Origin of the sequence: Afipia clevelandensis ATCC 49720 (assembly GCF_000336555.1) — a bacterium.
Classification (GTDB): domain Bacteria; phylum Pseudomonadota; class Alphaproteobacteria; order Rhizobiales; family Xanthobacteraceae; genus Afipia; species Afipia clevelandensis.
Window position 1 is genome coordinate 343,877 of the sequence record NZ_KB375281.1, and the last position, 54,240, is coordinate 398,116.

General features: G+C 63.0%; 59 protein-coding genes and 1 pseudogene (2 of these 60 only partly in view). 32 read left to right on the forward strand and 28 right to left on the reverse strand.

All coding sequences use genetic code 11. From position 1 onward, the window contains the following. On the forward strand, window positions 1-877 hold the 3' portion of the coding sequence (locus HMPREF9696_RS01465) for a DUF4384 domain-containing protein (RefSeq protein WP_040301065.1). The gene continues 1,415 nt to the left of window position 1, outside the view; the window shows 877 of its 2,292 coding nt (coding positions 1,416-2,292); its start codon lies beyond the left edge, outside the window; its stop codon occupies window positions 875-877. Between the two features lie 164 nt (window positions 878-1,041). Then, the gene (locus HMPREF9696_RS01470) at window positions 1,042-1,371 is read left to right on the forward strand and encodes a TIGR03809 family protein (protein ID WP_002711162.1); all 330 of its coding nucleotides are present in this window, start codon (window positions 1,042-1,044) and stop codon (window positions 1,369-1,371) included. Here HMPREF9696_RS01470 and HMPREF9696_RS01475 read toward each other — a convergent pair. The 12 genes from HMPREF9696_RS01475 to HMPREF9696_RS01530 form a co-directional block, all read right to left on the reverse strand. After that, window positions 1,327-2,694: a TIGR03808 family TAT-translocated repetitive protein gene (locus HMPREF9696_RS01475; RefSeq protein WP_002711163.1), complete on the reverse strand. Its 1,368-nt coding sequence runs from the start codon at window positions 2,692-2,694 to the stop codon at window positions 1,327-1,329. The two genes, HMPREF9696_RS01470 and HMPREF9696_RS01475, sit on opposite strands and share 45 nt — an antisense overlap. Window positions 2,695-2,820: 126 nt before the next feature. After that, window positions 2,821-4,068, reverse strand: a complete 1,248-nt coding sequence (locus HMPREF9696_RS01480; protein ID WP_002711164.1) for a multidrug effflux MFS transporter — start codon at window positions 4,066-4,068, stop codon at window positions 2,821-2,823. Window positions 4,069-4,126: 58 nt separating this feature from the next. Continuing rightward, window positions 4,127-4,816 (reverse strand): pyroglutamyl-peptidase I, encoded by a 690-nt coding sequence (locus HMPREF9696_RS01485; protein WP_002711165.1) that lies wholly within the window; start codon window positions 4,814-4,816, stop codon window positions 4,127-4,129. After that, window positions 4,813-5,823: a methylmalonyl Co-A mutase-associated GTPase MeaB gene (gene meaB / locus HMPREF9696_RS01490; RefSeq protein ID WP_002711166.1), complete on the reverse strand. Its 1,011-nt coding sequence runs from the start codon at window positions 5,821-5,823 to the stop codon at window positions 4,813-4,815. The genes HMPREF9696_RS01485 and meaB overlap by 4 nt, the downstream gene beginning before the upstream one ends. A 17-nt stretch (window positions 5,824-5,840) precedes the next feature. Then, window positions 5,841-8,000, reverse strand: a complete 2,160-nt coding sequence (gene scpA / locus HMPREF9696_RS01495; protein ID WP_002711167.1) for a methylmalonyl-CoA mutase — start codon at window positions 7,998-8,000, stop codon at window positions 5,841-5,843. A gap of 46 nt (window positions 8,001-8,046) precedes the next feature. Next, window positions 8,047-8,511: a GFA family protein gene (locus HMPREF9696_RS01500; protein WP_002711168.1), complete on the reverse strand. Its 465-nt coding sequence runs from the start codon at window positions 8,509-8,511 to the stop codon at window positions 8,047-8,049. A gap of 9 nt (window positions 8,512-8,520) precedes the next feature. After that, window positions 8,521-10,383 (reverse strand): methylmalonyl-CoA mutase subunit beta, encoded by a 1,863-nt coding sequence (locus HMPREF9696_RS01505; RefSeq protein ID WP_002711169.1) that lies wholly within the window; start codon window positions 10,381-10,383, stop codon window positions 8,521-8,523. Between the two features lie 87 nt (window positions 10,384-10,470). Further along, window positions 10,471-10,962 carry a 2-amino-4-hydroxy-6-hydroxymethyldihydropteridine diphosphokinase gene (gene folK, locus HMPREF9696_RS01510; protein ID WP_002711170.1) on the reverse strand — a complete coding sequence of 164 codons (492 nt, stop codon included), beginning with the start codon at window positions 10,960-10,962 and terminating at the stop codon, window positions 10,471-10,473. A 4-nt stretch (window positions 10,963-10,966) separates the two neighbouring features. Further along, window positions 10,967-11,332: a dihydroneopterin aldolase gene (gene folB, locus HMPREF9696_RS01515; RefSeq protein ID WP_002711171.1), complete on the reverse strand. Its 366-nt coding sequence runs from the start codon at window positions 11,330-11,332 to the stop codon at window positions 10,967-10,969. Continuing rightward, the gene (gene folP, locus HMPREF9696_RS01520) at window positions 11,329-12,186 is read right to left on the reverse strand and encodes a dihydropteroate synthase (RefSeq protein ID WP_002711172.1); all 858 of its coding nucleotides are present in this window, start codon (window positions 12,184-12,186) and stop codon (window positions 11,329-11,331) included. Before folP ends, folB begins: the two co-directional genes overlap by 4 nt. A 93-nt stretch (window positions 12,187-12,279) precedes the next feature. Beyond that, window positions 12,280-12,702, reverse strand: coding sequence for a DUF4332 domain-containing protein (locus tag HMPREF9696_RS01525; protein ID WP_002711173.1), 423 nt, complete (start codon window positions 12,700-12,702; stop codon window positions 12,280-12,282). 25 nt (window positions 12,703-12,727) lie between these two features. After that, a complete protein-coding gene (locus HMPREF9696_RS01530; RefSeq protein ID WP_002711174.1) occupies window positions 12,728-13,090 on the reverse strand; it encodes a hypothetical protein in 363 nt (120 codons plus the stop codon). Window positions 13,091-13,519: 429 nt separating this feature from the next. Between HMPREF9696_RS01530 and HMPREF9696_RS01535 the strand changes: the two genes are divergently transcribed. Continuing rightward, window positions 13,520-15,208 (forward strand): helicase HerA-like domain-containing protein, encoded by a 1,689-nt coding sequence (locus tag HMPREF9696_RS01535; RefSeq protein WP_002711175.1) that lies wholly within the window; start codon window positions 13,520-13,522, stop codon window positions 15,206-15,208. Between the two features lie 29 nt (window positions 15,209-15,237). After that, window positions 15,238-16,638 carry a M20/M25/M40 family metallo-hydrolase gene (locus HMPREF9696_RS01540; RefSeq protein ID WP_002711176.1) on the forward strand — a complete coding sequence of 467 codons (1,401 nt, stop codon included), beginning with the start codon at window positions 15,238-15,240 and terminating at the stop codon, window positions 16,636-16,638. Here HMPREF9696_RS01540 and HMPREF9696_RS01545 read toward each other — a convergent pair. The 3 genes from HMPREF9696_RS01545 to HMPREF9696_RS01555 all read right to left on the reverse strand — a co-directional run bounded on the left by HMPREF9696_RS01545 (window position 16,635) and on the right by HMPREF9696_RS01555 (window position 19,894). Continuing rightward, the gene (locus HMPREF9696_RS01545; protein ID WP_002711177.1) at window positions 16,635-17,150 is read right to left on the reverse strand and encodes a CvpA family protein; all 516 of its coding nucleotides are present in this window, start codon (window positions 17,148-17,150) and stop codon (window positions 16,635-16,637) included. The genes HMPREF9696_RS01540 and HMPREF9696_RS01545 overlap by 4 nt on opposite strands. 203 nt (window positions 17,151-17,353) lie before the next feature. Further along, window positions 17,354-18,133, reverse strand: coding sequence for a class II aldolase/adducin family protein (locus tag HMPREF9696_RS01550; RefSeq protein ID WP_002711178.1), 780 nt, complete (start codon window positions 18,131-18,133; stop codon window positions 17,354-17,356). Window positions 18,134-18,244: 111 nt separating this feature from the next. Beyond that, the gene (locus HMPREF9696_RS01555; RefSeq protein WP_040301068.1) at window positions 18,245-19,894 is read right to left on the reverse strand and encodes an ArnT family glycosyltransferase; all 1,650 of its coding nucleotides are present in this window, start codon (window positions 19,892-19,894) and stop codon (window positions 18,245-18,247) included. A gap of 606 nt (window positions 19,895-20,500) precedes the next feature. Here HMPREF9696_RS01555 and HMPREF9696_RS01560 point away from each other — a divergent pair. The 3 genes from HMPREF9696_RS01560 to HMPREF9696_RS01570 all read left to right on the forward strand — a co-directional run bounded on the left by HMPREF9696_RS01560 (window position 20,501) and on the right by HMPREF9696_RS01570 (window position 22,609). Continuing rightward, window positions 20,501-21,226, forward strand: coding sequence for a hypothetical protein (locus HMPREF9696_RS01560; protein WP_245259183.1), 726 nt, complete (start codon window positions 20,501-20,503; stop codon window positions 21,224-21,226). A gap of 177 nt (window positions 21,227-21,403) precedes the next feature. Beyond that, window positions 21,404-21,817 carry a Ros/MucR family transcriptional regulator gene (locus tag HMPREF9696_RS01565; protein WP_002711181.1) on the forward strand — a complete coding sequence of 138 codons (414 nt, stop codon included), beginning with the start codon at window positions 21,404-21,406 and terminating at the stop codon, window positions 21,815-21,817. 174 nt (window positions 21,818-21,991) lie between these two features. Further along, the gene (locus tag HMPREF9696_RS01570; RefSeq protein ID WP_002711182.1) at window positions 21,992-22,609 is read left to right on the forward strand and encodes a DUF6456 domain-containing protein; all 618 of its coding nucleotides are present in this window, start codon (window positions 21,992-21,994) and stop codon (window positions 22,607-22,609) included. Between the two features lies 1 nt (window position 22,610). On the opposite strand, the gene HMPREF9696_RS01575 is transcribed toward HMPREF9696_RS01570, so the two are convergent. Together HMPREF9696_RS01575 and HMPREF9696_RS01580 are read right to left on the reverse strand one after the other, a co-directional pair. After that, on the reverse strand, window positions 22,611-23,036 hold the full coding sequence (locus HMPREF9696_RS01575) for a SufE family protein (RefSeq protein ID WP_002711183.1): 426 nt from the start codon (window positions 23,034-23,036) through the stop codon (window positions 22,611-22,613). A 111-nt stretch (window positions 23,037-23,147) separates the two neighbouring features. Next, on the reverse strand, window positions 23,148-23,600 hold the full coding sequence (locus HMPREF9696_RS01580) for a DUF5330 domain-containing protein (RefSeq protein ID WP_002711184.1): 453 nt from the start codon (window positions 23,598-23,600) through the stop codon (window positions 23,148-23,150). 429 nt (window positions 23,601-24,029) lie between these two features. On the opposite strand from HMPREF9696_RS01580, the gene HMPREF9696_RS01585 reads away from it, so the two are divergent. The 3 genes from HMPREF9696_RS01585 to HMPREF9696_RS01595 all read left to right on the forward strand — a co-directional run bounded on the left by HMPREF9696_RS01585 (window position 24,030) and on the right by HMPREF9696_RS01595 (window position 27,039). Beyond that, window positions 24,030-25,844 (forward strand): PAS domain-containing sensor histidine kinase, encoded by a 1,815-nt coding sequence (locus HMPREF9696_RS01585; RefSeq protein WP_040301071.1) that lies wholly within the window; start codon window positions 24,030-24,032, stop codon window positions 25,842-25,844. Next, a complete protein-coding gene (locus HMPREF9696_RS01590) occupies window positions 25,837-26,463 on the forward strand; it encodes a peptidoglycan-binding domain-containing protein (protein ID WP_002711186.1) in 627 nt (208 codons plus the stop codon). The genes HMPREF9696_RS01585 and HMPREF9696_RS01590 overlap by 8 nt, the downstream gene beginning before the upstream one ends. A gap of 228 nt (window positions 26,464-26,691) precedes the next feature. Beyond that, a complete protein-coding gene (locus HMPREF9696_RS01595) occupies window positions 26,692-27,039 on the forward strand; it encodes a DUF1491 family protein (RefSeq protein ID WP_009735850.1) in 348 nt (115 codons plus the stop codon). Here HMPREF9696_RS01595 and HMPREF9696_RS01600 read toward each other — a convergent pair. Beyond that, window positions 27,036-28,010, reverse strand: a complete 975-nt coding sequence (locus tag HMPREF9696_RS01600) for a DUF2336 domain-containing protein (RefSeq protein ID WP_040301073.1) — start codon at window positions 28,008-28,010, stop codon at window positions 27,036-27,038. The genes HMPREF9696_RS01595 and HMPREF9696_RS01600 overlap by 4 nt on opposite strands. A gap of 132 nt (window positions 28,011-28,142) precedes the next feature. Here HMPREF9696_RS01600 and HMPREF9696_RS01605 point away from each other — a divergent pair, with 132 nt between their 5' ends. The 4 genes from HMPREF9696_RS01605 to HMPREF9696_RS01620 all read left to right on the forward strand — a co-directional run bounded on the left by HMPREF9696_RS01605 (window position 28,143) and on the right by HMPREF9696_RS01620 (window position 30,484). Then, entirely contained in the window at window positions 28,143-28,349 is a 207-nt protein-coding gene (locus HMPREF9696_RS01605; protein WP_002711190.1) for a hypothetical protein, read from the forward strand. A 60-nt stretch (window positions 28,350-28,409) separates the two neighbouring features. Beyond that, window positions 28,410-29,138, forward strand: a complete 729-nt coding sequence (locus HMPREF9696_RS01610; protein ID WP_002711191.1) for a hypothetical protein — start codon at window positions 28,410-28,412, stop codon at window positions 29,136-29,138. Between the two features lie 146 nt (window positions 29,139-29,284). Then, the gene (locus tag HMPREF9696_RS01615) at window positions 29,285-29,626 is read left to right on the forward strand and encodes a hypothetical protein (protein ID WP_002711192.1); all 342 of its coding nucleotides are present in this window, start codon (window positions 29,285-29,287) and stop codon (window positions 29,624-29,626) included. Window positions 29,627-29,866: 240 nt separating this feature from the next. Beyond that, window positions 29,867-30,484 carry a TerC family protein gene (locus HMPREF9696_RS01620; RefSeq protein ID WP_002711194.1) on the forward strand — a complete coding sequence of 206 codons (618 nt, stop codon included), beginning with the start codon at window positions 29,867-29,869 and terminating at the stop codon, window positions 30,482-30,484. 48 nt (window positions 30,485-30,532) lie between these two features. Here HMPREF9696_RS01620 and HMPREF9696_RS01625 read toward each other — a convergent pair whose 3' ends face one another. Genes HMPREF9696_RS01625 through HMPREF9696_RS01635 form a run of 3 tightly spaced genes read right to left on the reverse strand, consistent with a single transcriptional unit; the run spans window position 30,533 to window position 33,975 of the window. Next, on the reverse strand, window positions 30,533-31,099 hold the full coding sequence (locus HMPREF9696_RS01625) for a DUF1254 domain-containing protein (protein WP_002711195.1): 567 nt from the start codon (window positions 31,097-31,099) through the stop codon (window positions 30,533-30,535). Continuing rightward, window positions 31,096-31,674, reverse strand: coding sequence for a DUF1214 domain-containing protein (locus HMPREF9696_RS01630; protein WP_002711196.1), 579 nt, complete (start codon window positions 31,672-31,674; stop codon window positions 31,096-31,098). The genes HMPREF9696_RS01625 and HMPREF9696_RS01630 overlap by 4 nt, the downstream gene beginning before the upstream one ends. A 24-nt stretch (window positions 31,675-31,698) precedes the next feature. Beyond that, window positions 31,699-33,975, reverse strand: coding sequence for a transglycosylase domain-containing protein (locus HMPREF9696_RS01635; protein ID WP_002711197.1), 2,277 nt, complete (start codon window positions 33,973-33,975; stop codon window positions 31,699-31,701). Window positions 33,976-34,258: 283 nt separating this feature from the next. On the opposite strand from HMPREF9696_RS01635, the gene HMPREF9696_RS01640 reads away from it, so the two are divergent. From HMPREF9696_RS01640 to HMPREF9696_RS01655, 4 genes are all read left to right on the forward strand, one after another. Beyond that, window positions 34,259-34,774, forward strand: coding sequence for a YcgN family cysteine cluster protein (locus tag HMPREF9696_RS01640; RefSeq protein WP_002711198.1), 516 nt, complete (start codon window positions 34,259-34,261; stop codon window positions 34,772-34,774). 191 nt (window positions 34,775-34,965) lie between these two features. Then, the gene (locus tag HMPREF9696_RS01645; RefSeq protein ID WP_002711199.1) at window positions 34,966-36,546 is read left to right on the forward strand and encodes an MDR family MFS transporter; all 1,581 of its coding nucleotides are present in this window, start codon (window positions 34,966-34,968) and stop codon (window positions 36,544-36,546) included. A 123-nt stretch (window positions 36,547-36,669) separates the two neighbouring features. Continuing rightward, window positions 36,670-36,906 carry a hypothetical protein gene (locus HMPREF9696_RS01650; protein WP_002711200.1) on the forward strand — a complete coding sequence of 79 codons (237 nt, stop codon included), beginning with the start codon at window positions 36,670-36,672 and terminating at the stop codon, window positions 36,904-36,906. A 147-nt stretch (window positions 36,907-37,053) separates the two neighbouring features. Next, the gene (locus HMPREF9696_RS01655; protein ID WP_002711201.1) at window positions 37,054-37,857 is read left to right on the forward strand and encodes a CPBP family intramembrane glutamic endopeptidase; all 804 of its coding nucleotides are present in this window, start codon (window positions 37,054-37,056) and stop codon (window positions 37,855-37,857) included. An 18-nt stretch (window positions 37,858-37,875) separates the two neighbouring features. Here the strand turns inward: HMPREF9696_RS01655 and HMPREF9696_RS01660 are convergent, their stop codons facing one another. From HMPREF9696_RS01660 to HMPREF9696_RS01670, 3 genes are all read right to left on the reverse strand, one after another. Further along, complete coding sequence (locus HMPREF9696_RS01660) at window positions 37,876-38,481, reverse strand: MliC family protein (RefSeq protein ID WP_002711202.1); 606 nt, start codon at window positions 38,479-38,481, stop codon at window positions 37,876-37,878. A gap of 85 nt (window positions 38,482-38,566) precedes the next feature. Continuing rightward, window positions 38,567-38,812, reverse strand: coding sequence for a hypothetical protein (locus tag HMPREF9696_RS01665; protein ID WP_002711203.1), 246 nt, complete (start codon window positions 38,810-38,812; stop codon window positions 38,567-38,569). Between the two features lie 124 nt (window positions 38,813-38,936). Further along, on the reverse strand, window positions 38,937-39,122 hold the full coding sequence (locus HMPREF9696_RS01670) for a hypothetical protein (protein ID WP_002711204.1): 186 nt from the start codon (window positions 39,120-39,122) through the stop codon (window positions 38,937-38,939). 135 nt (window positions 39,123-39,257) lie between these two features. Here HMPREF9696_RS01670 and HMPREF9696_RS01675 point away from each other — a divergent pair, with 135 nt between their 5' ends. Continuing rightward, window positions 39,258-39,638: a response regulator gene (locus HMPREF9696_RS01675; protein WP_002711205.1), complete on the forward strand. Its 381-nt coding sequence runs from the start codon at window positions 39,258-39,260 to the stop codon at window positions 39,636-39,638. Window positions 39,639-39,642: 4 nt separating this feature from the next. On the opposite strand, the gene HMPREF9696_RS01680 is transcribed toward HMPREF9696_RS01675, so the two are convergent. Together HMPREF9696_RS01680 and HMPREF9696_RS21525 are read right to left on the reverse strand one after the other, a co-directional pair. Beyond that, the gene (locus tag HMPREF9696_RS01680; protein ID WP_245259184.1) at window positions 39,643-40,176 is read right to left on the reverse strand and encodes a PAS domain-containing protein; all 534 of its coding nucleotides are present in this window, start codon (window positions 40,174-40,176) and stop codon (window positions 39,643-39,645) included. A gap of 237 nt (window positions 40,177-40,413) precedes the next feature. Further along, window positions 40,414-40,680, reverse strand: a complete 267-nt coding sequence (locus HMPREF9696_RS21525; RefSeq protein ID WP_157169984.1) for a hypothetical protein — start codon at window positions 40,678-40,680, stop codon at window positions 40,414-40,416. Between the two features lie 46 nt (window positions 40,681-40,726). Between HMPREF9696_RS21525 and HMPREF9696_RS21745 the strand changes: the two genes are divergently transcribed. From HMPREF9696_RS21745 to HMPREF9696_RS01695, 3 genes are all read left to right on the forward strand, one after another. Next, a complete protein-coding gene (locus tag HMPREF9696_RS21745) occupies window positions 40,727-40,891 on the forward strand; it encodes a hypothetical protein (RefSeq protein WP_002711207.1) in 165 nt (54 codons plus the stop codon). Window positions 40,892-41,084: 193 nt separating this feature from the next. Beyond that, window positions 41,085-41,690: a hypothetical protein gene (locus HMPREF9696_RS01690; RefSeq protein WP_157170052.1), complete on the forward strand. Its 606-nt coding sequence runs from the start codon at window positions 41,085-41,087 to the stop codon at window positions 41,688-41,690. Continuing rightward, window positions 41,677-42,945: a DNA-packaging protein gene (locus HMPREF9696_RS01695; protein ID WP_174309438.1), complete on the forward strand. Its 1,269-nt coding sequence runs from the start codon at window positions 41,677-41,679 to the stop codon at window positions 42,943-42,945. Before HMPREF9696_RS01690 ends, HMPREF9696_RS01695 begins: the two co-directional genes overlap by 14 nt. A 66-nt stretch (window positions 42,946-43,011) precedes the next feature. Here HMPREF9696_RS01695 and HMPREF9696_RS01700 read toward each other — a convergent pair whose 3' ends face one another. Then, on the reverse strand, window positions 43,012-43,299 hold the full coding sequence (locus HMPREF9696_RS01700; RefSeq protein ID WP_002711210.1) for a GIY-YIG nuclease family protein: 288 nt from the start codon (window positions 43,297-43,299) through the stop codon (window positions 43,012-43,014). Window positions 43,300-43,378: 79 nt separating this feature from the next. Between HMPREF9696_RS01700 and HMPREF9696_RS01705 the strand changes: the two are divergent. The 4 genes and pseudogenes from HMPREF9696_RS01705 to HMPREF9696_RS01720 all read left to right on the forward strand — a co-directional run. Beyond that, a pseudogene (locus HMPREF9696_RS01705) lies at window positions 43,379-43,984 on the forward strand (phage portal protein); the annotation flags it as partial. A 313-nt stretch (window positions 43,985-44,297) separates the two neighbouring features. Then, window positions 44,298-44,993, forward strand: a complete 696-nt coding sequence (locus HMPREF9696_RS01710) for a response regulator transcription factor (RefSeq protein ID WP_002711212.1) — start codon at window positions 44,298-44,300, stop codon at window positions 44,991-44,993. A gap of 82 nt (window positions 44,994-45,075) precedes the next feature. Further along, the gene (locus HMPREF9696_RS01715) at window positions 45,076-46,485 is read left to right on the forward strand and encodes a sensor histidine kinase (protein ID WP_002711213.1); all 1,410 of its coding nucleotides are present in this window, start codon (window positions 45,076-45,078) and stop codon (window positions 46,483-46,485) included. An 83-nt stretch (window positions 46,486-46,568) separates the two neighbouring features. Further along, window positions 46,569-47,042, forward strand: a complete 474-nt coding sequence (locus HMPREF9696_RS01720) for an RT0821/Lpp0805 family surface protein (protein ID WP_002711214.1) — start codon at window positions 46,569-46,571, stop codon at window positions 47,040-47,042. An 87-nt stretch (window positions 47,043-47,129) separates the two neighbouring features. Here the strand turns inward: HMPREF9696_RS01720 and HMPREF9696_RS01725 are convergent, their stop codons facing one another. Then, window positions 47,130-48,017, reverse strand: a complete 888-nt coding sequence (locus HMPREF9696_RS01725; protein WP_002711215.1) for an alpha/beta fold hydrolase — start codon at window positions 48,015-48,017, stop codon at window positions 47,130-47,132. 112 nt (window positions 48,018-48,129) lie between these two features. Here HMPREF9696_RS01725 and HMPREF9696_RS01730 point away from each other — a divergent pair, with 112 nt between their 5' ends. The 6 genes from HMPREF9696_RS01730 to HMPREF9696_RS01755 all read left to right on the forward strand — a co-directional run. After that, window positions 48,130-48,720, forward strand: coding sequence for a CGNR zinc finger domain-containing protein (locus HMPREF9696_RS01730; RefSeq protein ID WP_002711216.1), 591 nt, complete (start codon window positions 48,130-48,132; stop codon window positions 48,718-48,720). A 116-nt stretch (window positions 48,721-48,836) separates the two neighbouring features. After that, complete coding sequence (locus HMPREF9696_RS01735) at window positions 48,837-50,255, forward strand: hypothetical protein (protein ID WP_002711217.1); 1,419 nt, start codon at window positions 48,837-48,839, stop codon at window positions 50,253-50,255. Window positions 50,256-50,448: 193 nt separating this feature from the next. Next, complete coding sequence (ccmI, locus tag HMPREF9696_RS01740; protein ID WP_002711218.1) at window positions 50,449-51,549, forward strand: c-type cytochrome biogenesis protein CcmI; 1,101 nt, start codon at window positions 50,449-50,451, stop codon at window positions 51,547-51,549. A gap of 6 nt (window positions 51,550-51,555) precedes the next feature. Then, the gene (ccmE, locus tag HMPREF9696_RS01745; RefSeq protein WP_002711219.1) at window positions 51,556-52,035 is read left to right on the forward strand and encodes a cytochrome c maturation protein CcmE; all 480 of its coding nucleotides are present in this window, start codon (window positions 51,556-51,558) and stop codon (window positions 52,033-52,035) included. Further along, a complete protein-coding gene (locus HMPREF9696_RS01750; RefSeq protein WP_002711220.1) occupies window positions 52,032-54,023 on the forward strand; it encodes a heme lyase CcmF/NrfE family subunit in 1,992 nt (663 codons plus the stop codon). Before ccmE ends, HMPREF9696_RS01750 begins: the two co-directional genes overlap by 4 nt. 4 nt (window positions 54,024-54,027) lie before the next feature. Next, window positions 54,028-54,240: the beginning of a cytochrome c-type biogenesis protein gene (locus tag HMPREF9696_RS01755; RefSeq protein ID WP_002711221.1), read on the forward strand. 288 nt of this gene lie beyond the right edge of the window; 213 of the gene's 501 nt are visible here — the first part of the coding sequence; its start codon is at window positions 54,028-54,030; its stop codon lies beyond the right edge, outside the window.

Here is a 54,240-nt window from a genome sequence, read left to right on the forward strand (position 1 = left end):
GCATGACAAGATGGACGCGCTGATCGAGGACGATGCCAAGCGATTTGCCGATGCGATGAAGCGCGCCGGTCTCGATCCGGCGCTGAAGCTCAACGGTATCGAGATGATCAACGCGCTGGCCAAGCGCTATGAGGACGATCTCGATCTGACCCTCGCGGCTGCCGAACTCGGACTGAAGAAGTCCGAATTCAACGAAGGCGTGGCGGATGTCGAGCAGAAGTTCAAACCGCTGGTTCGCCGTCTGGCGCAGGGCGCGGTGCCGCGCGACCAGTTCGAGGTGTCGTTCCGCGGTGTGGCGCCGGATCTGACCGACCTGAAGCTCGTCAGCATCCGCAATGCGCGCCCGGTTCAACCCGTGCCGCAACAGGTCCGCAACAGTGACGATCTGTCTTTGACTTCGGATCGCGACAGTTACCGGCTTGGCGATACGCCGGTCTTCACCATCGTCTCGCCGCGCGACTGCTTCCTGACCCTGACCGACATCGACGAGCGTGGGGAAGGGACCGTGCTGCTGCCGAATGCCTTTCAGCGCGACAACTTCATTCGGGCCGGCGTGCCGGTCCAGTTCCCTGGCACAGGCGCGCCATTTCAGTTTCGGATGAAGGACAAGGGTACGGAGACCGTGACTGCTGTCTGCGCCACGCAAGCGAGTGGCGGAGATCGCATTCAGCACGACTTCAACAAGAACCAGTTCACGCCGGTCCCGAACTACACGCAGACGCTCGCACGCTCGATCGCGGTGGAGCCTGTCAGGCCGGGCACACCTGCGGTTGCGGGCACAACCAACACGGGCGCGGCCGCGGTCTCCAGCCGCGAGCCGCCGCCAGCGGGATCGCGAACGTCGCTTCGCGCCGCGATCAGGCTTCAGGTGCGTTAACGGATGCGCAGTCGTGGCTGGCGGTTTATCCGTCAGTCACGAAAGTTGCATGTATCTGTGGGAGAGGTTGGGATATCTCTCGTTTTCGTCAGAGAGAGTTGAGCGATTCGTTTGCGTCTGCGTGATTTTCCAACGTGCTTTTCAGCATTCTTTCTGGACTTCAAATGGCCAATTCCGGCAATGCCGAACAGGGGCGAAGTGTCGTGGTGCGCTGGCGCATGCTGGCGGAGCGGCGGCTCAATTACCTCGTCACCCTGTACGAGACCGGGCGCTGGAAGGTCTATTACGGCGAGCCGGAATTTTTGAAAATCGTTCAGGAGGCGCGCGCAGCGCTGAAGACCTGGGAGCAACTAGCTCCGCCAGACCCCGTTCAGGACAAGCCGGTCGAGGTCGCGATTGCGCAGGCCGAGAATGCTGCCATGCTGCCATCGCCGTTCACGCAGTTGCCGTCAGCGGATGGCGTTGAGGCCAAGGACGATCTGCGGAAAGCGTGAAATGCTTTCCTTGCCAAGGTCGCCTGTAGCCGGCTTGGCGTGATCCAGTCCGACAATCGCGGAGCCGCGCGATCCCGAAATCAGGTTGTTGCTTACCAGCGCGGTCCCGGCGCCCGGCACCACCGACACGCCGATCCCGACGAAAGCGTTGCGCACCACATTGCCGGTGATGGTCACATCGCGCAGGTATTTTCCCCAGCCGGCCATGATGCCGAACGACGGCGCGTTCTCGATGACATTACCGGTGACGGCGGCGTCCGCTTCCACGACGATTCCGATTCCGGCGTCGTCATCCGGCGCGGTGCCGATCGGACGTTTCGGCAGGATGTTGCGGATCACGTTGCCGTGGACCGTCACCATGCGGCCGCCTTCGTTAAAATTCGCGACCGACACACCGACCGCACAGATGTCGACGGTGTTGTTCGCAATGACCGCGCCTTCAAAGGCGAATTCCGAATAGAGCGCGACTTCGCGCACGTTGCTGACGCTGTTGCCGGTAATCTGGATATTCGACGCCGAATTGCCGCGCACCGCGGAATAGTCGCAGTTGCGGATGCGGTTGCCGCTGACAATGACATTTCCGGCGCGGAAAGCGTTGATGGCATTGCCGTGCTGGCCAGAGCCGCCGGGACCGGCCTTGATGTCGTCGATGCGGTTGTTCACAACGATAGTGCCGTCATCGCCGATGGTATGGCGCAGGATTTCAATGCCGTTGTCGGACGCATCCTGAATGGTGTTCTGCGCGACCAACAGCCCCAGAGCATCGAAGGATGTGAACGCGGTGTTGGCAGTCTTGCGGATGGTGTTGCCGCTGACTTCGCCCGCGATGCTCTCGAACCAGATGCCGTAGCCGCCGCTGCCGGCGATATCGCAATCCTGAATACGGACATCGAGGCCGTTCTGAAAGTGCACCAGTCCGCGCCGCTCGGCGAGTTTGATCCCTGCGCCGTCGAGGGTGAGACCGGTGAGGGCGATGCCACTGGCACCTTCGCTTCCGATCAGTGAGGCGCCGCCGGTGAACTGGAAAATTGTCGCGCCGCGCACGCCGACGAGCTGCGCGCCGTTCGGTAACGTCAGTGCGCCGGTGCGATAGAGTCCCGGCGGCAGGGCCAGCGGTATCTGCGCATTGGCGGCTTCGTTGATGGCCCGCTGCAGGGCGCGCGTCTGATCGTCGGGGCTGTTCGGGCGCACGCCATAGTGTGTCGCATCGCGCCCGAGCGCCGATGTCAGCGGAGCCGCGCGCGCCGGAACCGGTGCAGCAGTCATGGCGCCTGCGGCAGCGCCGGCGGTGGCATTGATGAGATTGCGGCGGCTGATGTCCATGCGACGGCCTGATTGGTCTCGATGCCTGTAAGACCTAATCCAGGAATGCTTGGAACAATGCTCGTGCGCAGCAATTTGCGCACGATTGTCGATGATAGGGTTAATGGAATGGAGCCAAAAGGGCGCTCAGACCGGGGTGTTGTGCGGCGTGAACAGGCGGCCTTTTTCCACAAAGAGCACGACCGCCAATGCGACCAGCGAACTGAGCAGTGCACCGGTTGCGAGCGGGATCAGGGTGCCGTTGTAAGACTGGCCGATGGCCGAGCCCACCGCGATGCCGATCAGTGTGGTCACCGATCCGAACAGCGAGGAAGCGGTTCCCGCGATATGGCCCTGCGGCTCCATCGCCAGCGCGGAGAAGTTGGAGAACATCAAGCCGAAGGTGAACAGGCTGGCGGTGGCGAGAATCATCATCAGCCAAAGCGGAAGCGCACCCGCAAGGGCCGCGGCCAGCATCGCAATGGCGACGACAAGCTGACCGACAAGAGCGCTGTGCGAAATCATCCGCATGCCATAGCGGCCGACGATACGCGAATTCACAAAGCCCGCCACCGCGATGCCGATGGCGATGGCGGCGAAGGCCAGCGGGAAATAGTGGCCGAGGCCGTAGATTTCCGTGAAGATCTGCTGCGATGACAGAACGTAGCCGAACAGGATTCCCTGTACGCTGCCCGCGGCGAGTGCGTAGCCGAATGTCTGACGGTTCCGGATTGTCTGCAGAAAGTTCTTCGCCACTTCGCCGGCAGCGAGCGATTTGCGCTCGGTCAGCGGCAGCGTTTCCGGCAAGCGCATGACGATCCAGCCCAAGGTGAGAACGCCATACACCAGCAGGACGATGAAGATGCCGTGCCACTCCGCAGCCAGCATGATTGCCTGACCGAACGATGGCGCAATCACCGGAACGGAGATGAAGATCATCATGGCCAGCGACATCACGCTCGCCATGCGGCGCCCGCTGTAGCAGTCGCGCACGATGGAGGTAGCGATCACGCGGGCGGCGGCGGTGCTGAGGCCCTGCAGGCCGCGCGCGAGCAGCAGCGTTTCAAATGAGGGCGCAATAATCGCGAGCAGGCTGGCGATGCCATAGATGATGAGGCCGCCGATCAGGATCGGTCGCCGTCCGAAGCGATCCGCCAGCGGTCCGATGACGAACTGGCCTGCGCCAAAGCCGGTGAGGAACACCGAGAGCACCGCCTGCGCGTAGTTGATGTTGCTGAGGTTGAATGCCTTGGCCACGTCCGGCAGGCCGGGCAGCATCAGGTCCATGGCCAATGGATTCAGCGCCATGATCGCCGCGACAATGGCGACGAATTCGCGGAAGCCCATCGGGCGATGGGTCGAAGAAACCCAGGCGTTGGCGCTGGTATCGGTCATGAACGGTGTCTCGCGGTGCTGAGACCACTGTTTACGCGCTCATATTGCGTCGCACAATTCAGCTTCCGGTATGGCTGCCAGACGGTTTTGCGGCCAAAAGCCGGATTGCCTGCTGTCGCGCCAGACGTGCCGTTTCCAGCAGCACGGCCTCGCCCGCACCGGCCAGTTCCTCGAAGGTCATCCGTCCGGGTGCTGGGCGTTCGGCGGGACGCCGGGGCACCAGCGGCACATGGATGAAGGACACAAGGCGAGGGCCGCCTTCAACATGGGTCGCCTCGATGGCGCGCCAGCTCAGATAATTGCAGAGATAATATCCTGCGCTGAGGGAAAGGCGCGCATCCACGCCAGTCAGTTGCGCGGCGCGCAGCAGACGGAGCGTGTGCGGCCCGAAGCGCCGTGTGGACTCCACATTCGTCACAATGGTGCGGCTTCGCACCTGCGTGTGCGCGGCATCAGGCCATATCTGGGTGATGGTGTTGCGGGCGCGTGTCTCGATCCGGATAAACGAACTGCGTGTCGCAAGCCCGAACATCAGCAACGCATCGGGGCGGTGCGTTTCAATCAGGATGGGAAGCTGCCGATCCACCGCGCTGTAAGTCACCGGGAAAATGTGACCGATCCGCGCAATGGAATCGAATGCGGGACGGCGCAGACGCAGCAAACGTTCAACGAGCTTTTCGGTGGGATTGTAAGGCGCGCCCGGAAAGGGCTGAAAGCCGGTGATGAGAATGCGCGGCGCGCAGGTCATCGCTGCTCCAGCAGCGCTGCAACGGTCTCGGCAGCAATGGTGGGTGTCATCTCGCCATTGGCTACGGCGGTTTCGGTTTGCTTGACCCTGGCGCGGATCGCCGGATCGGACCGCAGGCGTGCATGGAGACGATCCTCAAGGATCGTCCACATCCATTTGACCTGCTGTTGACGGCGCCGTTTCGCGAACTCGCCCGATGCGATCATGGCCGTCCGATGGGCAACCACCTTTTCCCAAACCGCGTCGATGCCATCGCCGGTGAGAGCGGAATAGGTCAGCACCGGCGGAAACCAGTGCTCCGAGCGCGGCGCGAGGATGTGGAGCGCGGCGTTGTATTCGGCCGCGGCCGCCTTCGCGCGCTTGAGATTGTCACCGTCAGCCTTGTTGACGGCGATCATGTCAGCGAGTTCGACAAGGCCTTTCTTGATGCCCTGCAGTTCGTCACCCGCGCCCGGCAGCATCAACGCCAGAAAGAAATCCGTCATGTCGCAGACGGCGGTTTCCGATTGTCCGATGCCGACGGTCTCCACAAGCACCACGTCGAAACCTGCGGCTTCACAGAGCAGCATCGCCTCGCGCGTTTTGGCCGCGACTCCGCCGAGAGTGCCGGACGACGGCGAGGGACGGATGAAGGCATCGGCCTCCGCGGACAGCCGCGCCATCCGCGTCTTGTCGCCGAGGATCGAGCCACCGGTGCGCGCCGAGGATGGATCGACCGCAAGCACCGCCACCTTGTGGCCCTTGCCGATCAGCGCCATGCCGAGCGCGTCGATGGTGGTGGACTTGCCGACGCCCGGCGAGCCTGTGATGCCGACACGGATCGCTTTGCCGGTCAGCGGCAGCAGTTCCTGAACCAGATCGCGCGCCTGCGCCTGATGATCGGGGCGGCGGCTTTCGATCAGCGTGATCGCGCGCGCCAGCGCGGCACGGTCGCCGGAGCGGACATCGGACTTGAGTTGGCTGATGCTATTCACAAGCGCTGCCGAACGAGGGGCATGACCTTCCATTTCGCTCGCGCTTCATCTTATTCCGCCGCCGCGCTCGCATGCCCCAACCGGACGTTCAGCTTGTTGATCAATTCCTCGGCGGCATCCGCAATTACGGTGCCCGGCGGGAAGATCGCCTCGGCGCCGGACTTGTAGAGCGCATCGTAATCTTGCGGCGGGATCACGCCGCCGACGATAATCATGATATCCTCGCGGCCGCGCTTTCTGAGCGCTTCCTTGAGTTCCGGAACGGCGGTGAGATGCGCTGCCGCCAGCGATGACAGGCCGAGCATGTGGACGTCGTTCTCGACGGCCTGACGTGCGGCTTCGTCGGCGGTGGCGAATAGCGGCCCGATATCGACGTCAAAGCCCACATCGGCAAACGCCGAGGCGATCACTTTCTGCCCGCGGTCATGGCCGTCCTGTCCGATCTTGGCGACCAGAATGCGCGGACGGCGGCCTTCCGCGTCTTCAAACGCGTCGATCAGTGCGGCAAGTTTTTCGACCCGGTCGGACATGGTGGCAGCCTCGCGCTTGTAAACGCCGGTGATGGATTTGATCTCGGCGCGGTGGCGGCCGAACACCTTTTCCATCGCATCGGAAATTTCGCCGACGGTGGCCTTGGCGCGCGCGGCATCAATGGCCAGCGCCAGCAGGTTGCCGTTGCCTTCGTTGGCGGAGCGGGTCAACGCGGCGAGGGCGGCATCGACCTCGGCCTGCTTGCGCTCCGAGCGCAGGCGCGACAGCTTGTCGATCTGCAAACGGCGCACGGTGGAATTCTCCACCTTGAGCACGTCGATGGCGGCTTCGTTTTCGGGCCGGTATTTGTTGACGCCGATCACGGACTGCTTGCCCGCGTCGATGCGCGCCTGCGTCTTGGCGGAGGCTTCCTCGATGCGCAGCTTCGGCACACCGGCCTCGATGGCCTTGGCCATGCCGCCGAGTTCCTCGACCTCCTGAATGTGCGCCCACGCCTTGGCGGCGAGATCGTGGGTCAGCCGCTCGACATAGAACGAGCCGCCCCACGGATCGACAATGCGGGTGGTGCCGCTTTCCTGCTGCAGGAAGAGCTGGGTATTGCGCGCGATCCGCGCGGAGAAGTCGGTCGGCAGGGCCAGCGCTTCGTCCAGCGCATTGGTGTGCAGCGACTGGGTATGCCCCTGCGTCGCCGCCATGGCCTCGACATTGGTGCGGACGACGTTGTTGAACACGTCCTGCGCAGTCAGCGACCAGCCCGAGGTCTGCGAATGGGTGCGCAGCGACAGCGAGCGCGCGTCCTTTGGATTGAACGGCTTCATCAGCTTGGCCCAGAGCAGACGGGCGGCCCGCATCTTGGCCACTTCCATGAAGAAATTCATGCCGATGGCCCAGAAGAACGACAGGCGCGGCGCGAACTTGTCGATGTCGAGGCCAGCCGCCATGCCGGCGCGGACATATTCGACGCCGTCAGCCAGCGTGTAGGCGAGTTCGAGATCCTGCGTCGCACCGGCTTCCTGCATGTGGTAGCCGGAAATCGAGATCGAATTGAACTTCGGCATCTTCTGCGAGGTGTAGGCGAAGATGTCCGAGATAATGCGCATCGAGGGCGAGGGCGGGTAGATATAGGTGTTGCGCACCATGAACTCTTTCAGAATGTCATTCTGAATGGTGCCCGACAGTTTCTCCGGCGGCACGCCCTGTTCCTCGGCGGCGACGACGAACAGCGCGAGGATCGGCAGCACTGCGCCGTTCATGGTCATCGACACGCTCATCTGGTCCAGGGGAATTCCCGCGAACAGTGTGCGCATGTCGTAGATGGAGTCGATGGCCACGCCCGCCATGCCGACGTCGCCGGAGACGCGCGGATGATCCGAGTCGTAACCGCGGTGGGTGGCGAGGTCGAACGCGACCGAGAGGCCCTTCTGGCCCGCCGCAAGGTTGCGGCGATAGAAAGCGTTGGAATCTTCCGCCGTCGAGAAGCCGGCGTACTGGCGAACGGTCCACGGCTGGTTGACGTACATGGTCGGATAGGGGCCGCGCAGGAACGGCGCGATGCCCGGCCATGTGTCGAGAAAGTCGATGCCATTGAGATCGGCTTCGCTGTAGCTTGGCTTGACCAGAAGACCCTCGGGCGTGAGCCACGGCTGCGCGCTGCTCTCGCTCGCCTTTACGGCAGCAGGCTCGAATGCAACGTCAGCGAAATTCGGAATGCGGGTCATTCTGTTGTCTCGGGTTTGCGCGCGAATGAAGCGGCGATTGCGCAGCTCACGTATTATGATCCGGATGCTGGTGGCTGACAATGCTGCCAGCCTCGGCAGAACCGGATGATTCTGCTGTGGTTTTGCCCGGCAGATTGTGCAGGTTCATGGCCCAGGCGAGCTTCGATTCAATGCCGGTCTGATACGTCGGGATCACGCGGTCGGGGCGGTCGAAAGCGCCGGTCAGCAGCTCGATCACAGAACCGTTCAGCTTGCGATAACTCAGCGGCGTTCCGCAGGTGGCGCAGAAATCGCGCTCTGCCGTCGATGACGACCGAAAGGTTCCCGGCGTGCCGCGTGTCCATGCAAAGTCGCCATGCGGAATTTCGACGAACGCCGCAAACGGTCCGGCCACTGCCTTCTGGCACATCCGGCAGTGGCAGACGCTGATCCGGCCTGGACTGCTGTATGACGCAAAGCGTACCGCGCCGCATTGGCAACCGCCGGTGAGAACAGGAGCGCGTTCCTTCATGACATCCACCTACAGCATTTGATAGGCAGCTTTCAGTGTCGCGAGCGCATCGCCGCCGGCGGCGATGAAGCCGGTCACGCCTGCTTCGCGCAGGGCCGGTTCCAGATCGCCGGGGCGTCCAGCCAGATAGATATGCTTTGCACCAGCCGCGTGAAGGGCCTGCGCGGCCGCAACAGCCTGCGCCCCGTAGACCTTGTCGGAGGAACACAGGCAGACAAGCTTTGCGCCGGATGTTTTGAATGCCGCGGCGAGCGTGCCCGGATCTGAGAACCCGTCATTGCCGAGCGCTTCGATGCCGCCGGTTTCAAAGAAACTCTTGGTGAAGGTGGCGCGGGCAGTGAAATCCGCCGGTGTGCCGAGATTGGCGAGAAACACCGCCGGGCGCTTGCCGGACTTGGCCAGCATGGCGTCGGACCGATCGCGCAATTCTTCAAACGGAGCGCCGAGCCTGATAGGCGCGAGTGCGTCGAAGGTCAGGACCACCTCATCGGTCCACGGCAAAGCCGCAGGCTTGGCGTCCAGCACCGCCGGCTTCTTCTCATTGAGATTGGGAAATTCGCTGGCGCCGGTGAGGACATCCTTGCGCCTTGCGATATTGGTATCGCGCGCGGCGCGGACGGCGGCGACCTTCGGCTGAATGATGTTCTTTTCAAGCGCCGCGAACGCGCCGCCAGCCTTTTCGATCTCCTGAAATAAAGACCATGCGGCTTCGCAGAGTTGCTTCGTCAGCGTCTCGATGCCGCCTGAACCTGCAGCGGGGTCCGACACCTTGTCGAGATTGGATTCTTCCAGCAGCACAAGCTGGGTGTTGCGCGCGATGCGCCGCGCGAACGCATCCGGCAACCCAAGCGCCAGCGTATGCGGCAGCACGCTGACACTGTTGGCGCCGCCGAGCCCTGCCGAGAATGCTGCGATGGTCGCGCGGAGCATGTTCACGTCGGGATCGCGCTGGGTCAGCATCCGCCATGAAGTTTCCGCGACGACGAACAGCGGCTCCGGCGTGAGGCCACAGCTCTGCTCGATGCGCGCCCAGAGCAGGCGCAGCGCGCGGAATTTCGCCATGGTCAGGAACTGGTCGGCATCGGCGCTGAGGCGCGCATAGATCATGCGCCGCGCGTTTTCGAGCGGAATGCCAGCATCTGCCAGCGCGCGCAGATAGGCGACGCCAACCGCGAGCACATAGGCCAGTTCCTGCGCTTCCGAGCCGCCGGCGTCATGGATCACGCGGCCGTCGGCCGGGGCAAAGGGACCGCGAAAGCCGAGCTTTGCGAGTTGCGTGATCTTGCCGCCGAAAACCTTGGCGATGGACTCCCACGGGCCGTGGCTGCTGCCGCGCACACCGCCGCCGCCAATCGGATCGAGGCCGAAGCGCACCTTCACGGCGGAGGGCGTGATGTGTCGTTCGGCCAGCAGTTCGGCCAAGTGCTCTCCCATGTCGCGTGACTGCGGGCCGATCTCGAGCTCGATATCAATTCCGGCGTCGAGATAGACGCCATCGAGCGCGCGCTTCAGCGCGTCCTTTGTCGGCGGCAGGCCATAGCCGCGCGCGGCATTGGCGCCCGCGAAGACGACAGTGAGTCCGGTCGCGCCGTTCTCAAGATCATGCAGCGCCTGCGCGTTGGCGATGGCTGCATCCGGATGGTCCACCCGCTGCATGATCGCCCATGGCGCACCGGCGGCGCGGGCAGGAATCGCTACCGCATTGCGCGCGCGCTCGTAGATCGGGTCGATACGCAGCCCGTCATAGGTCTTGCCGACGAGTCTCTCGAACGGAGTGCCCTTCAGGACGCCGTCGGCGAGTTTCCGCCAGTCGTCACGAGAGGCGGAAGGAAATTCGGACGCGAGCGGCAGGGTGTCGGTTTCAGTGGACATTCAGGGGGTTAGCTCCCGGAGCGTTATATCTCGTTGTCCGGAAAATGCCATGTGGCGGCGCGCAAGCCAAATGGTTGTTTCAAGCGTTTACTGCAAATCAGGCAGGCGTTCGATGCCATCGGCGGAGAGGCTGGCTAGAGCCTGGCGCGGGGTCTGGCCTGCGATCGGCCGGTCAGGCGCGATTTCGCCGAGTGGCACAAGAACGAAGGCGCGCTCGAACAGGCGCGGATGCGGCAAGGTCAGCTCCGGCTTGTCGAGGCGGACGTCGTCATAGGCGATGATGTCGAGATCGAGCGTTCGCGGACCCCAGCGCCGCTCGTTGGCCCGGTCGCGGCCGAATTTCTTCTCTATCTTGTGCAGCGTGAACAGCAGCGCATGCGGATCGAGCGGCGTTTCGATTTCGATGCAGGCATTGATAAACGGCTCCTGCTGCTCGTCGCCCCAAGGGGCTGTCATGTAATCCGACGAGCGGGCGACCAGCGCGGCCTGTGTCATGCCGCAGATATTGGCGATGGCCTTGGTGAAGGTCGCGCGGACATCGCCGACATTGCCGCCAAGTGCGATCAGGACGCTCGCCATCAATTCAAGCCCGTGTACGGGTGATGACGACGCCGACGTCATCGAAGATCGCGGCGATGGGGGCATGCGGTTTATGGACGGTGACCTTCACCGCGCTGACGCGGGTGAACGCGGCCAGAACCGCTTCCGCCACGGCGCCGGCTGCGCGCTCCAGAAGGTAATAGTTATGTCCCTTGAAGGCGGCGCTCGCGGTCGAAACCACATCCGAATAGGACACCGTGTCTGCGAGCTTGTCAGTCCGGGAGGATTCGGCCAGATCAATCGACAGTTCAAGGTCGATCACGAACCGCTGGCCGACCTCGGCTTCATGATCCATGACTCCGTGCCGGGCATGGATCAGGAGCCCTTTGATAAAAATAATGTCGCTCATCGTTTGTCCTCGATTGCCGATGCCACGCGCAGCGCCTGCACCGTTTCCGCAACGTCATGCGCGCGGATGATGTTTGCGCCGCGCTGCGCCGCCAGCAGGTGTGCTGCAAGGGAGCCGCCGAGCCGCTGGTCCGGTTCGGAGGGAATGACCGATCCGATGAAGCGCTTTCGCGATGCGCCCACCAGCAATGGCACGCCGAACTGACTCAGCGCATCGAGTCGCGCCAGCGCCGTCATGCTCTGTTCGGGCGTCTTGCCGAAGCCGATGCCGGGATCGAGCACGATATTCCCTTGCGGGATATTCGCCTTGGCGGCGATCTCAAGCGATCGCGAAAAAAATGCCGTCATGTCCGCGACGACATCAAGCGTCGGATCGACGCTGTCGCGGTTGTGCATGACGATTACCGGCGCATTGCGATCAGCGATGACGCGCGCCATGTCGGGATCGCGCTGCAGGCCCCAGACATCGTTGGCGATGGCCGCGCCATTCGCGAGCGCCCAGGCCGCGACCTTGGCTTTCATAGTGTCGATGGAAACCGGGATGCCGAGAAGCGCCACTGCCGGAAGAATGTCACGCAGCCGCTGCAGTTCCTCGTCCGCCGAAACCGGCTGCGAGCCATAGGGGCGGGTGGATTCGGCGCCGATATCGAGGATGCCGGCACCCTCGGCGATCATACGCCTTGCCTGCGCCAGCGCGGCATCGGGAGAAACGAACTTTCCGCCGTCGGAAAATGAATCCGGGGTGATATTGAGCACGCCCATAACCACGGGAACGGGGCCTGCGAACAGGTCCCGCAGCACCGGATGAAGCTGCGCGGCAGCCGGATGTGATGTTCGGGACGGAGCGGCCATCATGCGGTGGCTTTGCGCGGTCCCCGCGGTCAAGTCAAGCGACGGCGGGTGGGGATCTCGCCCAAGGATGCTCGAATTGGCAGGTGGGCGGCGGCTTCAGTAGGAAATTTTCAGCGGCAGCTTGCGGGCGCGCTGAATTAGTTCGGCGACCGATTTGTCCGACGGCAGCACCTGCACCAGCTTCCGCTTGTCGTTAGCTTCCTTCATGGCCTGCGCCAGACGCTGCGGATTGCGTTGAACGAATTCGCGGACGGTCACAACGCCGGCGGCGCGCAACAGCTCGGCCTTGGCCTTGCCCATGCCCTTAATGCGCATGCAGTCGGCGATATTGGCCCATGCCAGCAACTGCTGCTCGCTCAGGCCGGTCTTGGCGGCCAGCGCCTTGCGGCCCTTGGGCGTGCTGGCGCTTTCGAGCAGTGCAGCCGTGGTGCGAATGCCCTCGGCCTTGAGCCTGGCCTGGGCGTGCGGGCCCAGTCCGTCAATGTTCGAGAGGGGATACGCTGGAAATGAATTGGACATGGGACTCGAATACAAAAATTGAATGTTATGCGAACTGGGACAGGCCCGGTGTCTCGGCAATAATCGCACGCATTCCGTCCGCACCGATTTTGTCGCGGCCGAGCCTGAAAAGTTCACGGGCAAGGCTTTGAATCTCGCTCATTCCCAAGCCCATGCCCATCAGCCGTGCACCAAGCGCCATGATGCCGCCGCCGAGCATGCTGGCGAGACCGCCCGATCCCGCCGCCGCGATTGCAGTTTCTGCGCCCGGAATCTGCTCGATCAGCGAACGAACATGCTCCGCTGGTCCCTCCTTGCGAAGGAACCCGAGCATGGCGCCAACGGCCTTTTCGGCGACAGCCTTGTCAACTCCGGCTTTTGCAGCCAGATCGCCAATGAACTCGTCCATGAAATTGCCCCGTGCCCACCGGTTTCATACCGGCTCATTGTTGTGATTTTATCTTGAGCGGGTGCGCCGCGAATTACAAGCGACAGAGCTTTTTCAACCCGCTGTTTGGATGCAATCCATTGTGAAGTGTTGCAATGATGTGCCGATTTCGCGCTTGTTGCAGGCTGGAGAGCGGCAAATCCGGTTCACGCGACGTCGAGATACGGCCAGGGTGCGAGTTCGTTTCAGCGGATCGCCACTTGCGGATCGAAATTTGCACCGCTTCGGCTGTGAGGCATCACATATATTACGTCTGGTAACATGCAGAGCGGCATCTGTTCATGTTCGCCGATGCACGGCGCGGGTTGACCGGCGGGTTCCAGACTGCAAGATCACGCATGATGCGCCGTGATTTGGCGGTGGCACAATCCAGCCGGGATGAGGCGAGAGATGGCAAAGAAGGTGTCCAGAAAAACCTCCGACAAAGCCGCTGCGCCGCCGTCAGCAGCACCGGCCGGAGCCGGAAGCATTGCCTCCGCCGATACCGGCACGGCGATCTTTGTCGGCAAGGGTGAGCAGCCGGCATTTCTGACGCTCGGGCTTGCAAACCGCCACGGACTGGCGACCGGCGCCACCGGAACGGGCAAGACGGTCACCCTGCAGGTGCTGGCCGAAGGCTTCGCACGCGCCGGCGTGCCGGTGTTCGCCGCCGACATCAAGGGCGATCTGTCCGGAATCGCCGAGGTCGGCGAGCCAAAGGACTTCATTCTCAACCGCGCGAAGGCGATGGGCCTGCAGTTTCAGCCGGATCAGTTCTCGACCATCTTCTGGGACGTGTTCGGCGAGCAGGGCCACCCGGTCCGCGCCACCGTCACCGAAATGGGGCCGCTGTTGCTGTCCCAGATGCTGCAGCTCAACGATGTGCAGGAAGGCGTTCTCAATGTCGCATTCCGGGTTGCCGACGAACACGGTCTTGCGCTGGTCGATATGAAGGACCTGCGCGCCCTGCTGGACGCCATCGTGCCCGGCTCGGCCAAGGACGACGATCTCGATCCGCTGCAGGACATCCGCAAGGCGGCCCAATCCTTCGGCAATATCAGCAAGGCGACCGTCGGCACCATCCAGCGCCAGTTGCTGGTGCTGGAAAATCAGGGTGGGGCCAAGTTCTTCGGCGAACCCGCGCTGCAACTAAAGGATTTCATGCGGACCGACTCCAGCGGTCGCGGCATGATCAATATCCTCGTCGCCGACAAGCTGATGTCGAGCCCGAAACTGTATTCGACATTCCTGCTCTGGATGCTGTCGGAGTTGTTCGAGGAACTGCCCGAAGTGGGCGATCCGGCCAAGCCCAAGCTGGTGTTCTTCTTCGACGAAGCGCACCTGCTGTTCGACGATGCGCCCAAGGCTCTGATGGACAAGATCGAGCAGGTCGTGCGCCTGATCCGCTCCAAGGGTGTCGGGGTCTATTTCGTGACGCAGAATCCGATTGACGTCCCGGACAAGATTCTCGCCCAGCTCGGCAACCGCGTGCAGCATGCGCTCCGCGCGTTCACGCCGCGCGACCAGAAGGCGGTGCAGGCCGCCGCGCAGACATTCCGGCCCAATCCAAATCTCGACACCGCGCAGGTCATCACGGAACTGGGCAAGGGCGAGGCGCTGGTTTCGTTTCTCGAAGGCAACGGTACGCCGTCGATGGTCGAGCGCGTCATGATCCGCCCGCCAACCGCGCGGATCGGGCCGATCACGCCGGACGAGCGCAAGGCGATCATGAATGCGAGCCCGGTGAAGGGCAAATACGACACTGCCATCGACGCCGACTCTGCGTTCGAGATTTTGCAGAAGCGTCTGTCGAACACGGCTGCGCCCGCAGGCACGCCCGGCGCCGATGGTGCACCCGGCGAAGGTGGCGGCGTCCTCGGCCAGATCAGCTCGATTGTCGGCACCGTTTTCGGCACCAGCACGCCCCGCGGAAAGTTGTCCACCGGGCAGGTCATCGCGCGCAGCGTGACGCGCTCGGTGACCAACAAGGTCGCCGGAGATGTCGCCGCCAGCATCGGCAAATCGGTCGGCGGCTCGCTCGGCGGCTCGATTGGCCGCTCCATCGTGCGCAACGTGCTTGGCAGCCTGCTGCGGCGCTAGGCGCACGCCATCTATTCGAGGAATACGATATGTCCGCTACGCCCCAACTCGCCGCCGTTCTCGACCGCATCGACAAGGACTTCGACAAGAGCCTCGAACGGCTGTTCACGCTGCTTCGGATCAAGTCGATCTCGGCCGATCCGGCTTTCACCGAGGATTGCAGGAAGGCCGCGGATCATCTGGCGGCAGACATCGCCTCCATCGGATTTACGGCCGAGGTGCGCCCGACCGCGGGACATCCGGCGATTGTCGGCAAGAGCAACGGCAAGGCCGGCGCGCATGTGCTGTTTTACGGTCACTACGACGTGCAGCCGGTGGACCCGCTCGATCTGTGGCACCGTCCGCCGTTCGAGCCGATCGTCACCGACCATGCCGACGGCCGCAAGATCATCGTTGCGCGCGGGGCGGAAGACGACAAGGGCCAGTTGATGACTTTTGTCGAGGCTTGCCGTGCCTGGAAGAACGTCACCGGATCGTTGCCGCTCAACGTCACGATCCTGATCGAGGGCGAGGAGGAGATCGGCTCGAAGAATTTCGGTCCGTTCCTCGACAAGAACAAGAAAGACCTCGCCGCTGATTTTGTGCTGGTCTGCGACACCGGCATGTGGGACCAGAACACACCGGCGATCACCACTTCGCTGCGCGGCCTCGTCTACGACGAGGTGAGGATAAAGGCGGCGAACCGCGACCTGCATTCCGGCATTTTCGGCGGCGGCGCGCAGAACCCGATCCGCGTGCTGACGCGCATTCTCGGCAGCATTCACGACGACAACGGCCGGATCACCATTCCCGGCTTCTATGACGGTGTGAAGGATCTGCCGCCGGATATTCTGGCGCAGTGGAAGGGACTCAATCTATCTCCCGAAACCTTCCTGAAGCCGATCGGACTTTCAGTGCCTGCCGGTGAAAAGGACCGGCTGCTGATCGAGCAGGTGTCGTCGCGTCCGACCTGCGACATCAACGGCATTGTCGGCGGTTATACCGGCGAAGGCTCCAAGACCGTGATCCCTGCGGAAGCCTCGGCCAAGGTGTCGTTCCGTCTGGTGGAGGGGCAGGACCCTGAAAGGATCCGCAAGGCGTTCCGCGATTTTGTCACTTCGCGTCTGCCGGCTGACTGCACGGCGGAGTTCATCGACCACGCCGGCGCGCCGGCCATCGCGCTGGATTGGGGCATGAAGCCGCTGGCGGCGGCGAAGCGTGCGCTGACCGATGAATGGGGCAAGGACGCGCTCCTGATCGGCTCCGGAGCCTCGATTCCGATTGTCGCTGATTTCAAGAAAACGCTCGGTCTCGATACGGTGCTGATCGGGTTCGGGCTCGAGGACGACAACATCCATTCGCCGAACGAGAAATATGATCTCAAGAGCTTCCACAAGGGCATCCGCTCGTGGGCGCGCATTCTTGCGGCGTTCGCGGATGCGCCGCGCTAGCTGCGCTGGCCGCGTCTCAGGTGGTCGATATAGGCCGTTGTCTCGGGCGGCAATGATTTCAGTCCGCGCTGGCCGGCCTGCGACAGCAGCGGACGCAGCTTGGATCCCATGAGGTAGGCCGGATCTCGCCCCGGCGGAATGATGCGGTCGAACACGAGCACGATTGTGACTGCGATCAGGGCCGTTCGCACAAGGCCGAGGATCGAGCCCGTAATGCGGTCCGGCATACTCCGAACCGGGCCGACGATTTCATCGACCGACAGGCGAAGCAGATATCCGAGAACAAGGCCTGCGCCGAGGAAGAGCGCAAAAAAGGCCACAGAGTTTTGCGTGGCGGTCGGCGCCGTTTGACCTGCGATGATGGGGGCGATCAGCGACGTCCCCGCTACGGCCAGCGGAGCCGCGCTGATATAGCCCAGGATAGTCGCCATGCTGCGGATGAGCCCCGTTCTGAATCCGGTGATCATCGCGACGATTGCGACCACGGACACAACAATGTCGAACGTGTTCATGAGCCGGATTTCCAGAACGCAGGCGGCAATTCTGCCAGCCGTAAGGGGTGCGCCTTAGCAAATCATTGATCCGGACGATGCAATCAGAAGCAATCGGCAGGAAACTGCTGAAAGCAAAAACGCCGCCCGGGATTGGGCGGCGTTTGTACTCTTTTGTCAGTGTAGAGGCTGACGGATGAAATCTATGTCCGGAGCCGATCCTGTCAAGTCTTGTAGCTGGGATCGAGCCGGTCGAGCTTGCGCAGCAGCGGCGGCCAGACCAGCCTGGTCGAACGCATGTCCGAGCGATCCGGATCGCTCACCAGCTTCTCGTTCTTCTCGATCACGAGCTTCTCGACCGGATAGGCGGTCGGCCCGAGCATACGGGTGCGGACCTGCATCGTGCAGGCGCGCTCGAGATGATACATGCGCTCGAACGCCGAGGCGACAGAGCGTCCGACAGTCAGTGTTCCGTGATTGCGCAGCAGGAGATGGTTCTTGGTGCCGAGGTCCTTCTGGATGCGCGGGCGCTCATCGTGATCGAGGGCGATGCCTTCATAATCATGATAGGCGAGGTCGCCGGTGACAAGCTGCGCGGTCTGGTTCAGCGGCAGCAGGCCCTCCATGCAGCTTGCGACCGCAGTGCCGTCTGGGGTGTGAAGGTGAAGCACGCAGCCCGCATCCTCGCGGACTTCATGAATGGCGGAGTGGATCGTGAAGCCCGCCGGGTTGATGCTGTATTCGCTCTCGCTCAACTGGTTGCCGTCGAGATCAATCTTCACAAGGCTCGATGCGGTGATCTCGTCGAACATCAAACCGTAGGGATTGATGAGGAAGTGATGTTCGCCGCCGGGAACGCGGGCCGAGATGTGGGTGTCGACAAGGTCGTCCCAGCCATAGAGGGCGACGAGGCGATAGCAGGCCGCGAGATTGACGCGCTGCTCCCATTCGCCGGGGACCATTGTGGACTGAACTTCCTTAAGACGTGCTTCGGCCGGTGACATGGCGTTTTCTCCCGCAATTATTTTGTGGCGGGAGCCTAGACCCGTGGCCGTGCCGCCGCAACATGCGGCCTCCGCAGGGGCGGCATGTGTCGAGCGGCAGCCAGCGATGGATCAGGGCGCGGGAATGGCGAGCAGGCTGGCGATGCTCTTGCCGCGGATGTCGTAGACCCGGGCGTACACCACGTCGTCACGCTTGATTTCGACGACAACGGGTGCATTGAGGCCCTTGCAGTAGAATTCGCCGAGGGTCATTGCGAAGTCGGCGGCGTGACTGTCCCATCCGATCACGAAATCCGGGCCGAGCGCGACCTGCGCCGGGCGTTGCGGGCCGCAGACCGCGACCCGCCACTTGCGGTTTCTCGGCGCTGACTCCTGCCGCGCGTCGAGTTCCTCCCGCAGCCCTTCGGAGGCCTGCTTCAGCGCAAGGCCCCAGTAGTCGAGCATGTAGCGGTCGTCGGCGCCACGAACGGTTCCGGCGATGTGATTGAAGTGCGTGTACTGATAGGGATGCAGCCGGATCATTTCATTAAGCGGCAGCGTCAGCCCGAGCACGAATATCGCGGCGAAGGCGGCCTGTGCGGGACGTCCGTGCCGTTGCAGCCAGCCGGTGATCTTCGCGAAAGCGACGCCGGCCAGAACGGCCATCGGCGGAATGACGAATATGAAATGGCGGATGCCGTTGTAGAGGGCAGGGCGCTTCACCATCGCGATGATCAGCGGAAGCATCGCGGCCAGCACCAGCATCAGCAAAATGGTTTTGCGCCGTGCATCGACATCGGGGCGTACGACTGCAACGAGCGTGCCGGCAACGCCCGCGGCGAGCAGGCCCAGAAGGACTTCCGGAAGCTGCAGCGCGAACAGCGTCGGCAGGTATGACCACGGCATATCGGGCACCGACACGATGGCGCCGTCGAACAGTTCCTTCCATGGCTTCTCGAAGAAATGCGAGAAGTAGGTCAGCGCATGGAACGGATTGGCCGGATCAATGATCGACCATGGCCAGACCAGACCCATGATGACATAGCCGAGCAACACGCCGGGCAGCAGCACGTAGACGACATGGCCGAGGCGGCGGACGGTTTCGCGCAGGCCGTGGGCGCGGATGTCGGAAATCCAGAGCGGCAGAAAACCGATCGCGGCATAAACCAGCGCCAGCCCGCCGAGAATGCGCGAACCGACCGAAAGTCCCGCGCCGATGCCGATGATCAGAATCGTGTGCGGTTTCGGCGATGGATATTCCTGTGCCAGCCGCACCAGGCCCAGCATCAGGATGATCATCGCCACGGCGAAGGGGGCATCCTTCGGATTCATGAACATGTGCCCGTAGAAGATCGGACACAGGGCAAGCAGCACCGTTGCCGCGACGCCTGCGACCGGACCACCGACGCGCCGCGCCAGCCGCCATGTCACCGCGATGCCGATCACGCCGACGATGGCGCCGAGCAGGCGCCGTGTCGCGAACAGGTCCAGCGGGACAATCTTGTGCAGCAGCGCCGCGGCCATGTCGAAGCCGCCGCCATACATGTAAAGATTGGCGAACGACAGCGCGCCGGTGTCGGTGAAGCCGCTGCCGAACATTTTCAGCAGAAGGTCGGCATATTCGGCGTGCGTGTAGTCGTCCCAGCCGAGGCCATAGTCCTTGAACGTCAGGCCCGCGATGACCGAGACGACCGCGAGCACGGCGAGCGCAAGATCGTCACAGGCTCGCTCGACCGAGCGCCCGGCAGACGTGTCCAGCGCCGATGTTGTGATGGATGACATGTCAGCTATTGAATCCGGCGTTCCCCGGCCTGCTGCTGCATTCCGGGCAGGCGGTCCCGGGAACTTGTATACCAGTTCGGTGTTCAGGTAATCGCCAATTGTGGCGCATTTTCCCAAATTGCGATGCAACATTAGGGCAAGGTAAAATTATCTCCGCGCCGTATTCCTTCTAGCCGACCGAATGTGAATGGCGCCTGAGCGGCGCGGCCATCTTAAGGCCATCGGCAATTACCGATTGGTAATGCTTCAACTTGAAACTATTATGGAACTCACCTCGTTGAGTCCGCTTCTACTTGCGCGGGTCTGGAGCTTGCAATGATTGCGCTGTTGATCGGCGGAACGGTCGTCCTCTGCATCGGCCTTTTGACGGTCGTTTTTGGCATCCCGATCAAGGAATTCAGCCTTGGCAGCACGATGATCCTGGCGGGATCCGGGGTGTCTTGCGCAGGCTTGCTGCTGATTGGCCTCTATGCCCTCGGCCGGGAGATTCGGGCTCTGACGCGGCGGCTCGAGGCCGGGCTACCCGCGCCATCGCCGGCGGTCCTGCCGCGCGAATCTCTGCCTCGTGAGCCTTTGTCGTCTCGCGAGCCTTTGTCCCGTGATCCAATGGCCGAAGCCGAGGCCGCACCTGCTGCCGTTCGTCCGCCGCGAATGCCACCGGAGCCGCAGCCGGTTTCCCGTCCGCGGCCGCCGAGGGAAGATACGCTCTTTACCCGCGACCAGCCCGCTGACGCGCCGCGCGATGAGGATGATTTCGGGGCCAGGGATACGCACGATCGCCCGACGGAGCCGCCGGCCTGGGAAGACCATCCGGTCACGCGCGGCCGTCCGGCAGCGCCATCCGCCGAACCGTTCGATGCGCCGCAGCCTGAACCCGCACCGCGCCAGCGCCGCAACATCATGTTTTCATCGTCCCGGCGCGACAAGAGCCGCGATCTTCAGCCGCGCGAGGATGGGCCAGCAGATGATGCCTTGTCCGGTACCGCTCCCGTGACCGAAGAGCCGCCTCGCGGCGGGACTGAGACTTCGGCATCCGATCCATTCGACCGGGCCTGGCCGCAGCCCAGCAGACCGCGGCACGAGCCACGGCGCGAGGCGCCCGGTGAACGAACCCCGCCTGTTGCCGAAGACGCAACTGAACCCGCCCGCGAGCGGTTTCCGCTGCCGCGCCGTGCCGACACCTCGTCGGTGACGATCGTGAAGTCCGGCGTGGTCGATTCGATGGCCTATTCGCTGTACTCCGATGGCTCCATCGAGGCGCAGATGCCCGAGGGCATGGTGCGGTTTGCGTCCATCGACGAACTGCGCGCGCATCTGGACCAGCGCAACTGATCCGGATTCCGGCGGGCCGTTTCGTTAAATGGTGTGCTGACCTGCCGGTTCGTCTTGTCAGGCTGGCAATATATATTTCATAGTCGCAAGTATAGACGGCAGCGACTCTGCCGCGAGGCCGTTCTTTGCTTGGAGCGTGCCGGTTTTAATTGAAGCTGCATCCGGAAAGACACCATCATGAGCGAGTCCGGTCCCAAGGGATTTGTCGATCTGACCGCGTCGATCGTCTCGGCCTATGTCAGCAACAATCCGACCACCGCTTCGGAAATCCCGGCTCTGATCAGCCAGATCCATGCCGCGCTGGTGCGGGTGTCGAGCGGCGCGGCCGAGGCACCGCCCGAGCCGGCCAAGCCCGCCGTATCGGTGAAGAAGTCGATGACGTCGGACTATCTGGTCTGCCTTGAAGACGGAAAGCGCTTCAAGTCGCTCAAGCGGCACCTGCGGACCCAGTACAACATGAGTCCGGAGCAATACCGCGAGAAGTGGGGCCTTCCGGCTGATTACCCCATGGTGGCGCCGAACTATGCCGTCGCCCGCTCCCAACTCGCCAAGAAGATGGGTCTTGGCCAGCAGCGCCGCCGCCGCAAATAGTGCGCTGAAACGGCTTGCGAGAGTCTAGGAATAATTCCACATTCACCGTTGCGCCGCGCCTCGAATCTAGGTATGTATTCCTAGTGAGGTGACAATGCGCAACGATGGCCTGCCTGCTTTCGCACTTTCCTTCCCACCGCAAGGCGGCTCTCCGAGCACTTGTGGAGGCGCGCGATGAAGCGTCAGCGCCGTCCAGCGAACTCTGCCAAAACGCCTCAGCCGGCCGATCGCGGCGACGCGATTGACCGGTTTCGCGCGCAGCATTTCGACCTGACGATGCAGAACCTCATGACCGAGTCCGGCGTGGCACAGGTTCTGGTCAACGACAGCGAAAGCCCGCTGGTGTGGCTCGCGCGCCGCAAGGGCCGCGACGGCCGCGCCATGATCGGGCCCGACCAGTTCATCGCGGGCGAGCGTCTGCGCGCCGACTTCACGCGCGCTCACATGACGCCGCGTGTGACGTCGAACTGGACGGGCGTTGCGGGAACGAAGGGCACGGGCGGCGGCGCCGGCGAGATGACGGACCTCATCATTGCGTCGCGTCAGCGCGTTCGCCTTGCACTGGAGGCCTGCGGCCCTGAATTTTCAGGGCTGCTGCTCGATGTATGCTGCTTTTTGCGCGGTCTGGAAGAGGTGGAACGCGAGCGTGGCTGGCCGTCCCGTTCGGCGAAGGTTGTCCTGCAATTGGCGCTCGACCGGCTGGCGCGTCATTACGGATTGCGCGGCGACACCAAAGGCAGCGGCGCCAGGATCAGAACATGGCTCGCCGACGATGCGAACTTCACGCCGTAGATCAGTTGGCCTGCGCCAGCGTTTCGCGCGCGTCGTTCCTGATCCGCTCCACCATGGAGCGCAGGCCGTTGGAACGCTGCGGCGTCAGGTGCTCGCGAAACCCGAGTTCGTCGAAGATCGCGATCGGATCGGTGTCGAGAATCTGCTGTGCTGTCTTGCCGGACTGGATGGTGAGCAGGATCGCGATCAGGCCGCGCACGATATGTGCGTCGCTGTCGCCTTTGAAGTTCAGCACCGGTTCGCCGCCACCGCGGTCGATCTCGCGCGACAGCCAGACCTGGCTGGCGCAGCCCGACACCTTGTTCTGCGCGGAATGCTCGGCCTCGGACATCGGCGCCAGCGTGCGGCCAAGTTCGATGACATAGCGGTAGCGGTCGTCCCACTCGTCGAGCAGTTCAAAATTATCCCGGATGTCGTCGATGGTCATGAGAGTCCGCGAGCTCGTGTCAGATTGTGGGCACGAGCCATATATGAGAACGGGGGCCCTCGATAGCCATAAGTTCCGGTCAGTTCGGCAGGAAAAACCGGCCGGAACAGCCTACGGCACAGACACCGGCGCCTGCCATTCGATGGCGAGATCGTCCGGCGTGAGGGTCTGCCGTGCGAAGATCACGGTATCCGTATCAGCAGACTCGCGGTCATCCGGCGCGCCGATGGAGCCGGTATGATCCGGTGTCTTCTTCGCGGTTTTTTCCGTGGGCTCCGGCGCCTTCTTTTCGTTCTTCTCGGCCTTGTCGGTAATGAACTGATAAACCTTGCGGGCACCGGACTGCGCGCGCTCGCCGATCACGGTCGCGGCCTGTCCGCCCACGGTGCAGGCTGCCGGCTGCCGGGTGCAGAACTGGCTCATGTCCGATACGGCCGCCGTCGCAGCCGAAATGGCTTCCGACGCGCCGATCTGCGGACCCTTGTCCTGATCGGGCGACTTGTCGGTCGGCAGCAACACGAGCACAAGCCCGAGCCAGAATGCCATGCGAAGAAGGAAGAACATCACACACCCCGTCGATCGCTTCACCGGAGTTGCTTCACCGGAATGAAGCGCTCCGCCCCGTTGCGATTGATCTCGCAATCATCGCCTGTCGTATCAGACACGGATAAATCCCCGGTTCGCACGCTGTGTAAAATTTGAATGGTTTGATTTGGCGTAAATTTTCAATTGATACGCCGTCAATGAGCCGGCATGCGCTCGCCGCGCATGCACGATTTTGAAACCATGGCGCCGGGCGGCGGAAACTTCGTGTTCACCATTCGGGCCGAATGAAAACGCGGATTTGTCTTGAAATGGCGCATTCAGCCCGTGTCGTTCGCAATCGGTCCGGCGCCTTAGCGTTCGCTTAAGTTCGCTCTGACACGATCCGGCGAACAAAAACGGGGGCGTTCCGGCTGTCGAAACGATGACCGGCCGAACGGTGAGAACAACGTGAGATTGTCCGGTATCATACGCGATCATCTGGACTCGCTGCTGCATCCATCAGCGCGGCGGGATCTGATGACCAAGGCCCGTCACCGCGCCTTCATTGCCCCGCGGCTGCTGGGTGGCCTTGCCGCGCTCGCGACACTTCCTCTTTATCTTGCGCTGCGCGGTGCGCCGCAGGAAGTCGAGGTGATGGTGTTCGCGTGGCTGATCGCGCCCATCCTCATCTCCTATTATCTGTCTCGCACCGGTCACTACGAGCGCGCGCATATCCTGTCGTCGATGGCGCTTGCCGCCGTGGTGATGGCGGTCTGCATCAATACCGGCGGCATTTCGTCATTCGCGGCGATCTGGCTCGTGGCCGTTCCGCTCGATGCGGCGCTCTCTGCTTCGCGTCGCGCGGTCGCCATCGCGGTGGTGCTGGCGCTGGGCTGTGCGCTCGGACTTGTGATGATCGAGGCTTTTGGCGTGTTGCCGGCATCGCGGATTCCGGCGGCCTACGGCTCGCTGTTCGAGGCGCTGGGAATTGCCACCGCGACGATCTATGCATCGGCGCTGGCTTTCAGTGCGGAATCACTGGCGCAGATGAGCCGGACCCTGCTGACGGTCGAGGAGGAGCGTTACCGTCTCCTTGCCCATAACATCAGCGATGTGATCTCGCGGCACAGCCGCAACGGCGCGATCCGCTTCATCTCGCCTGCGGCCGAGGCCTTGCTGGGAACGCCGGCGGCGCTATTGCTGGAGCACGGGCTGTTCGACCGCGTTCATGTCGCAGATCGTCCGGCCTATCTGACGGCTCTCTCCGAGGCCGCACGCAGCGGTGACGAGCGCAGCGTCGAATTCCGCGTCCGGCGGGATATTCAGGAGCGCACGCAGACGGCAGACTTCATCTGGATCGAAATGCGGTGCCGCCCGATTGACGCGGTGTCCCGCTCCATGGCCGATCCCGGTGTCGAGGTGGTCTCCGTCATGCGCGATGTCACCGAGCGCAAGATTCAGGAGCAGGCGCTTGAAGCTGCGCATATGGAGGCGGAACGGGCAGGTGCGTCGAAGTCGCGCTTCCTGGCCACCATGAGCCACGAACTGCGCACGCCGCTGAACGCCATTATCGGCTTCTCGGAAATGATCGTTCGTGAAAACGAAATGATGATCGACGCGGCGCGTCGTCAGGAATACGCCAAGCTGATCAACGAATCCGGTCTGCATCTGTTGTCGGTGGTCAACGGCATCCTCGACATGTCGAAGATGGAAAGTGGCAACTTCGAGATCGTGCCGGAGCTGTTTTCGCCGCGCGAGTCCCTGATCGGCTGCTGCAACCTGATGGTGCTGAAAGCGCGCGAGAACGGCATTGATCTGGTCACGCGCGCGCCGGCCGATCTGCCACAGATCACGGGCGATCCGCGCGCCTTCAAGCAGATGATCCTGAATTTGCTATCCAACGCGATCAAGTTCTCCGAACGCGGCGGCGCGGTCACCGTGACCGGCGCGGTCGAGGGATCGCGCCTCGTGGTGCGCGTGATCGACAGTGGCGTCGGCATCGGTGCGGACGACCTGAAGCGGATCGGCGATCCGTTCTTCCAGGCCGGAAAGACCTATCAGCGCCGCCACGAAGGCACTGGGCTTGGCCTCTCCATCGTCAAGAGCCTCGTTGCGATGCATGGCGGCGAGATGAGCGTCGAGAGTGAGATCGACGTCGGCACCACCGTGACGGTTGCGTTGCCGATGGTGTTCACACCGCCTGCCGAGAAGCCCAGCAACATCACGACCCTTGCGCCGCCGCGCGCCGAACCTCAAGACTATCAGGTGAAGAAAAGTGCCTAGACAGATCGCAGACGACGATGAGAAGCCACGCCGCCGCCGCCGTGCGGCCGCTGTTGCGGTCGAAGCCGAGCCGGAGTCGGAACGCGGATTGATCATGCGCGTGCTGCTGCACAGCCCGAAGGATACGCTCGCGGCAACCGCTGCGCTCGCTGCTGTGATCGCCATCGCCACCAATGCGATGTTCCTGCAGGCGGGCCGCCATCCGTCCCCGATGTTCGCGACCGCGGCGGTGTCTTCATTGCCTGCCGCGCTGGCCCCGTCGCCGGCGCCGTTGCCGCGCGTGCGTCCGGCGGAGGCCGAGCCGCGCGTGGCCGATAAGCCGTCTGAACCCGTAAAGCAGGCGATGACGTCGGTCGCGCCCAGGCCTCCGGCGCCTGTCCATGCCGCGAAAACCGACCCGGTTGGCGATTTGATCGCCTCGCAACGGCGCATCGCGGCGGTTCAGCGCGCGCTGACAGAGTTCGGCTACGGTCAGCTCAAGCCGACCGGTGTGATTGGAACCGACACCCAGGCTGCGATCCAGAAATTCGAGCGTGACCGCAAGATGCCGGTCACGGGCCAGTTGTCGGATCGCCTGATTCACGGCCTGACGGTTCTGACGGGCCGCCCGCTCGAGTAAGCAGCTTAATCGCGCGGCCCATACCACCAGTGAATCGATTGGCGCGGACGATGCCCCTCCTTGTGCGGGGGCAGGGTCAACCCGCGCCAAAATCCAGCCAGCACGAAAAGACACAGCGCTGCGCCGAGGATGTAGGGTAGGATATGGAGCAGTGCCGCGAACATGGCGGTCTCGATTCCGTTCGTTCTCCTTCCTTGGTCTCTCCGTGCGTCTGATCGGTTCAGCTTGATGTCGCGTCTGAAATCATCCATCTGGGTTGCAGGCTATCTGCGGCGGTGTCAGGTCGAAGGCATGTTCGGCGCCGTCCGGCGGCGCGGTGCCGAGGAGGCGGGGGCGGTGTTCGTGAAAATCGCACTGATGGATGGCACGGCGCTGCTGTTCGTGCCTGCGCCACAATCCGCTTACGATGACAGCAGGCCGGTGGAGCGCGTGTTCATCCAGTCGCCACCGCAGGCCGTGGACGAAGCGGCCATCGAGGCAAGACTTGCCAAGGAAATCAATTTCGATCCGGACGTCTGGATTGTCGAGATCGAGGACCGGGCAGGGCGGCACTTCCTCGATCTGGCAAAAGCCTAGCCGCGCGATCTGTCGCGTGCCGGCAGTTGTGTGCCCGGCTGAACCACGGGCCGCGACTGCGCTGGCACATGGCGGGCGCGCTGGCGCTCGTCGTCGTAAAGCGCGGGACGATATTTTGCGCGGGTGACGGCCAGCGCAGAGCCACGCCACGCGGCCAGCATGATCAGAGCCGTCCGCAGATCGATGACTTCATATAGCCGTGCCAGCCGGTAGACGTCCATCACCGAGGCGCCCAGCGCGGGATTCAGGAACAGCAGCACCCGCTGATAGGACTCGCCCGGCATGCCGAGGGCCTTGAGCGCGCAGGCGAGCGGTTCGCCGCCTGCCTCGTTGACGACCTGGGACGCAACCTTCGATGTGAGAATCAGCGAATCCGCGAGTTCGGCGACAAAGCCGCCGGTGTCGGCGGCAAGGGCCGCCTGTTCCAGAGTGGCGACCGCGCGGGCAGCGCGCTTGGGATCGACCGGCGTCGATGGCTTCAGTGGCGTCGCGGTCAGGCCGCGCAGCATCTGGGCCCGATGTATTTTGTCCGCGCCGAGAAACATCTCGATCAGCTTTGCCGCGTCGTCCGGCTGCATCGACATGATGGGCGAGGGGATCGCGGGGGCACTCGAGGCCTCCGGCTCCGAGACGATCTCCAGGTCGGCCGCCGGATCAAGCTCGAACGTCTCCTCAGGCCGGGACTGCTCTTCGGTTCGCCGCGTCAGTTGAAGTTTCCAGGCAATTTCGCGCGGCGTATTTGGATAGATCGCAAGGCGGGCGCGCACGGCGGCGCGCGTGGCGTCATCCACCTCGTCGATCAGACGGGACGCGAGTTCTCCGAACTGCCGCTCTTCGTCGCGGGTATGGTTCGGGGTCTGGACATAGAGATCCGTCAGTACACGGAGCAGCGTCGGGCGAATGTCGACCCCCTCGCGCCGGGACAGCGTCATCAGGCCATCGAAGCCTTGAAACATCGGGAGATTGGTCATGCCGGATACGCGCGTTGCATCGTGTTCCAACGTTATCCGGCGGCTGTTAACAAGCCATTAACCATGCTCACTCTTAATGACCGTGCGCCGCCGATCCTTGGGGGAAAGCCGGGCGGCCAGGAGAGATCGAACATGGGCACCATCGTTGAATTTCCGGCCGATGCCGCGGCGCGCCGCGCAGGGTTGGACTTGAACGTGCCCCCGCGCGAGGGAACGGCAACCATCCTGATCCTCCCCGCCATCCGGATCGAGCGCTACGCCGACGAGAGCAGCGATGGGATCGGGCCGGGCGAGGGAACGGCTCCGGGCCGTCGCCGCAAGCGCCGGGCGCGTTCCTGACGGCAGTCAGTTTTGTCCGGCATGACAAGCCGGACGGCAACGCAGAAACACCGGACCGCGATGTGCAATCCGCTTTACATCCTGCCATTCGTCGCCAGCCTTGCTTGTCCGAGCGATGATTTCGGCCGCACCCGCGAAACGTTCTATCACGAGGACATGCACAAGTGGGTCGGCGCGGAGGCGACCGCGAGCATGGGCGGCCGGCCATCACAATTTGCGCTGACCGATCTTGAGCGCTCGTTGCGCGATCTCGCCTATTACTTCATCGAGCCGCCGCATTCGCATCCGGCTTGGAAGGCAGTGTTCGGCGATTACAAGAAAATTCCGGCGCCATGGAGCCAGAAGGCGGTCTTCGACCATACGCTGTATGGCCGGCGCATGATCGACGAGCCGCACCGCTCGCAGGCTGCGGCATACGGCGGATTGATCGAGGACATCCGCAACGACGGGGTGATGCTCGATCAGTTCATTCCCATCGCGATGCAGGTCAACGATCTCGACATCAAACGCAACAAGGCGCTGGGGATCGTCTCCGAACTCTCGCCGCGCGAGTATGCCGATGCGCAAGCGCGGATGCGTGAGAACGTCCTGGTGGTTCAATGGGTGCAACTGTGTCTGCAGCAGCGCGTCGCATCCTATAGATGGGCGCTGGACCGGCTGGTGATACACGCCCCCGACGCCATGGCGGCTGATGCCGACCGTCTGATCGTCGGACTATCCCAGCGTGCTGCGGATGCGTGGATCAAGGCGACGCCGGTGGTCGGCCGCGCGCTCCGCGTCGGCGGGTAATTTTTCCGGTTCCATCCTTTCATTCTGCGACCTTCCGTCACGCGACGTTGCGACACGCGGCGCAGGGTCGCGTTGTCTCGGTTCCCGATCGGCTGTTTTGTTTTCCGAACGGTTGTGATTTGTCGCGGGATGAGATGGGGGATGGAATGACAGGTTCCCCAATCGCCAGAATGTGTCTGTTCGGCAGAAACTTCGGGTCGCTGATCGCGCTGACTCTTGCCGTTGCAGTGCCTGCGTTTTTTATCGTCCATACGCTTGAAACGCATCTGGTCCTGCCTGCACTCAGCGTGCTGTTCTTCGGAACGGCGGCGCTGGCCGCGATCATGGCCTTTTCGGTCAGATCCAAAAAGAACACGGAGACTCTCAATCTCTGGGATGTTGCCGGCGGTCTTGTCATCACCGGCTGCGCGGCGTCAGTGATGGGTGAACCGGAACAGGTCGCACAATTGTTCGAGCATCTGTTCGAGCGCCCTCGTCACGATCAGTAGTTTGTCACGATAGGTAAGGAGATATCCGGAATACAACGACCAGGCCGGGCCCCTCTGGCAGCGTTCAAGCTGCGATGTCGGACTGGAATTCATTTGGAGTGGCCCCTTTTTAGATGTGCGGCAACGTCCGGCCGTGTCCTGTGCTGACCTGAAACAGGTCGGCGAAAGACTCGTCTCGCGACGTGACGCATTCGCCTGAGACAGAGGCCGCTCTTTCCACATCAAAGGGAAGCCCGGCTCATGTTTGAACTCATCACCCCCGAAGCACTGACTGCACTCGTTCAGGTCATTCTGATTGACCTTGTTCTCGCCGGTGACAATGCGATTGTCATCGGTCTTGCCGCGGCTGGTCTGCCGAAAGAGCAGCGTGCCAAGGCCATTCTGATCGGCGTCGGCGCCGCGACGCTGCTTCGTATTGTCTTTGCGGCATTGACCACACAGTTACTCGCGATCGTGGGCCTGCTGCTGGCCGGCGGCATTCTGCTGCTCTGGGTGTGCTGGAAGATGTGGCGCGAACTGAGCGCTGGGCATGACGAACATGCCGTGCCGTCTGATGGGGAGGCATCAGGCGTTCCGACCAAGACGCTGGCGCAGGCCACCTGGCAGATCGTGATCGCCGACGTCTCGATGTCGCTGGACAACGTACTGGCGGTCGCGGGCGCCGCCCGCGAGCATCCGGTCGTTCTGGTGTTCGGGCTTGCGCTGTCGATTGCGCTGATGGGCATCGCGGCGTCATTCATTGCGAAGCTGCTGCAGAAGCATCGCTGGATCGCCTATGTCGGCCTTGCCGTCATTCTCTATGTCGCGGGCGAAATGATTTATCGCGGCGCGCTGGAAGTCTGGCCGCATCTGAAGTGAGCCGTATCGGCCCCGCCGCTCGCAATTTTGCGGGCGGCGTTTGGAGGCTTACCGCTTCGCCTGCGGCGTGTCGGTCTGGACGCGGCAGTTGGCGGCGGCGAGCGACGCCTGTGCCTGCGGCATCAGGCCCGGTTCGGCGGCGAGCGCCTTCAGGAGGATCAGTCCTGTTGTTGTTGGCGAGTCGATGATCAGCCGGTCGGCGGAGGTGACGTCTTCATCTTCCGGCAGTTCGGCGTGCTGAGCAGTCGTCATCAGATCGAGTTCGATTACGCGCCGTCCGGCGGAGCGATCGTTGATCGCGTAGTAGGCGACATCGTTGCGCGTGTAGAACGACACCGATGTGTAGGACTGACTGACCGGAACGGTCAGCTTGATCGGGCCGTTCGACAGATCGTAGCGGCAGGCGGCGCTCGCGAACGCGGGATCCATGAAAGGCATCGGCGCGTTGCCGGGCTCCGCCGCGGGCAGGGCGGTGACTGCATTCAGTTTGGTGATCGGGGCAAGGCGCGAATAGGCGTCGAGGGTCGCGACGCGCGGAAGCACAAGCACGCTGACCAGATGCACGACCCCGCCAAGGAGCACGCCGCCGACGATTGCGAACAGCCAGCGGATCATGGGCAGCCCACCGTCACGATCGAAGGCATCGGCGCATCCTTCTGCGTGCGTGTGCCGACGCCCACAGGCGTATCGTAGAGCCGCAGCGCCAGCATGTAGCGGTCGAGGCCGCCGGTCGGCAGCCAGTTTCCGGCGCGCGAGCGCGATGTCAGGCGAAGCTCGAAGCTGCCGTCCGATGCGCGGACGATTTCCTGACTCGTGAAGCCATAGCGCTGCAGCGAATTGGCGACGAGGCGGCCCTTGAGATCGTAAATCGTCAGGGTCCAGAACCGGGCCGCGGGCGTAACACCCTTCACCACGACATCGCAGCGTCCATCGAGTTTGCGTCCAGTGTCGTCCGTGGCCGTCGTGAACATCACGCCATCGCCGGTGCCGACCGGCAGTTCGCCGCTGCGCGCCACCGAGGCGCGCGAATAGGGGTCGATATCGCTCGTTCCGGTTCTCGGACGCGCGGTCCAAGGACCGATCTTGATCGTCCCCACATTGACGCCGCGCGTCGCCGTCATCCACGTCGTGCCAAGGCCGACGGTGGTCGCGATGATCAGCGTGACAAGGGTGATGAGGATCAGCCGCACGGCAGGAGCGTTCTCATGGGGCGGTCAGTTCTTCCGCGACGGCGGAGGCGCTGCCGGCGTTTCCGAAGTGGCCGCCGCAAAACTGTCGGGAAAGGCAACGCTGGCGGGCGATGCAGGCTTTCCGGTGTTGTTCGATGATGTCTTGCCCGGCGGCGTGACGGTCTTCGCGGCGTCGTCGAACAGCTTTTCGACGCGCACGAGAATGCCGGCGCCGCGCCGTGTCAGGATCGGCGGCGGACCGGCGTTGACGTCGGGCGCTCGCGCATTGGCATTGGCTGCTGTGTGCGCGTCCGGCGACAGCCGTTTGCCGGGACCGATGCCCGGAATGTCCCTGATCTCGACGCCCTGATGCGCGACCACCATGATGTCGTGCCATGTCTGGGCTGGAAGCGAGCCGCCGGTCATGCGGTTGGTGGATGAGTAATCGTCGTTGCCGTACCACACGGCCATGGTGAAGTTGCCGGTATAGCCGACAAACCATGCGTCCCTGAATGCGTTGGTTGTGCCGGTCTTGCCGGCGGCCGGGATGCCATCGAGCCGCGCGCGGCGCGCGGTGCCTTCGTCGACCACATGGCTCATCATCTCGGCCATGTCGGCGGCGACGGAGGCCGGGATCGCCTGCACCGGCTTCTTGCCGTCACGGTCCCAGCGCCAGACCAGATCGCCCGCGCCGGTGCGCACTTCCAGCACCGCATGCGGCTTCACCGCGCGGCCCTTATTGGGGAAGGTGGCGTAGGCGACGGCGTGTTCGACCACGCTCACTTCCGTCGAGCCGATCGGCAGCGACGGCGTGTCGATCAGGGGAGCAGTGATGCCCATCTTGCGTGCGGTCTCGACAATCTTGGCGCGTCCCGCACGGGGGCCGGCCTTGCCGCCCATGGCGATCGACAGCTTGACCGGAACGACGTTGATCGAGCGTGTGATCGCCTGTGTCAGCGTCACAGAGCCGGAGTAGGAGCGGCCGTAGTTCTGCGGACACCAGTTGCCGATGCAGACCGGCCCGTCGACCACGATGGATTTCGGCGTGAAGCCGTTCATCAGCGCGGTGGCGTAGACATAGGGCTTGAACGACGAGCCGGGCTGGCGCATCGCATCGACCGCGCGGTTGAACTGGCTGGCCCCGTAGTCGCGCCCGCCGACCATGGCGCGGACGCCGCCGTCGAGATCGGCCAGCACCACGGCGGCCTGCGTCGCATGATAGTCGCGGCCGAACTGCCGCAACTGGTTCTCGACGGTTTCTTCGGCTGCGTGCTGCACATTCATGTCGATTGCGGTGCGGACCACGAACACGCGCTCGGTGTAGGACTTCGGGAAGGTCTGGACGAGCTTGCGCATCTCGTCGAAGGCATAGTCGAGATAGTAGTTCGGCGAATTCTCGTCGCGGCGGTCGACCGCGTTGGCGGGGTTGCGGCGGGCGCCGAACACCTGACCTTCGGTCATGAAGCCTGCGTCCACGAGATTGTCGAGCACGACGTTGGCGCGGGCACGGGCTGCGGGCAGGTTGATGTGCGGTGCGTACTTGGTTGGCGCCTTGAACAGGCCGGCCAGCATCGCCGCTTCTGCGAGGTTCACGTCGCGCGCAGACTTGTTGAAATAGAAATGCGCCGCGCCATCGACGCCGAACGTGCCGCCGCCCATGTAGGCGCGGTCGAGATAGAGCTTGAGAATTTCGTTCTTGGTGAGGCGCGTTTCCAGCCAGATGGCGAGGAATGCCTCTTTCACCTTGCGCTCGATGGTGCGTTCGTTGTTGAGGAACAGGTTCTTGGCGAGCTGCTGGGTGATCGAGGAGCCGCCCTGACGCACGCCGCCGGCCTGCGCGTTGGTCACGAGGGCACGCGCGGTGCCTGCGATATCGATGCCGAAGTGATCGTAGAAACGGCGATCCTCGGTGGCGAGCGTCGCCTTGATCAGGTTGTCAGGAAAGTCCTCGAGCGGAATCGAGTCGTTGTGCTTGATGCCGCGGCTGCCGATGGGGTTGCCGTAGCGATCGAGGAACGTCACCGCGAGATCGGATTTCTTCAGCCAGTCGTCATCGGCGGTTTCGCGAAAGGCGGGGATCGCCAGCGCCAGCATGAGAACCATGCCGGCCAGACCGATGGTTGCGCCTTCGGAAAGCGGTTCGATGATGACCCAGCGTTTCCAGCGGCCGACATAGAAGCGGTCCATGAAGGTGGAGTAGCGCTCCCACAATTCACGCAGGCCGACGGCGGAATTGAACAGCGAGGAATCGATCCGCGCGTCGAGGTCCAGCAGAAAATGCCGGAACCGCTTCTTCCACTCGCTGGGTACGATCTGGCGCACCGGAACCCTTGAAACAATGAAAAGCGCTGGTCAGACGATGCTGATCAATTTGCGGCATCCGCAAGGCGGCCAAAGGGATGAATTTGCCGTCAGGGAATCCGCCATCTTCTAGCCGACCGGGAACCATAAACCAATGGCCGCGCTGGATTTTTAATGATTGAGGTGAACGCTGCCCACGGCTTTGTCGACCGATGGCGCAAGGTTGTACCTTGCCGCTTGCGCCGACGCCCCGAAGGCCCATAAAGCGTTTGCAGGACTGCCGAATCCTCACAGGTTTAATGCCATGACAGCCCGGCCCAGGCGGCCTTCGACCCAAAGCGAATTTTTCTGGAAAACCAAGACGTTGGAGGAAATGTCCGACAGCGAATGGGAAAGCCTGTGCGATGGCTGCGCGCGCTGCTGCCTGGAGAAGCTGGAAGACGAGGACACCGGCAAGATTTACTTCACCCATATCTCCTGCACGCTGCTGGATGCCGGGCTATGTGCCTGCAAGGACTATCCCAACCGCTCGGCCAAGGTCGCCGATTGCGTGCGGCTGACGCCGGAGAATGTCCGGACCCTGAACTGGCTGCCGCCGAGTTGCGGCTACAAGCTCGTGGCGGAGGGACGGGACCTCTACTGGTGGCACCCTCTGGTGTCCGGCGATCCGAACACGGTTCACGAAGCCGGAGTGTCGGTGCAGGGCAGGGTGTGGGGCACCGAAGACGAGGTCGATGTGGCCGATCTTGAAGACCATATCGTGCGCTGGCCCGGCATGATCCCCAAGCGGGCACGGCTGAAGAAACGCCCGGCCAAGTAGACCAAGTAGGCTTTTCCGACTCCGGATAACGCGCGCGTGATGGTCCTTTCGCGCGATGCACCCATGCGCACTTGCTGGTTATGAGGCGCAGCGAAACAGGATAAATCTGACGCCATCCCGTGCATTTTGCGTGCAGGCCACTTGCGGCCTGGCCCGTCGTCAGAAAATCTTTTCGGATTGCATCCCGACTCATGACCGAGACACATCGACAGCGCGGCGACGCCGACGAAGCGCAGGCGCTGGATATTCCTGACGACGTCTCCAACCTCGCCACCGAAGTCATCGACCTGACCGAAGCGCCGCCGATCGTGCCGGCGCCGCCGCTTTCGAAAAGCGAAGTGCGGACCATCCTGCTGAGCCTGATGCTCACGATGTTTCTCACCGCGCTCGACCAGACCATCGTTGCGACGGCGCTGCCGACCATCGGCCGCCAGTTCGGCGACGTCAGTAATCTGTCGTGGGTGATCACCGCGTATCTGTTGTCTGCGACGGCAGTCGCGCCGGTCTACGGCACGTTGAGCGATATCTACGGGCGGCGCGCGATGATTATCGTATCGCTCTCGCTGTTCCTGATCGGCTCGGTGCTGTGCGCTATCGCGCCGAACATTCTGACTCTGATTCTCGCGCGTGCGCTTCAAGGCATCGGCGGCGGCGGCATCCTGCCGCTGGTGCAGATCGTGATCTCGGACGTGGTGACGCCGCGCGAACGCGGCCAGTATCAGGCGTATTTTTCTTCCGTATGGGTGGCGGCCGGCATCGGCGGCCCCGTGCTCGGCGGATTGTTCGCCGAACATCTTCACTGGTCGGTGATCTTCTGGATCAATCTGCCGCTCGGCGCGCTGTCGCTGGCGCTGCTGCTGCCGAAGATGAAAAAGATTCCGGTCTTTCATCGCCGGCGCAAGGTGGACTGGCTCGGCGGCATCCTGCTGATGGCCTCCGCCGTGATCGTGATGCTGGTGCTGACATGGGGCGGCAACCGCTTTGCATGGGCTTCGCCGTTGATCGTTGCGATGATCGGCTCCGCCGTATTCCTTGGCGCATCCTTCGTCTGGCATGCGCGCCGCGCGCCGGAGCCGTTCCTGCCGATACCGCTGTTGTCGGGATCGGTGGTGCCGTTTGCGATGGCGGCGGGTGGCTGCGCCATCGGCACGATGATCGGGCTCACCGTTCACATGCCGCTGTATTACGAAGTGGTCTACGGCTTGAGCGCGAGTGAAGCGGGGCTGGCGTTGATTCCGCTGGTTGCGGTGTCGGTGCTTGGCGCGTGGGCCGCCGGCCGCGCGATGATGTACACCAAGCATTACAAGCGCGCGGCGATTGCGGGCGTCACGCTGTCTGCATGTGCTGCGACCACGCTTGCGCTGGCGACGCCGTTGCCGCTGTGGCAATTGCTGGCCGCTCTCTCGCTGATGGCGGTTGGACTCGGCACGGTATTTCCCGTCAGCGTGGTGTCGATTCAAAACGCCGTGCCGCGCATGCAGGTCGGCACTGCAACGGGTGCGATGAATTTCTTCCGCTCGCTGATGGCGTCATTCACTGTCGCGATTTTCACCGCGATTTTGTTGATGGTGCTGGGCGGCAATCTCAGCATCGGCGCCGAACACAAGATCGGCGGCACCCATGCGATAGCTGCCGCCGATATGATCGTCGCGTTCCGTTACGTGTTCGCTGCCGCCGCAGCATTGCTTGCGGCTGCGGCGACGCTGGTGATGCTGATGGAAGAACGTCCGCTGGCCGGGCCGCAACAGGCGCCCGCCGAGATGGCGGAATAGGGTGCTTTCGCCCGAAAGGGCGAAACGGTGACAAACTCCGTTCCATAAGGCGGGCGGCGATAGCTCGCGCATGTTGCGCGCGTCGTCCCGGCGTGATGCAATCTCCCGCGCGGAGAGAGTGCGATGCTGAATGCCGCCTGGCTGATCGTTCACCTGATCGCAAATTCGGTGCCGTCGATGCCGGCCGTAGCCGCACAAGCCGGCGTGAGCTGCACCTATCAGGCGTGCATGGCGAAGTGCGGCCGGCTCAACGGCACGATCTGCAACAGCTATTGCGACGCGAAGATCCGTCAGCGGGTGGCCGGCGGCGTGTGTAAAGCGCCGGATGATTTGGCTGGCTTGCAGGATCAGCGATACTAGGAAATTATTCCTTGACACCGTAACGCTGCCGGACTATGGTTCGGGCATGCTCCAGAGTTGTGGTTTAGTTGCTCCCGCAAATGCATGGGCGGAGTGGGAAGCTCTACCAGACCCGACTATTCTCACGCGGTAGCGGGGGCAAACCGAATGACTGACGCCAAAGCGGCTGCAAGTCTGATCGAGACCGGCCACGAGCCGCCCGGCCGCATCGCGTGGCTCGAACGTCCGGATGACGATTTTCCTTTTTACGCGGGCAAGCCGGTCGAAATCACCGGGCGCCAGTGGTGGATCGTCATGCTCGGTGTGGCGATCGGCTTTGCCGCGCTGATCCTTCCGCCTCCCTTTTTAAGAGGTCCCGTCACCCAGATCATCCCGGTGATCCTGTTTTTTGCCATTCCCTTGGCAGCGCTCGCCTGGGTCGCGCCGTCCGGTTGGAAGGCGATCTTTCGCCGCATCCGCGGCATGGACGTCGTGCTGATGTTTCTGTTCGCGGCGGTCAATGTGATCGTGACCATGGCGATCGGAAGCGTGGTCATGCGTTTGATCGACACTGCCGCTAATTCCGCCGTAGCGGGACTTGCGGCCTTGACCATGCAGGACCGGCTGCTGTTTTTCGCAAGAGCGGTCCCGCAATTGTTCGGGGAGGAATTGCTGTCGATCCTGCCGTTCCTCGCGTTGCTCTACTGGTTGGTCTCGAAGCGGGGCCTGTCGCGCAACAGCGCCGTCATCCTGTGCTGGCTCCTGACCGGTGTTCTGTTTGCAGCGGTTCATCTGCCCACATATGGCTGGAATATCGTGCAGGCTCTGGCCGGTGTCGGCGTTGCACGGCTCGTCCTGACCGTTCCCTACATCGTTACGAAGAACATCTGGGTGTGTACCGGTGCTCACATTCTGAACGATTGGGCATTCTTCGGAATCGCGCTGCTCGGCGCAGGGGCGGCCCGCGTCTAGCGGCCACCCGGTTCTTGCTCATTTGCGTTCCGTGCAGGTGTAATCCTTGTCCTGCGGCCACTTGACCATGGCCTCGCGACCCTTATTCCAGAACGAAATACCGAACTCGCCCTCGTAGCGCACACCCGAGCCGGACGGCCGCTGTATCACGGTGGTGCTCTCGTCACCGCGCACCAGACTGGCGGCGGGGGGATCCGTGGCGAACGGAGTAAAGATGATTTCCGATTTCGCGGCGTCGCTGCAATCGAAATAGACGGACTTGCCGGCCATGACGAGGCCGTATCTTGCCTGAAGCGTCACGATGCGGTCGCTATAGGCGCTGGTCACACATTGCAGCTTGTCGGTTGCCTTCCAGCAGTCGTCGCGTCCCTTGATCCAGCCGCGCTGCGTGGCTTTCAATTCCGAAAGCTGTTGCGCATCGACGTTCTTTTGTGAGTCGGTGAACGCTGTTGCGAGCGTCACATCCAGCTTCGCCAGCGCGTCATCTTTGCAAATGAGCTGCTCGACCTCGTGGGATGCCTTGCTGCAATCGAACGCGGGTTGCGCGGCATCGGCGCTGCTCGCTGTGAATAGCATCCATGTTGCAACCGCCGAAACCGCGATCATCCTGCAACGCGTCATCATGGACATCCTCCCGCGGCTGGCCCGCATGGAGATGTTATCCGCGAAACAAAATTCGCGGAAGGAGCATTGCGTTTCCGCCAGTGCGTCAGCCGCTGGTTCGATTATAAGGAGGAGAGGTGGGTGAACGCAGAGGCGGCTCGCCCGCGCGCATCTCCGCGCTGATCGCTTGCAGATTGAGGGCATGGACCGCGTCGGTCAGCTCGTCATCGGCGAAGATGACAAACAGCCTGCTCAACGTCCTGGCACAGTCGCGTGGGCCGGATTCGATGTAATCGGCCAGAACGCCCTGTGCCCGCAGAACGGCATCGAGAACATATTCCTGAGAAGTCATGGCCGGACCTCCGATGTGAGGCGGCAACGGCTTGGGGGAGGTTCTGTTCCCGTTCAGGACGTTAAAGCCAGCCCTCATCAGGCGGACAGGTCCGTTTCGCTGGAAAAATTATCTCAAAGGAAAGTTATGCAGACGGCCTGGTTTCTTGGGAACCCGCGTCGCCGAAGCGCGTGAGTTGGGCGGCGCGCTTTTCCAGAAGTTCTGCAACGAACTCCGAGACTTCATCGCGGACCCGACGCTCCTGTTCGGGCGTCATTTCCTTATGCTTTTTTGCAAAGGCCTTCATCACGCGATCGACGGTCTGCTTCACGATGTACCTCGATGGTGTAGCTCGTTTCGGCTGGGAAAACGTGGCACGTCTGCTTTGGTTCCTTGAGCCGGTGAACCTCTGCGAGCTTTATGCATTACCCTCCGTCGCCGGTTTCTTCATGGACAGGGAGGCTTCATGGGACACGCTCTGAGACAAACGGTGCTGGTCGTCGAAGGCGACCAGCTCCAGCGGGAACTTGTCAGTGTGATCTTCGAGGAAAGCGACATGCATGTGATCGCATGCATGAGCGCGGAAGCGGCGGCTGCCGTGCTCGACAAGGTCGGCGAGGATCTGACGCTGATGTTCGCTGACGCGGATATCGACGGAGGCATGACCGGCGTCGATCTTGCGAAAATCGCGACGGCGCGGTTCCCGAATCTCGACGTGATCATCACCTCCGGTGACGATGTGGAAGATCACGTCCCGGACAATGTGGTGTTCATGCAAAAGCCCTGGCTGCCGCTGGAACTGCTGCGGCAAGCGGAGATTTCAAGGCAGCGGCATGCGGTGCATTAAAAGTTCAGCTCGCAGCCGCTCCGTCCTCCATGGCAGCCGTGATATCGAACAGTGCGCCGGGAAACCTCACGGGAATCTTGCCGGGGCCGACGAAGCAAGAGCCCTTGGCATAAACCCAGATGATCCGCCCCTGATTGACGATGCGATAGGTCGATTTGAAGCATCCGCCCTCGCGGGCGGTGAGATACACCGCATTGCTGAATGAGGCGACGTCGTCGGGGTGAATCGACTTGATATAGTCTTCAAGGGGAAGGCCGGTTACCGACGCCTTGGGATCGACATCGAACAGTCTGGCGCCCGGCGGGTCGATATACGCCCTGTTGTTGCTGACGTCCCAATCCCACATGCCGACAAGCTGGCTTTTGTCCGGCGGGGATGGATACAGTGAAGCCGGATTTTGATCGTAGGCTTCCGCCGCAGCCATTCGCATCAGGTAGTCCAGCGTGCGGTAGTCTCGATCCTTGGCGAATTCCGCAATCTCAAGACACAGATCGCCGAGTGGTTTGACCTGGCCGGCGTCCGGCGGATGAGGGCGCACACGATCGGAACGAGAAGCTGAAACGGGGGACGTTACCTCTGAAAATGTCTTCTTCATTTTGCCACCAATTTGACTGTTGAAATGTCAAAGGTCAGGCATCGTGTTCTTGAAGGGATATCCTTTTCGCACCTCTCTCCGTCATTCCAGATGCTGATCGCGGAGATTGAATCGATGCAGGTTCCGGAACTGATTTCTTGGCAACAAACTCCTGACGTAATTGACCCTGTGCAAACTCAATCATGATTCGTGAAGCACGCGAAGATGCAGGATGCCGCAGTCCTGCTTTCTCGATTTGAGTGGCGCAAACGCGACTGCACATTCGTTTGTTCTAGATGGAATTCCGATCACAAACGTACTAGGAAAATAATCCTTGACACCGTAACGCTCGCGCAGTAGGGTTTCGGCATGCTCCAGAGTTGTGCCCGAGGCGCCGATGGAGCGAAAAAGCCGGAACAGAGACCGCTCATCGGCGCAGGAACTGCGTTCGTCATCGTGCGTTGCCATTCATGTTGTGCGCGGTTTATCGCGCGATCAAATGAATGAGGACGCCATGGCAAAAGTCGAGCATGCGGACGGTCATCGCCGGATCGTCGAAACACCGACCGAGGCGCGGCAGGCGGAACCGGGGCCTTCGGTGCTGGCGCTGCTGACCGTCAGCACCATCGCCGCGGTCTTTGTGCTGGCGATTGTCTGGTTCGTGTTTTTCAGGACGTAGAACTGCCTGTCATCCTTCGAGGCTCGCGCAAAAGCGCTCGCACCTCAGGATGACGCCCCGAGTATGTTTAGCCGTCACCCTGAGGTGCGCGCATCGCGCGCCTCGAAGGGCGACGGCTTTGTTCTATGCCTCGCAGGGATACCAGCAAACCATGCCGAAAAGACCTTCCTCCGCACCGCCGAAGAAACGGGCGGTGAGGAAGGTTGCGCGCAAGACCGCTGTGAAGAAGGCAGCCAGGAAGACCGCCGCCGGAAAGACGGCAAAGAAGCCCGCTGCCGCAAGGCCGGAGACGGCGAAGCGCTACCGCACCCAGGTTCTCAACGAGCATCCCGGCAATCTTGTCGTGGATGCGTCCGATCATGCTGCGATCGAAGCGATCGATCTGAAGCAGGCGAAAGCGAGTCGCGCGTCGCATGTCCGCAAGCGCAGCGCGGCGGATCGCTCGGCGATGCCGGAGGCCGGGGAAACTCCGGCAGGCTCCATGATCGAGCGCGTGAGCAGTGCCATCGAGCGTGAACTGACCAAGATCGAACGCCTCGTGGGCAATCCCGAGCGGCTTGCGCCGGCCCATCGCATCGAGGCCGAAAGCCGCGCCCGCGTGCTGGCCTCGCTGGCGCGCACCTTGAAGGAAGTGATGCGGCTGCGCGAGCAGGAACGCGGGGTGGACGACAAGAAGGCCGCCGATGACGATGCCATGCCCCGGGACCTCGACGAATTCCGCCGCGAGCTTTCGCGACGCCTGGAAGGGCTGGTCGCCGCAGCAGCACCGGTTTCTGCTGGAGGGAATGAGCCGGGCTGAAATGGAACTGGTGCTCTCGCGCTGGGATGTTTTCGCCCACGAGCATCAGATGCCGCCGGCTCTCGCGCCCAACGGTCAGCCTTGGTTGACTTGGCTTTTGATCGGCGGGCGCGGCGCGGGCAAGACGCGCGCGGGCGCCGAATGGATCAGGGCGCAGGCGCTCGGCCTTGCGCCGATGGCCGATGCGCCGGTGTCGCATATCGCGCTGGTGGGCGAGACCGAGCACGATGTGCGCGAGGTCATGATCGAAGGCGTGTCGGGACTTCTTGCGGTTCACCGCCGCGACGAGCGTCCGGCGTGGTCTCCGTCGCGGCGGCGGCTGGAATGGAGCAATGGTGCGGTGGCTTATGCGTTTTCGGCGGAAGATCCCGAGAGTTTGCGCGGCCCGCAGTTCGGGTGCGCGTGGTCCGACGAGATGGCGAAGTGGCGTTATGCGCAGGCGGCATTCGACATGTTGCAGTTCGGCCTGCGCCTCGGCAACCAGCCGCGGCAACTGATTACGACCACGCCGCGGCCGACGGCGCTGATCAGGCGGCTGATGCTGGAGCCTGCCAGTGTGGTGACGCGCGCGGGCACGCAGGCCAATGCGTATCACCTCGCACCGACGTTTTTGAAGGGCGTGCTGGCGCGCTACAAGGACACGCGTCTCGGGCGGCAGGAACTCGACGGCGAAATCATCGAGGACCGGCCCGATGCGCTTTGGCCGCGCGCGCTGATCGAGAATTGCCGCGTGAGCGATGCGCCGCCGCTGGCGCGCATCGTGGTCGCGGTCGATCCACCGGCGTCGAGCAGCAAGCGGGCCGACGCCTGCGGCATTGTCGCGGCGGGCATCACGGGCGAGGGCGCGCTCTATGTGCTCGCGGACGAAACCGTGTCGCAGGCAACGCCTGCGGTCTGGGCGGCGAGGGCAATTGCATTGTGGCGGCGGCTGGAGGCCGATGCGCTGGTCGCGGAAGTGAACCAGGGCGGCGAGATGGTGCGCTCGGTGATCAACGAAGTGGACGCCGGCGTGCCGGTGGTGTCGGTGCGCGCGCATCGCGGAAAATATCTGCGCGCCGAGCCTGTCGCGACACTCTATGAGCAGGGCCGGGTGAAGCATGCGGGGACGTTTTCGGCGCTGGAAGACGAAATGTGCGACTTCGGCCCGGGCGGGCTGACGTCCGGCCGCTCGCCCGACCGGCTCGATGCGTTGGTCTGGGCGATTGCGTCGCTGACGTTCACGTCAAGAGCGCAGCCGCGGGTGCGGGGGTTGTGAGAGAGATGGGACGTTGATTTGTGGGATCGTCATGCGCGGGCTTGACCCGCGCATCCATCGTCCGCGTTAGCGGACAATATCTTCATAAAGATCGCGCCATGATGGATTGTCGCGAATGATAAGATCGATTTTCCATTCTCGGGACCAATGCTTGATATTCTTCTCACGTTGGATTGCACCCGACGCGGTGTCGTGCGCTTCAAAATAGACGAGTGTTTTGACCCCGTATTTCCGTGTGAAGCCATCTGCGAAACCCTCGCGATGTTCGTACACACGGCGAATTAGATCGTTCGTCATGCCGATATAGAGCGTCCCGCCTGGCGCGCTTGCAAGAATGTAGACCCAATAACTCATTCAGGAATGATGGATTGCCGGGTCAAGCCCGGCAATGACAATCTTTCGATGTTGGGTCTATCTCCCACAAGGATGCCTCATGCTCAACTTCAAAAATCTCTTCCGCGCGCCCGAAGCGAAAGCCTCGCGCACATCGCAGGTGCTGGCGTTCGAGAGCGGCGGGCGGGCACGATGGACGCCGCGCGATTATGCGGCGCTGGCGCGCGAGGGCTATCTCGCCAATGCCATCGTGCACCGTGCGGTGCGGCTGATCGCGGAGAATGCGGCGTCGTGCGGGTTCCTCCTGTATGAAGGCGCGCAGGAACGCGAGGCGCATCCGTTGTCGCGACTTCTCAGCAGGCCGAACGCTCGGCAGGACGGCGCGACGTTTTTTGAAGCGCTCTATGCGCACATGCTGCTGGCCGGCAATGCCTATGTCGAAGCGGTTGCGCTCGATGACGAGGTGCGCGAGCTTTATACGCTGCGGCCGGACCGCATGAAGGTGGTGCCCGGACATGACGGCTGGGCAGAGGCTTACGAGTATAGTGTCGCGGGGCGCAGCGTGCGGTTCGATCAACTCGCATCGAGCGTGCCGCCGATCCTGCATCTGACATTCTTTCATCCGCTCGACGATCATTACGGGCTGGCGCCGATCGAGGCCGCGGCGGTCGCGGTGGAATTGACGCTGGAATGCGGAGCGTTGTGGGCGGTGCTGGTCCACGAATTCTGGACCGGCGACATGACGGCGATCAATGCCCTGATCGGCGCGACCGGGCTGCTGGTCAGCTATTGGGGGTTCCGGTTCGGCGTGCTAGGCGTCTACATGAGCGGGCGGACCCGGGAGAAGGTCTGTGCCGCCACCGGCCAGAATGACCCCGGCATTCTCGGAAGGCTGGTCAAGGCGGTGGCGAAGAAGTGAGAATGGAGAAAAAGTAATCTCCGGCGCGGCTTCGTTCATGGAGCATTCACCGCCGCACCGTTCATGTTAGGCTATTGCAAGCCTGCCACTGGAGACGACGTTGCGCCTTCTTGTTGTTGAAGACGATCCCGATCTCAACCGCCAGCTCACGACCGCCCTGTCTGACGCAGGCTATGTCGTCGACCGTGCCTTCGACGGCGAGGAGGGGCACTTCCTCGGCGACAGCGAGCCATACGACGCCGTGGTGCTCGACATCGGTCTGCCGAAGATGGACGGCATTTCCGTGCTGGAAGCCTGGCGGCGCAACAAGCGCACCATGCCGGTGCTGATCCTGACCGCGCGCGACCGCTGGAGTGACAAGGTGCAGGGCTTCGACGCCGGCGCTGACGACTATGTCGCCAAGCCATTCCATCTTGAGGAAGTGCTGGCACGCATCCGCGCGCTGCTGCGGCGGAGTGCGGGACACGCGCAGTCCGAACTGACCTGCGGGCCGGTGATGCTCGATACGCGCACCAATCGCGTCAGCGTCAACGGCAATCCGATCAAGATGACGTCGCATGAGTACCGGCTGCTGGCCTATCTCATGCACCATTCCGGCCGCGTGGTGTCGCGCACCGAACTGGTCGAGCATCTCTACGATCAGGACTTCGACCGGGACAGCAACACCATCGAGGTGTTTGTCGGACGCATCCGCAAGAAGCTGGATGTCGATATCATCCAGACGGTGCGCGGCCTCGGCTATCTGCTGACGCCGCCGGTCGCGGATACGAAGCCTTCCGCAACCGACGCACGGTAGGCTATGATCGGGCGGATCGGTTCGTCGCGTCGCGCGTCGTAACGATGCCGGTTGCACACCCGCCACGCTGGGACGAGAATTCTTGAATCGGCACCCCAAATCCCTCGCGACACGCCTGTTCCTGTCGGCGACGGCCTGGGTGGTGCTGATCCTTGTCATCACCGGCATCGTGCTGTCCACCGTGTACAAGCGCTCGACCGAACGCGCGTTCGACCGCCGGCTCAATTTCTATCTGCGCACGCTGATCGCGGAAGTCGCGCAGCCCGACGATCCGAACGACAAGAGCGACAAGTCCGATAAATCGGACAGGTCGGTGCAGTCGCTCGGCGAGCCGCTGTTCGAACTGCCGTTGTCCGGCTGGTACTGGCGGCTTGCGCGCACCGATGGCGACAAGCCGGAGGTGCGGGCCTCGCGTTCGCTATGGGACGCTACGCTCCCCAAACTGGAAGACGAGGGCATCGAACTCGATCAGTCCGGCGTGCGCCTGGGCTATGTCGCAGGTCCCGAGAACCAGCGTCTGCGCATGGTGGAGCGGCCGGTCGATCTTGGCACCGAAGGCAAGTATCTGGCGACAGTCGCGGGCGACGCCGCCGAGATCGAGGATGAAACCTGGGCGTTCAACACCTACCTCGCCGTGACCTTCGCCGCGCTTTCGGTCGGGCTGTTGCTCACCACCATCTTTCAGGTCCGCTTCGGTCTCGCGCCGCTCAAGCGGATTTCCAGTTCGCTCGCGGCCATCCGTTCCGGGCAGGCCGAACGGCTGGAAGGCGAGTTTCCCGAAGAGATCGCGCCGCTGGCGCGCGAGACCAATGCGCTGCTCGACGCCAACCGCGCCATTGTCGAGCGTTCGCGCACCCATGTCGGCAATCTGGCGCATGCGATCAAGACGCCCCTCTCGGTCATCGTCAACGAAGCGGGCGCCAATCGCGGCGATCCGTTCGCGGCCAAGGTGCTGGAACAGGCTGGCATCATGCGCGATCAGGTCGCGCATCATCTGGAGCGCGCACGCATCGCAGCGCGCGTCACGGTCATCGGCACCGTGACGGATGTCGGTCCCGTTGTGGAGGCGCTGGCGCGGACGATGGAGAAGATCCATCGCGACCGGGACATTCTGATCGACTGCGAAATTCAGCCGGCCGCGAAATTCCGCGGCGAGCGGCAGGATTTCGAGGAGATGATCGGCAATCTGGTCGACAACGCCTGCAAGTGGGCCAACCAGAAAGTGTTTATCGAGGTGCTGCAAGAGTTGACGCCCGGCGGCGCGCTCGATCCCACGCTGCGCATTATTGTCGACGACGATGGTCCCGGCCTGTCACCGGAGCAGCGGACGCAGGTGGCGCGGCGCGGCCAGCGCCTGGATGAAACCAAGCCGGGCTCCGGTCTGGGTCTGTCCATCGTCACCGATCTGGCTGCGCTTTATGGCGGCAGCCTGAGTCTCAGCGCGGCGCCCATCGGCGGATTGCGCGCGGAACTGGCCCTGCCGGGGGTGTAGAGCCGCCGCTCTCTCGCCCCATTCGTCCGTTCCAACGGCGGCCCGCCGGACGATCATCGTCCCGCGTGTATGGGGACGACGACATGCACTTTCCAAAGACAGCCATTTTCCTCGGTGCCGCGCTGGCGCTCGGCGGCTGCGCCGCTGACAGCGGGCCGAAGGAAAATTCCGGAACCGTGCTCGGCGCGGTGAGCGGTGCGCTGATCGGCTCTGCCATCGGCGGAGGAACCGGCGAGCGTGTCGGCGCGGCCATGGCGGGTGCGGCCATCGGCGGTCTGATCGGCAACCGGGTCGGCGCGTCGATGGATGAGCAGGATCGCCAGTACGCCTATGAGGCGGAGATGACCGCGCTCGACCGGGGCGCGCCCGGCGCGCCGGTGGACTGGCGCAATCCCGACACCGGCCGCTACGGCAACATCGTGCCGGGTCCGGCGTATACAAAGCGCGGAATGCGCTGCCGTGGCTTCAGCCACACCGTCTACATCAATGGCCAGCCGATGGTGGAGCGCGGGACGGCCTGCCGCAATCCCGACGGGACCTGGACGGCGGTCGGCTGATCGCAACACATCTTCGCAAATCACAGCTTCACGCATCGCCGCCCGGTTCGTCATCCGACGGACCGGGCGGCTTTTTGATTCATTCCCTTACGCAGCCACGCGGCTCATCAACTGGTCGATCGCGATTGCGATGTCGTCAGCGTGTGTCTCCAGTGCAAAGTGCCCGGTGTCGAGAAGTTGCACGGTGGCATCGGGGTTGTCGCGGCGATAGGCCTGCGCGCCGGGGGGAATAAAGAACGGATCGTTCTTGCCCCAGATCGCGAGCGTCGGCGGTTTGGCCGTGCGGAAGTAGGCCTGAAACGCCGGATAGAGTTTGACGTTCGACGCATAGTCCAGAAACAGGTCGAGCTGGATGTCGGCAATGCCGGGCCGCTCGAGCAGCGCCTGATCGAGCATGTAGGATTCCGGGGCGATGCTTTCGGGATTGCTCACGCCCGCAACATATTGTCCGCGGGTGCCTTCGAGTGTGAGAAAGCCGCGAAGGGCGTCGCGGTTCGCGGGGGTTGGGTCCTGCCAGTAGCGCTGGATCGGATTCCACGCCTCGCTGAGGCCGTCTTCATAGGCATTGCCGTTTTGCGAGATGATTGCCGAGATGCGCTCGGGATGAGCGAGCGCCAGGCGGAAGCCCACCGGTGCACCGTAGTCGAACACGTAGATCGCGTAGCGGGTCAGGCCCACCGCATCGACGAACGCGCCGATTGTCTTCGCCAGCGAGTCGAACGTGTAGCGATAGTTGCGGGCAGCCGGCACGGTGGTGAAACCGAAGCCCGGCAGGTCGGGCGCGATGACGCGATACTTCCGCGCGAGTTGCGGGATCAGATCCCTGAACATGTGGGAGGAGGTCGGGAAACCGTGCAGCAGGAGGATCACCGGCGCGTCGGCCTGGCCGGCCTCGCGATAGAACAGGCTGACGCCGTCGGCCTCGACGGTCCGGACAGCGATGCGGGGAATGGACTGGAGCGATGTGGCGGTCATGGGTCTTGTCCTTTGTAACTGTTAATTTAGATTTTGATGGTTACAGAAGGCGGAAGTAACTTGTCAAACGGTATTTTGAAGGTTACACTGGAGTCGTCATTGAGGAGCGATCATGACCCCGAATGTCCCGGACCAGCAGGCCGCCGCCTTGCCGTCTGTCGCAGCCGACCATCCGGCGCTGGACCTGCTGAACACCGTTGCCCAGATCGACGGAAATCCAGTCGATTCATGGACTTCCGACAACGATGTCGCGCGATGGCTGATCCGTATGGGCTGGTATCAGGAGGGCGCGATCGTCCCAGCGCAGACGCGCGGACTTCTGAAATCCGCGCGGGCATTGCGCGAGGCGGTCCGGGCGATGGTCAGCACCCGCAAGAACGGCGGCCGGGTCGACCCCGGGCCGCTCAACGATTTCCTTGCCAGGGCTCCAAGTCATTCCGAATTGATCTGCGAGGATGCGGGCCTGCGCCTTGAGCGAAAGCGTGTTGTGAAATCCCCCGAGCAGTTGCTCGCGCCCGTTGCGGAATCTGCCGCGGAGCTTCTCGCTGCCGGGGATTTCGGACTGATCCGCAAGTGTGAGGACCAGACCTGCACCATGTGGTTCTATGACCGGACTAAATCTCACCGCCGCAGGTGGTGCAGCATGGCCCTGTGCGGCAACCGCCATAAGGTTGCGGCCTTTCGTCAGCGCAAGCAGGGGTGAACGGGCAAGGAAGCCTCCAAAGCCCTGTTCCTCAACGTGAAATTAACGACGTCTCGGCTATGACACCCGGTGGACACCCGCCGGGTGTCGCCGAGGGATGAGCGTTTGGGCCGCGCATGAGCCAATCGTCGATCGAGCGATTGAGAGAGTATCTGGGGCAGCTTCCGCCGAAGGCGCAGGCGCTGCTGATGCGCGAGTTTGAGCGGGCCATCGAGCGCGGTGACGACGTCGCCGTCGCGAACTTCGTGCTCGAACAATTGCGCATGATCGTGCGCGCGCCGAGCGAGGACATGACCCCGCGCACCGACGATCCGATGCGGCTGGTGTTCCGGCCGCTGGAGCCATTCCTTGTCGAGAACATTCCCCATGTCAGGCCCGGCCAGGTCAGGCGCTCGTCGCTGGCTCCGGTCTGGATGTGGCTCGGCCGCGAGGGCAATCCCGATGCCGTCCGCACGTTTGAGGCGGCGCTCGCGCAGGCCACCGGCACTCCCGAGATCAACGCTGCGGTTCGCGCCGTTCAGGCGGCTGCTTCAGAGGCCATCGCCAATGTCACCGGCGCGCTCTCCGTCGGAGATCGGCAGCGGACGCTGGGCCGTCTCGGTGCGCCGAGCGTGGTCGAGGACATCGGGCCGATCGGCGCCGTGCTCGCCGCCAGCGAGGCGCTCGACAAACTCAGCAACAAGCTCACCGGCCATATCCGCGTGTTCGGCGACTCTCAGGTCGCCTCGGCCATGGCCGCGTTGAACCAGCCGGCGCTGCAGACACCGCTGGTGCTGCCATTCGCCATCGCCATGGTGATGCAGCGGCTGGCAGCCCCCTGGCAAATCGTGCGGTTGGGCATCGCCGTCGCCGCGTCCGATGACGAAATCCGCGTCGCAGGCACGCCGTTCGGCGTCACCGTCACCATGGCGATCCACGACCTGTCGCGGATTGCGTCCGAACTGCGCAACGACATCAAGCGCGGGCATTTCCAGGATACGTCGAACCACCTCAAGACGCTGCATGATGGTGTTCGTGGCTTGCGGACCGAACTCGATATCCGTTCGGACTCGGCATGGGGCAGGCAGCTCGCCGCGATCCGCTCGGAAATCTCGAATTCGCTGCAGTCCGAAATCGACGGCGTGCCGGGCCGTGTGCGCCGCCTGCTGAGGCAGGGGCCGGACAAGGATGTCACGTCCACGAACCGGATTGATCCGGATGACGTGGAGGAGACCGCGTCGCTGATCGACTTTGTCGCGATCTGCCGCAACTACGCCAGCGAGCTTGCGATCAACGAAGTGTCGCTGCGCGCCCATACCGAACTGCAGCATTATGTCGAGAAGGCCACCGAAACGCTGGTGGAGTCGCTCCGCACCCCCGATCCCAAGGTCCGTGCCTTCCGCAAGATGCAGATGGAAGCCGCGATCCGGTTCTGCGAGGTGATGTTCGGACCGGACTACGCCTCGCTGATGAGCAAGGCCGCCGAAATGGCCAAGCCGCTCGAGCGCAAGGCGGCCGAAACCGGAAAGCCCGGCAAGCAAACCCGTGCCGGTTGATCTGGCGCAAGGCTGTCCGGCCGGTACGGCTTTATTGCTCCTGCGGTGAGTCCTGTCGAATGGACGGATTTCGGCCTCAAAACACATTGAATCCGTGACGGAAATGTCAATTGCGCCCGTCCGCCAGCCATGGTGTAACCCGGCCCGGAACGACTGTTTGTAACGGTTCTACTTCTGCCGGGAACCCTTTGAAATGACTCTCTGGTTCGTGCTTGCGCTGATGACGGCCGCCGCGGTCTTTGCCGTGTTGTGGCCGCTGGGCCAGCGCGGCGCGCCGGCGCACGAAGGCAGCGAGAGTGTCGTCTACAAGGACCAGCTTGCGGAGGTTACGCGCGACGCCGAAGCGGGGCTGATCGGGACCGGCGAGGCGGACGCGGCGCGGGTGGAAATCAGCCGCCGTCTGCTGGCTGCGTCCGAAGCGGAGGCGGGCGCGTTACCGCCATCGAACCTCTGGTTCCGCCGCGTTGTTGCGTTGATCGCACTGACCGCGCTGCCGCTGACCGCGGTCGGCCTTTACGCGACCTTCGGCTCACCGTCGCTCGGCGATTTTCCACTGGCGGAGCGCGGCCGCGCGTCGGTGGCCACCGCCTCGATGGATAAACTTATTTCTCAAGTCGAAACTCATCTTGAAAAGAACCCGACCGACGGGCGCGGCTGGGAAGTGCTCGCGCCGGTGCTGGCGCGGATCGGCCGCTATGACGAAGCGGCGCGCGCCTGGCGCAACGCCATCACCTATAACGGCGAAAGCGCTTCGCGCCGCGCCGACCTCGGCGAAGCCATGGCGGCGTCCAGCGGGGGCGTGGTGACCGCGGCGGCCAAAACCGAATTCGACCGCGCGCTTGCCCTCGATCCGAATGAAGTGAAGGCACGCTACTTTCTCGGCGTCGCCGCTCAACAGGATGGCCGCAAGGACGACGCGGTGAAGATCTGGCGCGATATGCTTGCATCCGCGCCGGCAGATGCGCCATGGCGTCCTCTGGTGCAGGAGGCGCTGGTGCGCGCGGGCGTGGCCGCGCCGAAGCTCTCGGACGATACCATCGCCGCCGCCAAGGACATGAGCGAGGGCGACCGCAACACCATGATCCGCGGCATGGTGGACCGGCTTGCGACACGGCTGAAGGATAACGGCAGCGACGTGGAGGGCTGGTTGCGGCTGGTGCGCGCCTATATGGTTCTCGGCGAGCGCGACAAGGCGCAGGCGGCGCTCGCGCAAGCGCGGCAGGCTGTCGAGGGCGACGCTGCACGGCTTCAAATTCTGAACGATGGCCTCAAGAGCCTTGGACTGGATGGATAAATCACGATGACGCGCAAGCAGCGGCGACTGACATTGATTGGAGGCGCGCTGGTGGTGCTGGCGATTGCCGCCGCGCTTGTGCTCAACGCGCTGCGCGACTCCATCGTGTTCTTTTCGACGCCGACCATGGCGGCTGAAAAGCACATCAAGCCCGGCCAGCGGTTCCGCCTCGGCGGCATGGTGCGCGAGGGATCGCTGGTGCGCGGCGAGCAGCTTCGTGTGAAGTTTGACGTCACCGACGGAAACTCAACCCTGCCCGTGGCCTATCAGGGGATTCTGCCAGACTTGTTCCGCGAGGGGCAGGGCGTCATTACCGAAGGTTCGCTCGACGGGAGTGGCGTGTTCAAGGCCGATACGGTGCTGGCCAAGCATGACGAAACCTACATGCCCAAAGCCATCGCCGACGAATTGAAGAAGACCGGCCACTGGAAGGACGACTACGACAAGAAGGCGAAACCGCCTTCGGTGCAGGGAGCAGCGAAGTGATCGCGGAAGCAGGCCATTATGCCCTGGTGCTGGCGCTGGTTCTGGCGCTGATCCAGTCGGTGGTTCCGGTGATCGGCGCGCGGCTGCGCGATCCGGGGATGATGAATGTCGCGCGCTCCACCGCGCTCACCCAGTTCGGTTTCACGGCCGCGTCGTTTGCCGCGCTGACCTGGTTGCATGTGACGTCGGACTTCTCGGTCGTGAACGTGTTCGAGAATTCCCATTCGCTGAAGCCGATGATCTACAAGATCACCGGCGTGTGGGGAAACCACGAAGGCTCGATGCTGCTCTGGGTGCTGATCCTGGCGCTGTTCGGCGCGCTGGTGGCGGCCTTCGGCAACAACCTGCCGCGCTCGCTGCGCGCACATGTGCTGGCGGTGCAGGGCTGGGTCGGCGCCGCGTTCTATCTTTTCATTCTCGCCACATCGAATCCGTTCGCGCGGATCGCCAATCCGCCGATGGAGGGACGGGACCTTAATCCGATCCTGCAGGACATCGGCCTCGCGGTTCATCCGCCGATGCTTTATCTCGGCTATGTCGGCTTCTCGATTTCGTTCGCCTTTGCCGTCGCGGCCCTGATCGAGGGCCGCATTGATGCGGCCTGGGCGCGCTGGGTGCGGCCGTGGACGCTGACGGCGTGGATATTCCTCACCCTCGGCATCGCGATGGGCTCGTACTGGGCCTATTACGAACTCGGCTGGGGCGGCTGGTGGTTCTGGGACCCGGTTGAGAACGCCTCGCTGATGCCGTGGCTCGCGGGCACCGCGCTGCTGCACTCCGCGGTGGTGATGGAAAAGCGCGACGCACTGAAAATCTGGACCGTGCTGCTGGCGATCCTGACCTTTTCGCTGTCGCTGCTGGGCACTTTCCTCGTGCGCTCCGGCGTGCTGACCTCGGTGCATACCTTCGCCAGCGATCCGGCGCGCGGCGTATTCATCCTGATGATCCTGTGCCTGTTCATCGGCGGCAGTCTCAGCCTTTATGCGTGGCGTGCGTCGTCGCTGAAGCAAGGCGGGCTGTTCGCCCCCATCTCGCGCGAGGGCGCGCTGGTGCTCAACAACCTGCTGCTGACCACGGCCTGTGCGACAGTGTTTGTCGGCACGCTGTATCCGCTGGCGCTGGAGGTTCTTACCGGCGACAAGATTTCGGTCGGGGCGCCGTTCTTCAACCTGACGTTTGCACCTTTATTCCTGCCGTTGATGATCGCGGTGCCGTTCGGCCCGCTCTTGGCATGGAAGCGCGGCGATCTCGTCGCGGCGGCGCAGCGCCTGACAGCCGCGGGCATTGTCGCGCTGGTCACCATCGCCGTGCTGTGGGCCTGGACCAAAGGCGGCGGCGCATTTGCACCGTTGATGATCGGGGTCGCGGCATTCGTCGTGCTCGGCGCGCTGACCGATATTATGGAGCGCATCCAACTGTTCCGTGCGTCGCTCACCACATCGCTGCATCGCGCGCGGGGTCTGCCGCGCTCGGCCTGGGGCGCGGCGTTCGCCCATGCGGGTCTCGGCATCGCGCTGATCGGGATCGTCTGCGAGACGACATGGAACAGCGAGAATATCTCCTCCATGAAGCCGAAAGACGTCGTGACGGTCGGCGGCTATCAGGTGCGGCTCGACGACGTGACGCAGCAGCAGGGACCGAACTATCGCGAGGCGGTCTCGCATTTCACCGTCATGGACGACGGCAAGACCATCGGCGTGCTGACCCCATCGAAGCGCAACTTTGCAGCCCGGCAGATGTCGACCACCGAAGCGGCATTGCTGACGCGCGGCGCGAGCCAGATCTACATTTCTCTGGGGGATGCGCATACCGACGGATCGGTCGCGGTGCGGATCTATCACAAGCCGCTGGTGTTGCTGATCTGGTTCGGCCCGGTGATCATGGCGTTCGGCGGTTTGCTGTCGCTGACGGATCGTCGTCTGCGCGTCGGCGCGCCGAAGCCTGCGAAGGCAAGCAAGAAGACCGGCGCACTGCAGGCGGCGGAGTAGTCGCATGACGCGCATCCTGCCGGCATTGCTTGTGATCGCACTCACGCTGATGCCGTCGATGCTGTATGCCGTGCAGCCCGACGAGATCATGGCCGATCCGGCGCAGGAAGCACGGGCGCGCAACCTGTCGCGCGAACTGCGCTGCATGGTTTGCCAGAACCAGTCGATCGACGATTCCGATGCGCCACTGGCGCGCGACCTTCGCCTGCTGGTGCGC

Excerpts from the sequence above, each read along its gene's own strand:
- HMPREF9696_RS01470 (WP_002711162.1), top strand. The coding sequence starts at position 1,042 with ATGGCCAATTCCGGCAATGCCGAACAGGGGCGAAGTGTCGTGGTGCGC.
- HMPREF9696_RS01475 (WP_002711163.1), bottom strand. The coding sequence starts at position 2,694 with ATGGACATCAGCCGCCGCAATCTCATCAATGCCACCGCCGGCGCTGCC.
- HMPREF9696_RS01480 (WP_002711164.1), bottom strand. The coding sequence starts at position 4,068 with ATGACCGATACCAGCGCCAACGCCTGGGTTTCTTCGACCCATCGCCCG.
- HMPREF9696_RS01485 (WP_002711165.1), bottom strand. The coding sequence starts at position 4,816 with ATGACCTGCGCGCCGCGCATTCTCATCACCGGCTTTCAGCCCTTTCCG.
- meaB (WP_002711166.1), bottom strand. The coding sequence starts at position 5,823 with ATGGAAGGTCATGCCCCTCGTTCGGCAGCGCTTGTGAATAGCATCAGC.
- scpA (WP_002711167.1), bottom strand. The coding sequence starts at position 8,000 with ATGACCCGCATTCCGAATTTCGCTGACGTTGCATTCGAGCCTGCTGCC.
- HMPREF9696_RS01500 (WP_002711168.1), bottom strand. The coding sequence starts at position 8,511 with ATGAAGGAACGCGCTCCTGTTCTCACCGGCGGTTGCCAATGCGGCGCG.
- HMPREF9696_RS01505 (WP_002711169.1), bottom strand. The coding sequence starts at position 10,383 with ATGTCCACTGAAACCGACACCCTGCCGCTCGCGTCCGAATTTCCTTCC.
- folK (WP_002711170.1), bottom strand. The coding sequence starts at position 10,962 with ATGGCGAGCGTCCTGATCGCACTTGGCGGCAATGTCGGCGATGTCCGC.
- folB (WP_002711171.1), bottom strand. The coding sequence starts at position 11,332 with ATGAGCGACATTATTTTTATCAAAGGGCTCCTGATCCATGCCCGGCAC.
- folP (WP_002711172.1), bottom strand. The coding sequence starts at position 12,186 with ATGATGGCCGCTCCGTCCCGAACATCACATCCGGCTGCCGCGCAGCTT.
- HMPREF9696_RS01525 (WP_002711173.1), bottom strand. The coding sequence starts at position 12,702 with ATGTCCAATTCATTTCCAGCGTATCCCCTCTCGAACATTGACGGACTG.
- HMPREF9696_RS01530 (WP_002711174.1), bottom strand. The coding sequence starts at position 13,090 with ATGGACGAGTTCATTGGCGATCTGGCTGCAAAAGCCGGAGTTGACAAG.
- HMPREF9696_RS01535 (WP_002711175.1), top strand. The coding sequence starts at position 13,520 with ATGGCAAAGAAGGTGTCCAGAAAAACCTCCGACAAAGCCGCTGCGCCG.
- HMPREF9696_RS01540 (WP_002711176.1), top strand. The coding sequence starts at position 15,238 with ATGTCCGCTACGCCCCAACTCGCCGCCGTTCTCGACCGCATCGACAAG.
- HMPREF9696_RS01545 (WP_002711177.1), bottom strand. The coding sequence starts at position 17,150 with ATGAACACGTTCGACATTGTTGTGTCCGTGGTCGCAATCGTCGCGATG.
- HMPREF9696_RS01550 (WP_002711178.1), bottom strand. The coding sequence starts at position 18,133 with ATGTCACCGGCCGAAGCACGTCTTAAGGAAGTTCAGTCCACAATGGTC.
- HMPREF9696_RS01555 (WP_040301068.1), bottom strand. The coding sequence starts at position 19,894 with ATGTCATCCATCACAACATCGGCGCTGGACACGTCTGCCGGGCGCTCG.
- HMPREF9696_RS01560 (WP_245259183.1), top strand. The coding sequence starts at position 20,501 with ATGGCCGAAGCCGAGGCCGCACCTGCTGCCGTTCGTCCGCCGCGAATG.
- HMPREF9696_RS01565 (WP_002711181.1), top strand. The coding sequence starts at position 21,404 with ATGAGCGAGTCCGGTCCCAAGGGATTTGTCGATCTGACCGCGTCGATC.
- HMPREF9696_RS01570 (WP_002711182.1), top strand. The coding sequence starts at position 21,992 with ATGAAGCGTCAGCGCCGTCCAGCGAACTCTGCCAAAACGCCTCAGCCG.
- HMPREF9696_RS01575 (WP_002711183.1), bottom strand. The coding sequence starts at position 23,036 with ATGACCATCGACGACATCCGGGATAATTTTGAACTGCTCGACGAGTGG.
- HMPREF9696_RS01580 (WP_002711184.1), bottom strand. The coding sequence starts at position 23,600 with ATGTTCTTCCTTCTTCGCATGGCATTCTGGCTCGGGCTTGTGCTCGTG.
- HMPREF9696_RS01595 (WP_009735850.1), top strand. The coding sequence starts at position 26,692 with ATGTCGCGTCTGAAATCATCCATCTGGGTTGCAGGCTATCTGCGGCGG.
- HMPREF9696_RS01600 (WP_040301073.1), bottom strand. The coding sequence starts at position 28,010 with ATGACCAATCTCCCGATGTTTCAAGGCTTCGATGGCCTGATGACGCTG.
- HMPREF9696_RS01605 (WP_002711190.1), top strand. The coding sequence starts at position 28,143 with ATGGGCACCATCGTTGAATTTCCGGCCGATGCCGCGGCGCGCCGCGCA.
- HMPREF9696_RS01610 (WP_002711191.1), top strand. The coding sequence starts at position 28,410 with ATGTGCAATCCGCTTTACATCCTGCCATTCGTCGCCAGCCTTGCTTGT.
- HMPREF9696_RS01615 (WP_002711192.1), top strand. The coding sequence starts at position 29,285 with ATGACAGGTTCCCCAATCGCCAGAATGTGTCTGTTCGGCAGAAACTTC.
- HMPREF9696_RS01620 (WP_002711194.1), top strand. The coding sequence starts at position 29,867 with ATGTTTGAACTCATCACCCCCGAAGCACTGACTGCACTCGTTCAGGTC.
- HMPREF9696_RS01625 (WP_002711195.1), bottom strand. The coding sequence starts at position 31,099 with ATGATCCGCTGGCTGTTCGCAATCGTCGGCGGCGTGCTCCTTGGCGGG.
- HMPREF9696_RS01640 (WP_002711198.1), top strand. The coding sequence starts at position 34,259 with ATGACAGCCCGGCCCAGGCGGCCTTCGACCCAAAGCGAATTTTTCTGG.
- HMPREF9696_RS01645 (WP_002711199.1), top strand. The coding sequence starts at position 34,966 with ATGACCGAGACACATCGACAGCGCGGCGACGCCGACGAAGCGCAGGCG.
- HMPREF9696_RS01650 (WP_002711200.1), top strand. The coding sequence starts at position 36,670 with ATGCTGAATGCCGCCTGGCTGATCGTTCACCTGATCGCAAATTCGGTG.
- HMPREF9696_RS01655 (WP_002711201.1), top strand. The coding sequence starts at position 37,054 with ATGACTGACGCCAAAGCGGCTGCAAGTCTGATCGAGACCGGCCACGAG.
- HMPREF9696_RS01660 (WP_002711202.1), bottom strand. The coding sequence starts at position 38,481 with ATGATGACGCGTTGCAGGATGATCGCGGTTTCGGCGGTTGCAACATGG.
- HMPREF9696_RS01665 (WP_002711203.1), bottom strand. The coding sequence starts at position 38,812 with ATGACTTCTCAGGAATATGTTCTCGATGCCGTTCTGCGGGCACAGGGC.
- HMPREF9696_RS01675 (WP_002711205.1), top strand. The coding sequence starts at position 39,258 with ATGGGACACGCTCTGAGACAAACGGTGCTGGTCGTCGAAGGCGACCAG.
- HMPREF9696_RS21525 (WP_157169984.1), bottom strand. The coding sequence starts at position 40,680 with ATGGCAACGCACGATGACGAACGCAGTTCCTGCGCCGATGAGCGGTCT.
- HMPREF9696_RS21745 (WP_002711207.1), top strand. The coding sequence starts at position 40,727 with ATGGCAAAAGTCGAGCATGCGGACGGTCATCGCCGGATCGTCGAAACA.
- HMPREF9696_RS01695 (WP_174309438.1), top strand. The coding sequence starts at position 41,677 with ATGAGCCGGGCTGAAATGGAACTGGTGCTCTCGCGCTGGGATGTTTTC.
- HMPREF9696_RS01700 (WP_002711210.1), bottom strand. The coding sequence starts at position 43,299 with ATGAGTTATTGGGTCTACATTCTTGCAAGCGCGCCAGGCGGGACGCTC.
- HMPREF9696_RS01720 (WP_002711214.1), top strand. The coding sequence starts at position 46,569 with ATGCACTTTCCAAAGACAGCCATTTTCCTCGGTGCCGCGCTGGCGCTC.
- HMPREF9696_RS01725 (WP_002711215.1), bottom strand. The coding sequence starts at position 48,017 with ATGACCGCCACATCGCTCCAGTCCATTCCCCGCATCGCTGTCCGGACC.
- HMPREF9696_RS01730 (WP_002711216.1), top strand. The coding sequence starts at position 48,130 with ATGACCCCGAATGTCCCGGACCAGCAGGCCGCCGCCTTGCCGTCTGTC.
- HMPREF9696_RS01735 (WP_002711217.1), top strand. The coding sequence starts at position 48,837 with ATGAGCCAATCGTCGATCGAGCGATTGAGAGAGTATCTGGGGCAGCTT.
- ccmI (WP_002711218.1), top strand. The coding sequence starts at position 50,449 with ATGACTCTCTGGTTCGTGCTTGCGCTGATGACGGCCGCCGCGGTCTTT.
- ccmE (WP_002711219.1), top strand. The coding sequence starts at position 51,556 with ATGACGCGCAAGCAGCGGCGACTGACATTGATTGGAGGCGCGCTGGTG.